The 57,671-nt window shown below is 70.8% G+C and carries 46 protein-coding genes (1 of these 46 running past the window's edge); 30 read left to right on the top strand and 16 right to left on the bottom strand.

The window, feature by feature from the left end; translation table 11 throughout:
- Positions 1-24: 24 nt before the first annotated feature.
- The 3 genes from H4687_RS33775 (at position 25) to recX (ending at position 3,815) form a co-directional block, all read left to right on the top strand.
- On the top strand, positions 25-1,359 hold the full coding sequence (locus H4687_RS33775; protein ID WP_097249244.1) for an AI-2E family transporter: 1,335 nt from the start codon (positions 25-27) through the stop codon (positions 1,357-1,359).
- Between the two features lie 365 nt (positions 1,360-1,724).
- Entirely contained in the window at positions 1,725-2,852 is a 1,128-nt protein-coding gene (gene recA / locus H4687_RS33780; RefSeq protein WP_046920258.1) for a recombinase RecA, read from the top strand.
- A gap of 3 nt (positions 2,853-2,855) precedes the next feature.
- On the top strand, positions 2,856-3,815 hold the full coding sequence (gene recX, locus H4687_RS33785) for a recombination regulator RecX (protein ID WP_046920257.1): 960 nt from the start codon (positions 2,856-2,858) through the stop codon (positions 3,813-3,815).
- 124 nt (positions 3,816-3,939) lie between these two features.
- On the opposite strand, the gene H4687_RS33790 is transcribed toward recX, so the two are convergent.
- From H4687_RS33790 to H4687_RS33815, 7 genes are all read right to left on the bottom strand, one after another.
- Positions 3,940-4,479 (bottom strand): cupin domain-containing protein, encoded by a 540-nt coding sequence (locus tag H4687_RS33790; RefSeq protein ID WP_050399283.1) that lies wholly within the window; start codon positions 4,477-4,479, stop codon positions 3,940-3,942.
- A 91-nt stretch (positions 4,480-4,570) separates the two neighbouring features.
- Positions 4,571-4,732, bottom strand: coding sequence for a putative leader peptide (locus H4687_RS48195; RefSeq protein WP_318787720.1), 162 nt, complete (start codon positions 4,730-4,732; stop codon positions 4,571-4,573).
- A 27-nt stretch (positions 4,733-4,759) separates the two neighbouring features.
- Positions 4,760-6,451: an FAD-dependent monooxygenase gene (locus H4687_RS33795; protein WP_046916705.1), complete on the bottom strand. Its 1,692-nt coding sequence runs from the start codon at positions 6,449-6,451 to the stop codon at positions 4,760-4,762.
- Positions 6,452-6,649: 198 nt separating this feature from the next.
- Positions 6,650-7,534 (bottom strand): amino acid ABC transporter permease, encoded by an 885-nt coding sequence (locus H4687_RS33800; RefSeq protein WP_046916706.1) that lies wholly within the window; start codon positions 7,532-7,534, stop codon positions 6,650-6,652.
- Positions 7,531-8,208, bottom strand: a complete 678-nt coding sequence (locus H4687_RS33805) for an amino acid ABC transporter permease (protein ID WP_046916707.1) — start codon at positions 8,206-8,208, stop codon at positions 7,531-7,533. Before H4687_RS33805 ends, H4687_RS33800 begins: the two co-directional genes overlap by 4 nt.
- 123 nt (positions 8,209-8,331) lie before the next feature.
- Entirely contained in the window at positions 8,332-9,180 is an 849-nt protein-coding gene (locus tag H4687_RS33810) for a glutamate ABC transporter substrate-binding protein (RefSeq protein ID WP_179859998.1), read from the bottom strand.
- 82 nt (positions 9,181-9,262) lie between these two features.
- The gene (locus H4687_RS33815) at positions 9,263-10,039 is read right to left on the bottom strand and encodes an amino acid ABC transporter ATP-binding protein (RefSeq protein ID WP_046916709.1); all 777 of its coding nucleotides are present in this window, start codon (positions 10,037-10,039) and stop codon (positions 9,263-9,265) included.
- Between the two features lie 441 nt (positions 10,040-10,480).
- Between H4687_RS33815 and H4687_RS33820 the strand changes: the two genes are divergently transcribed.
- The gene (locus H4687_RS33820) at positions 10,481-11,167 is read left to right on the top strand and encodes a response regulator transcription factor (protein WP_005481480.1); all 687 of its coding nucleotides are present in this window, start codon (positions 10,481-10,483) and stop codon (positions 11,165-11,167) included.
- A 9-nt stretch (positions 11,168-11,176) separates the two neighbouring features.
- Complete coding sequence (locus tag H4687_RS33825) at positions 11,177-12,592, top strand: sensor histidine kinase (RefSeq protein ID WP_046916710.1); 1,416 nt, start codon at positions 11,177-11,179, stop codon at positions 12,590-12,592.
- Between the two features lie 25 nt (positions 12,593-12,617).
- Here H4687_RS33825 and H4687_RS33830 read toward each other — a convergent pair whose 3' ends face one another.
- Positions 12,618-13,616, bottom strand: a complete 999-nt coding sequence (locus tag H4687_RS33830; protein ID WP_046916711.1) for a TAXI family TRAP transporter solute-binding subunit — start codon at positions 13,614-13,616, stop codon at positions 12,618-12,620.
- 155 nt (positions 13,617-13,771) lie between these two features.
- Between H4687_RS33830 and H4687_RS33835 the strand changes: the two genes are divergently transcribed.
- From H4687_RS33835 to H4687_RS33845, 3 genes are all read left to right on the top strand, one after another.
- Entirely contained in the window at positions 13,772-14,176 is a 405-nt protein-coding gene (locus H4687_RS33835; protein ID WP_005481485.1) for a pyrophosphohydrolase domain-containing protein, read from the top strand.
- Positions 14,177-14,214: 38 nt separating this feature from the next.
- Complete coding sequence (gene miaB / locus H4687_RS33840) at positions 14,215-15,738, top strand: tRNA (N6-isopentenyl adenosine(37)-C2)-methylthiotransferase MiaB (RefSeq protein ID WP_078907460.1); 1,524 nt, start codon at positions 14,215-14,217, stop codon at positions 15,736-15,738.
- Positions 15,739-15,884: 146 nt separating this feature from the next.
- The gene (locus tag H4687_RS33845) at positions 15,885-16,589 is read left to right on the top strand and encodes a class III extradiol dioxygenase subunit B-like domain-containing protein (RefSeq protein ID WP_046916713.1); all 705 of its coding nucleotides are present in this window, start codon (positions 15,885-15,887) and stop codon (positions 16,587-16,589) included.
- A gap of 64 nt (positions 16,590-16,653) precedes the next feature.
- On the opposite strand, the gene H4687_RS33850 is transcribed toward H4687_RS33845, so the two are convergent.
- Positions 16,654-17,007, bottom strand: coding sequence for an antitoxin (locus tag H4687_RS33850; protein ID WP_050399284.1), 354 nt, complete (start codon positions 17,005-17,007; stop codon positions 16,654-16,656).
- 24 nt (positions 17,008-17,031) lie between these two features.
- A complete protein-coding gene (locus H4687_RS33855) occupies positions 17,032-17,307 on the bottom strand; it encodes a hypothetical protein (protein ID WP_046916715.1) in 276 nt (91 codons plus the stop codon).
- Positions 17,308-17,488: 181 nt separating this feature from the next.
- Here H4687_RS33855 and miaA point away from each other — a divergent pair, with 181 nt between their 5' ends.
- The 6 genes from miaA (at position 17,489) to hflX (ending at position 25,838) form a co-directional block, all read left to right on the top strand.
- The gene (miaA, locus tag H4687_RS33860) at positions 17,489-18,427 is read left to right on the top strand and encodes a tRNA (adenosine(37)-N6)-dimethylallyltransferase MiaA (RefSeq protein WP_005481494.1); all 939 of its coding nucleotides are present in this window, start codon (positions 17,489-17,491) and stop codon (positions 18,425-18,427) included.
- Between the two features lie 102 nt (positions 18,428-18,529).
- Positions 18,530-19,060: a hypothetical protein gene (locus H4687_RS33865; protein ID WP_078907461.1), complete on the top strand. Its 531-nt coding sequence runs from the start codon at positions 18,530-18,532 to the stop codon at positions 19,058-19,060.
- Between the two features lie 155 nt (positions 19,061-19,215).
- On the top strand, positions 19,216-20,085 hold the full coding sequence (dapF, locus tag H4687_RS33870) for a diaminopimelate epimerase (RefSeq protein WP_046916717.1): 870 nt from the start codon (positions 19,216-19,218) through the stop codon (positions 20,083-20,085).
- Between the two features lie 298 nt (positions 20,086-20,383).
- Positions 20,384-22,537 (top strand): RelA/SpoT family protein, encoded by a 2,154-nt coding sequence (locus H4687_RS33875; protein ID WP_192781748.1) that lies wholly within the window; start codon positions 20,384-20,386, stop codon positions 22,535-22,537.
- 125 nt (positions 22,538-22,662) lie between these two features.
- Positions 22,663-24,147 (top strand): M1 family metallopeptidase, encoded by a 1,485-nt coding sequence (locus tag H4687_RS33880; protein WP_046916719.1) that lies wholly within the window; start codon positions 22,663-22,665, stop codon positions 24,145-24,147.
- Positions 24,148-24,341: 194 nt separating this feature from the next.
- Positions 24,342-25,838, top strand: a complete 1,497-nt coding sequence (hflX, locus tag H4687_RS33885) for a GTPase HflX (protein ID WP_046916720.1) — start codon at positions 24,342-24,344, stop codon at positions 25,836-25,838.
- Between the two features lie 214 nt (positions 25,839-26,052).
- On the opposite strand, the gene H4687_RS33890 is transcribed toward hflX, so the two are convergent.
- A complete protein-coding gene (locus H4687_RS33890; RefSeq protein WP_097249238.1) occupies positions 26,053-27,282 on the bottom strand; it encodes a trypsin-like serine peptidase in 1,230 nt (409 codons plus the stop codon).
- A 427-nt stretch (positions 27,283-27,709) separates the two neighbouring features.
- Between H4687_RS33890 and H4687_RS33895 the strand changes: the two genes are divergently transcribed.
- The 4 genes from H4687_RS33895 (at position 27,710) to H4687_RS33910 (ending at position 35,140) form a co-directional block, all read left to right on the top strand.
- Positions 27,710-29,203 carry a diaminobutyrate--2-oxoglutarate transaminase family protein gene (locus H4687_RS33895; protein WP_050399285.1) on the top strand — a complete coding sequence of 498 codons (1,494 nt, stop codon included), beginning with the start codon at positions 27,710-27,712 and terminating at the stop codon, positions 29,201-29,203.
- 251 nt (positions 29,204-29,454) lie between these two features.
- Positions 29,455-32,082, top strand: coding sequence for an IucA/IucC family protein (locus H4687_RS33900; protein WP_050399286.1), 2,628 nt, complete (start codon positions 29,455-29,457; stop codon positions 32,080-32,082).
- 100 nt (positions 32,083-32,182) lie between these two features.
- The gene (locus H4687_RS33905; RefSeq protein WP_046914587.1) at positions 32,183-32,935 is read left to right on the top strand and encodes a GNAT family N-acetyltransferase; all 753 of its coding nucleotides are present in this window, start codon (positions 32,183-32,185) and stop codon (positions 32,933-32,935) included.
- Positions 32,936-33,139: 204 nt separating this feature from the next.
- A complete protein-coding gene (locus H4687_RS33910) occupies positions 33,140-35,140 on the top strand; it encodes an ATP-dependent DNA helicase (protein ID WP_046914588.1) in 2,001 nt (666 codons plus the stop codon).
- 185 nt (positions 35,141-35,325) lie between these two features.
- On the opposite strand, the gene lexA is transcribed toward H4687_RS33910, so the two are convergent.
- Positions 35,326-36,102, bottom strand: coding sequence for a transcriptional repressor LexA (lexA, locus tag H4687_RS33915; RefSeq protein WP_046914589.1), 777 nt, complete (start codon positions 36,100-36,102; stop codon positions 35,326-35,328).
- Positions 36,103-36,640: 538 nt separating this feature from the next.
- On the opposite strand from lexA, the gene nrdR reads away from it, so the two are divergent.
- Together nrdR and H4687_RS33925 are read left to right on the top strand one after the other, a co-directional pair.
- Complete coding sequence (gene nrdR / locus H4687_RS33920; RefSeq protein ID WP_046914590.1) at positions 36,641-37,204, top strand: transcriptional regulator NrdR; 564 nt, start codon at positions 36,641-36,643, stop codon at positions 37,202-37,204.
- A gap of 158 nt (positions 37,205-37,362) precedes the next feature.
- Positions 37,363-40,260 (top strand): vitamin B12-dependent ribonucleotide reductase, encoded by a 2,898-nt coding sequence (locus H4687_RS33925; protein WP_046914591.1) that lies wholly within the window; start codon positions 37,363-37,365, stop codon positions 40,258-40,260.
- Between the two features lie 88 nt (positions 40,261-40,348).
- Here H4687_RS33925 and H4687_RS33930 read toward each other — a convergent pair whose 3' ends face one another.
- Positions 40,349-40,882, bottom strand: coding sequence for a TerD family protein (locus H4687_RS33930; protein ID WP_046914592.1), 534 nt, complete (start codon positions 40,880-40,882; stop codon positions 40,349-40,351).
- A 154-nt stretch (positions 40,883-41,036) separates the two neighbouring features.
- On the opposite strand from H4687_RS33930, the gene H4687_RS33935 reads away from it, so the two are divergent.
- The 4 genes from H4687_RS33935 to H4687_RS33950 all read left to right on the top strand — a co-directional run bounded on the left by H4687_RS33935 (position 41,037) and on the right by H4687_RS33950 (position 45,227).
- Complete coding sequence (locus H4687_RS33935; protein WP_050399287.1) at positions 41,037-41,642, top strand: YdbC family protein; 606 nt, start codon at positions 41,037-41,039, stop codon at positions 41,640-41,642.
- A gap of 124 nt (positions 41,643-41,766) precedes the next feature.
- A complete protein-coding gene (locus H4687_RS33940) occupies positions 41,767-42,426 on the top strand; it encodes a histidine phosphatase family protein (RefSeq protein ID WP_078907462.1) in 660 nt (219 codons plus the stop codon).
- A gap of 12 nt (positions 42,427-42,438) precedes the next feature.
- Entirely contained in the window at positions 42,439-43,341 is a 903-nt protein-coding gene (locus H4687_RS33945) for an ADP-ribosylglycohydrolase family protein (RefSeq protein WP_046919497.1), read from the top strand.
- Between the two features lie 233 nt (positions 43,342-43,574).
- Positions 43,575-45,227 (top strand): DUF4153 domain-containing protein, encoded by a 1,653-nt coding sequence (locus tag H4687_RS33950; protein WP_225966909.1) that lies wholly within the window; start codon positions 43,575-43,577, stop codon positions 45,225-45,227.
- Between the two features lie 97 nt (positions 45,228-45,324).
- On the opposite strand, the gene H4687_RS33955 is transcribed toward H4687_RS33950, so the two are convergent.
- On the bottom strand, positions 45,325-46,863 hold the full coding sequence (locus H4687_RS33955; protein WP_046913404.1) for an MFS transporter: 1,539 nt from the start codon (positions 46,861-46,863) through the stop codon (positions 45,325-45,327).
- Between the two features lie 170 nt (positions 46,864-47,033).
- On the opposite strand from H4687_RS33955, the gene H4687_RS33960 reads away from it, so the two are divergent.
- The 3 genes from H4687_RS33960 (at position 47,034) to H4687_RS33970 (ending at position 49,115) form a co-directional block, all read left to right on the top strand.
- Positions 47,034-47,657, top strand: a complete 624-nt coding sequence (locus H4687_RS33960) for a TetR/AcrR family transcriptional regulator (protein ID WP_046913405.1) — start codon at positions 47,034-47,036, stop codon at positions 47,655-47,657.
- 82 nt (positions 47,658-47,739) lie between these two features.
- A complete protein-coding gene (locus tag H4687_RS33965; RefSeq protein ID WP_046913406.1) occupies positions 47,740-48,441 on the top strand; it encodes a ribonuclease HII in 702 nt (233 codons plus the stop codon).
- A gap of 68 nt (positions 48,442-48,509) precedes the next feature.
- The gene (locus H4687_RS33970; protein ID WP_097249232.1) at positions 48,510-49,115 is read left to right on the top strand and encodes a hypothetical protein; all 606 of its coding nucleotides are present in this window, start codon (positions 48,510-48,512) and stop codon (positions 49,113-49,115) included.
- Between the two features lie 363 nt (positions 49,116-49,478).
- Here H4687_RS33970 and H4687_RS33975 read toward each other — a convergent pair whose 3' ends face one another.
- Together H4687_RS33975 and H4687_RS33980 are read right to left on the bottom strand one after the other, a co-directional pair.
- Entirely contained in the window at positions 49,479-50,105 is a 627-nt protein-coding gene (locus H4687_RS33975) for a hypothetical protein (protein ID WP_046913408.1), read from the bottom strand.
- A 256-nt stretch (positions 50,106-50,361) separates the two neighbouring features.
- Entirely contained in the window at positions 50,362-52,542 is a 2,181-nt protein-coding gene (locus H4687_RS33980; protein ID WP_046913409.1) for a RecQ family ATP-dependent DNA helicase, read from the bottom strand.
- 133 nt (positions 52,543-52,675) lie between these two features.
- On the opposite strand from H4687_RS33980, the gene H4687_RS33985 reads away from it, so the two are divergent.
- From H4687_RS33985 to H4687_RS33995, 3 genes are all read left to right on the top strand, one after another.
- The gene (locus tag H4687_RS33985; RefSeq protein WP_046913410.1) at positions 52,676-54,211 is read left to right on the top strand and encodes a DUF4192 domain-containing protein; all 1,536 of its coding nucleotides are present in this window, start codon (positions 52,676-52,678) and stop codon (positions 54,209-54,211) included.
- A 920-nt stretch (positions 54,212-55,131) separates the two neighbouring features.
- Positions 55,132-57,072 carry a glycogen debranching N-terminal domain-containing protein gene (locus tag H4687_RS33990; protein ID WP_046913416.1) on the top strand — a complete coding sequence of 647 codons (1,941 nt, stop codon included), beginning with the start codon at positions 55,132-55,134 and terminating at the stop codon, positions 57,070-57,072.
- 151 nt (positions 57,073-57,223) lie between these two features.
- Positions 57,224-57,671, top strand: the 5' portion of a protein-coding gene (locus H4687_RS33995; RefSeq protein ID WP_005481548.1) for an NUDIX hydrolase. Its footprint extends 311 nt past the window's final position; only the first 448 of its 759 coding nucleotides appear in the window; it begins with the start codon at positions 57,224-57,226; the stop codon falls past the right edge of the window.

Below are 57,671 nucleotides of genomic sequence, written 5' to 3' on the forward strand. Positions count from 1 at the left end.
CCCGGTGTCGCGCCGAGCGAGCGCATGCCGCGCTGGCTGCCGCGCGCCATGGTGCTGGCTCTCTCCCTCGTCGCGGTCTTCCAGTTCGGCAGCTGGGCGTTCCACCAGCTCATCGGGCTGCTGGTCAACATCCTCATCGCGTTCTTCCTGGCGCTGGCGATCGAGCCCGCGGTGAGCTGGATGGCCTCGAAGGGGCTGCGCAGGGGCTTCGCCGCGTTTCTGGTCTTCCTGATCACGCTGATCGGGGCCGCCGGATTCGTCACCCTGCTTGGTTCGATGCTGGCCGGCCAGATCATCAAGATGGTCGAGGACTTCCCGGCGTACCTCGACTCCGTCATCAGCTGGATCAACACGAGTTTCCACACCGAACTCAAGCGCGTCGACATCCAGGAGGGGCTGCTCCGCTCCGACTGGCTGCAGAAGTACGTGCAGAACAGCGCCACAGGCGTCCTCGACGTCTCCGCGCAGGTGCTGGGCGGCCTCTTCCAGCTGCTGACGATCACGCTGTTCTCCTTCTACTTCGCCGCCGACGGCCCCCGGCTGCGCCGCGCACTGTGCTCCGTCCTGCCGCCCGCCAAGCAGGCCGAGGTCCTGCGCGCGTGGGAGATCGCGGTCGACAAGACCGGCGGCTATCTGTACTCCCGCGGCCTGATGGCACTGATCTCCGGCGTGGCGCACTACGTCCTGCTGGAGTACCTCGACGTGCCCTACGCGCCGGCGCTCGCGGTCTGGGTCGGCCTGGTCTCGCAGTTCATCCCCACGATCGGCACCTACCTGGCGGGTGCCCTGCCCATGCTGATCGCCTTCACGGTCAACCCGTGGTACGCGCTGTGGGTCCTCGTCTTCGTGGTCATCTACCAGCAGTTCGAGAACTACGTGCTGCAGCCCAAGCTGACCGCCAAGACCGTGGACATCCATCCGGCCGTGGCGTTCGGCTCGGTCATCGCGGGCACCGCGCTCCTCGGCGCCGTGGGCGCGCTCATCGCCATCCCCGCCATCGCCACCCTGCAGGCCTTCCTCGGGGCCTACGTGAAGCGGTACGACGTCACGGACGACCCCCGCGTGCACGGGCACCGCAGACGCGGAACGGGCAACCTCATCGCCCGGCTGCGGAGGCACCCGCACCGGACGGCGGAGGAGGACGGGACCGGCGGCGACGTCCTCACACGTGTGCGCAGGCGGCTGGAGGAGAGGCGCGGCACGAGACCGTCGCCGGACGACTCCACGAACGGGCGGCGGGACGACGGCACCGCGCGCCGGGAGCCGGAGGGGGATCCCGGCTCGGAAGGCGGCATCGGACCCGAGAACACCGCGGGACCGGACACCACGGCCGGGCCCGAGGACGACACCACCCCGTAGGCCTGCTGCAGGCGCCCCCGTACCGCCCTACGCCCGCCCCGTACCGCGCGCCCTACGCCCGCCCCCGTACCGCCCTGCCGCCGTACCCCTCCGCCCGGCACCGAGCCGTGTCATCGGCCGCCGTTCCGGCGTGGACCCGCTCCGCCGGAAGTGCTCCGGGTGCCGCGTGGTGCGCTTGACACTAAAATCGAACATCCATTCTTATGGAAGCTCCGGCGAAGCGTTCCGGCCGGAGTTCGGCAGGGTTTTCGTGGAGAAGTGCCCGAGTTATCCACAGGCCGGGCGGGCGTCGGGGCCCATTGTCAGTGGCAGGCGTTAGCGTCTTTCACGTGAAGCGATCGACTCAAGCAAACCGGGTGGAACCCATGGCAGGAACCGACCGCGAGAAGGCGCTCGACGCCGCGCTCGCACAAATTGAACGGCAGTTCGGCAAGGGCGCGGTGATGCGCCTGGGCGAGCGGCCGAACGAGCCCATCGAGGTCATCCCCACCGGGTCGACCGCACTCGACGTCGCCCTTGGTGTCGGCGGTCTGCCGCGAGGCCGAGTGATCGAGGTGTACGGCCCGGAGTCCTCCGGCAAGACGACCCTGACCCTGCACGCGGTGGCGAACGCACAGAGGGCCGGCGGCCAGGTGGCCTTCGTGGACGCCGAGCACGCCCTCGACCCCGAGTACGCGAAGAAGCTCGGCGTCGACATCGACAACCTCATCCTGTCGCAGCCGGACAACGGCGAGCAGGCCCTGGAGATCGTGGACATGCTGGTCCGCTCCGGAGCCCTCGACCTCATCGTCATCGACTCCGTCGCCGCGCTCGTCCCGCGCGCGGAGATCGAGGGCGAGATGGGCGACAGCCACGTGGGTCTGCAGGCCCGTCTGATGAGCCAGGCCCTGCGAAAGATCACCAGCGCGCTCAACCAGTCCAAGACCACCGCCATCTTCATCAACCAGCTCCGCGAGAAGATCGGCGTGATGTTCGGCTCCCCGGAGACCACGACCGGTGGCCGCGCGCTGAAGTTCTACGCCTCGGTGCGACTCGACATCCGCCGTATCGAGACCCTGAAGGACGGTACCGACGCCGTCGGCAACCGCACCCGCGTCAAGGTCGTCAAGAACAAGGTCGCGCCGCCCTTCAAGCAGGCCGAGTTCGACATCCTGTACGGACAGGGCATCAGCCGCGAGGGCGGCCTGATCGACATGGGTGTGGAGAACGGCTTCGTCCGCAAGGCGGGCGCCTGGTACACGTACGAGGGCGACCAGCTCGGCCAGGGCAAGGAGAACGCCCGCAACTTCCTGAAGGACAACCCCGACCTCGCCAACGAGATCGAGAAGAAGATCAAGGAGAAGCTGGGCGTCGGGGTCCGGACCGAGGAACCCACCGCAGAGCCGGGAGCGGACGCGGCGGTCTCCGCCACGCCCGCGGACGACACCGCGAAGGCGGTGCCGGCGTCGGCTGCCAAGACCGCCAAGACCAAGGCTGCGGCGGCGAAGAGCTAGTCCGTGACACGTAGAACGGACTGGGGCGAGTACGCATACCCCAGTGCCCCCGAGAGCCGGGGGCGCGGGGGTACCGGCGAGGGCACCGGGGAAGCCGGCGCGGACGGGTACGGATCCGGGCCGCACGACGACACACCGTCGTACGGCACGGACACACCGCCCGGCGGTGCGCCTGTCGACGGCGAGCCCCACGGCGACCAGTCGTACGACGGCGACGGCCGGGGCGGCGGTGGCGTCGGTCGGCGGGCGGACGAGGCGCGCTTCGGTGCGGGCTCGACCGCCGGCACCCGTCGACGCGGCGACGGCGCCTCGCGCGGTGCGGGCGGTGACGCGCGAGGGGGGCGCGGTGGCCGCAGCGGTCGACGGCGCGGCTTCGGGGAATCGGGCGACGGCCCGGACGGCGGGGGGCCACAGGACGGGGGTTCGTCTTTCTCGTCGAGGGCCGAGAAGGGGGAGTCCTCAGGGGACCCGGCTGAGCGGGCACGCGGGATCTGCCTGCGCCTGCTCACCGGGACCCCGCGTACCCGCAAGCAACTGGCGGACGCCCTGCACAAACGCGAGATCCCCGAGGACGTGGCGGAGGAGGTGCTGTCGCGGTTCGAAGAGGTCGGGCTGATCAACGACGGCGCGTTCGCGGACGCCTGGGTGGAGTCCCGGCACCACGGCCGGGGGCTGGCCAGACGAGCTCTCGCCCGGGAGCTGCGTACCAAGGGCGTCGACTCGACACTGATCGACGAGGCCGTGTCCCAGCTCGACTCCGATCAGGAGGAGACCACCGCACGCGAGCTGGTCGCCCGCAAGCTGCGCTCCACCCGTGGCCTCGACCGCGACAAACGCCTCCGCCGGCTCGCAGGCATGCTCGCCCGCAAGGGTTACTCCGAGGGCATGGCCCTCCGCGTGGTCCGGCAGGCGCTGGAGGAGGAGGGGGAGGACACGGAGGGGCTGGAGGGCGAGGGGTACTGAGCCGAGAGGCGCAGGGCTGAGCCGAGGCCACGGAGCCAGGACGTCGGGGACGGCATGGGGAGGGGGCGGATCCTCCCGGTGACACCAGAGCGTTCGGGCCGCGCGGGCCCCTCGGGGGCTGGGCTCACTGCCAGTCGGCGGGGCGCTCCACATGCTCCAGGCGCAGCACCTGTCCCGTGCGGCTGTAGCGGCGGATACGGGGGAGGGGCGGGTAGTAGGCGTGGACCGAGATCGCGTGTTCCTCGGTGGACTCGTTGAGCACCTCGTGGACGTGGTGGCGTCCGAAGGAGCGGCCCTTGCCGGCGGACAACTGCCGTTCGCGGTCGACGCCTTCGGTGAGTTCGAGGGTCTTCCAGCCGTCGGTGGGCAGCCGGGCGGCGAGCGAGTACTCCTTGAGCGCACCCGCGGCGGTGACGAAGGCGCCCACCGAGTCGGCGTGGTCGTGCCAGCCGGTACCGGTGCCGGGAGGCCAGCCGATGAGCCAGGCCTCGCTGCCACCGGGGCCTTCGAGCCGCACCCACGTGCGGCCCTCCGGATCGAGCGGGAGCGAGGCGATCAGCTCGCCGTCGGCGGCCGTCCGACGCGCGAAGTCGAGCAGTTCCGCCTGAGTGGGACCGGAGAGGGTGGGGGCGGAGGCGGGGGGAACAACGGGGGACACAGACACGGGTACCGTCCTGAAGTGCGTTCGCTCGGAAAGCGCGCGGAGCACACGGGTGGCGCGCGCGGAGGGCGAAGGGATGCCGAGGGATGCGAGTTCAGCAGGACGGACGACACACGCAGCCCGCATAGCGGACGAGGTCCATATGGACCCTCCGCCACAGGCGCGTCGAGGTGTCGGTCACGGACCGGAGTAGACCATGACTGCGCGGAGCGGTCAACTGACCGTCACTATGTGGACACACAGTGACGGTCACCACCTCCGGCCGGCCCGGGTCCGGAGCGCTTCAGTGCGAACCCGATGCCGCCCCGGTCGTCTCGGACTGCTGCTCCGCCACGCCCAGCGTCGCCGCTGCCGCCGTGTACAGGTCGGCCGGGCGGACACCGCTCAGGGCGGTGACCAGGTATCCGTCGGGGCGGACGAGGAGAACGGTGTGGGCGCCCGCGCCCGGGTACGCCTCGGCGACCAACAGCTCGGCGGGATGCGGCAGGGCGGAGACGGCGGCGGCCAGGCGGGGCATGATCCCGGCGCTCATCCAGTGCTTGCGTTCCCACACCCCGGTACCCGGCGCGACGAGCACCACCAGGAGTGCCCCGCGTCCGAGCCGGTCCCGCAGTGGCACGAAGGAGCCGTCCTCAGCGGTCACCTCCACGTCCACGACCTGGGTGCCCGGCAGCGTGTCGATCGGCGTCTCCCCGTCGGCGGGTGGAGGCATGAGCGGAGAGCCGGAGTACGCCCCCGGCGCACCCAGCGCCCCGCGGCCCAGGTGTCCGTCCGAGAGCAGCGCGTCGTGGCCTCGGGAGGAGCCGGGGACGTACGAGCGCAGCCCCTTGCCGCCACGCAGCAGGGGCAGCACCTGGTCGGCGGCGCGCAGCCGGGTGGCGACGACCGCGCGCCGCTCCGCCTGGTAGCTGTCCAGCAGGGCTTCGTGCGGGCCGTGGTGCCAGGCCAGAGCGAGTTTCCAGGCGAGGTTGTCGGCGTCGCGCAGGCCCTCGTCGAGGCCCTGGGTGCCGAGCGCACCGAGCAGATGCGCGGCGTCCCCGGCCAGGAAGACCCGCCCGACCCGCCACCGCCGGGCGAGCCGGTGGTGCACGGTGTGGACACCGGTGTCGAGCAGGTCGTACGGCGGTGTGGAGCCGCCCGTCCAGCCGGCCAGGGTCTCGCGGACACGGGCCACGAGGAGTTCGGGCGTCACGAGGTCCTTGCCCGGTGGCAGGAGCCAGTCCAGGCGCCAGACCTCGCCGGCGAGCGGCCGTGCGGTGATCTCCCCGCCGGACGGGCCCGAGGTGCGCCACGGCGGCATGCGGTGCAGCAACGCTTCGCCGGGCCAGGGGAGTTCCGCACGCAGTGCCGCCACCGCGTGCCGTTCCACCGCCGTACGGCCGGGGAAGCGGATGTCCTGGAGCTTGCGGACCGTCGAGCGAGGGCCGTCGCAGCCCACCAGGTAACTGCCCCGCCACCAGGTGCTCTTGGGGCCGCGGGTGTGGGCCGTGACGCCGGACTTCTCCTGCTCGATCGCGTCGAGCCGGCTCTCCACCGCGACCTTGACGAGCCGCTCGCCGACGATGGCCTCGCGCAGGGCGGCGGTCAGGACGTGCTGGGCGATGTGGAGCGGCGGGAGGTCGGCGGAGCCCTCGACGACCTCCTCCGGGCCGCCGCGACCCCCCTTCGAGCCCTCCCGGGGCGGAGCGTCCTTGTCCTCGAAGCCGGCCTCGTCGAACCGGACCCGACGCATCACCTGCTTGCGCCGCATCGACCGCCATCCGGCCCAGCGGCGGCCGGACCGGGAGAGCGGGACGCCGGACAATCGTTCCAGCAGCGCGGCGGTGTCCTCGTTCAGAACCACGGTCCGCGCGAGCCGCTGCTCGTCCTTGCCCGGACCCTCGTCGAGGACCACGGACGGCACCTCCTGCCGCGCCAGCGCCAGGGCGAGCGTGAGCCCCACGGGCCCCGCTCCGACGATGATCACCGGATCCACGGCGCGGCGCCCCCTGCCCGACGTGACGTCCCGGCGGACGTGGGTGAACAGAAAGTTGGAGCAGGGTGCACGATCACAGAACGTATGCAACCCATTGCCGGTGCTTGCGTCAAGTGACGGAGGGCAGTGGCGATCATGCCACTGCCCTCCGGGGAACGAATCGGGGGACATCCTGGGCGGATGTCACCTGATCATCTGTCAGGTTCCCCCACCCGCGCCGGTCGCCGCGGTGCCCTGAACCGTCTCGGGAGCGAGAACCGCGCCGGTCGACTTCTTGGCCCGCCGCAGCCGCTGCTCCAGCCAGCTCGCGAAGGTGGTGATGATGAAGTTCAGGACGATGTAGATGATCGCGACGACGACGAAACTGGGCACGACGTTGGCGTACACCGCCGCCAGCGTCGCGCGTCCGCTGAGCAGTTCGGTGAACCCGATCATCACGCCGCCGAGGGCGGTGTCCTTCACGATGACCACGAGCTGGCTGACGATGGCAGGCAGCATCACCGTGACGGCCTGCGGCAGCAGGATGGAGGACATCGTCTGGCCCTTGCGCAGACCGATCGCCTGGGCGGCCTCCGTCTGGCCCTTGGGGAGGGCGAGGATGCCGGCGCGCACGACCTCGGCGAGGACCGAGGCGTTGTACAGCACCAGACCGGTGACGACCGCGTAGAGCTGCCGTTGCTCGGTGGTGACTTCAAACGAGCGAGCGATGACCTCGTTGGCGAACAGCATCAGCAGCAGGACCGGGATGGCCCGGAAGAACTCGACCACCGCACCGGCCGGGATGCGGACCCACAGGTGGTCGGAGAGGCGCGCGATGCCGAAGAGGGCACCGAGGGGCAGGGCGATCACGATGGAGAGCGCCATGGCCTTGAGCGTGTTGGCGAGACCGGGCAGCAGGTACGTCGTCCAGGCCTCGGAGGTGAAGAACGGCTTCCAGAGCCGCCACTCCAGCTGGTTCCTGCTGTCCAGCGCTCCCCAGAGCCACCACGCGAGGAGGGCCAGCAGAACGACGAAGACCACCGTGAAGATCACGTTGCGCCGTTTGGCCCGGGGGCCGGGGGCGTCGTAGAGAACAGAACTCATCGCTTCACCGCCAGTCGCTTGCTCAGCCAGCCGAGGATCAGGCCGGTGGGCAGGGTCAGAACAACGAATCCGAAGGCGAAGATCGCGCCGATGAGCAGGGTCTGGGCCTCCTTCTCGATCATGCCCTTCATGAGGTAGGCGGCTTCCCACACACCGATCGCCGCGGCCACGGTCGTATTCTTGGTCAGCGCGATCAGCACGTTGGCCAGCGGTCCGATGACCGCGCGGAACGCCTGCGGCAGCACGATGAGGCCGAGGACCTGGGTGAAGCTCAGTCCGATGGCGCGAGCCGCCTCCGCCTGGCCGACGGGCACGGTGTTGATGCCCGAGCGCAGCGCCTCACAGACGAACGCCGCGGTGTAGGCCACGAAACCGAGAATGGCGAGCCGAAAGGCCGTGGCCTTGACGTCGTTGCCCGCACCCATCGTCACGCGGAAGATGTCGGCGAGGCCGAGCGAGGCGAAGACGATGATGACGGTCAGCGGGATGTTCCGCACGACGTTCACATAGACGGTGCCGAAGCCGCGCATCAGCGGTACGGGGCTCACGCGCATGGCCGCGAGCAGCGTCCCCCAGATCAGGGAGCCGATGGCTGAGAAGACGGTGAGCTTGACCGTCATCCAGAACGCACCCAAGAGGGTTGGGTCGTTGTAGTTTGAAAGGAAGTCGAACACTGTCTCCCGCGCTTCCGGGTGTGTGGCGTACGAGGCAGGCGACGCACCGCGCCGCCGCCTCTACCGCACTGTGCGGCGGGCGGCGGCGCGACTACGAGAACCGCGCTGAGTGCGGATGTCCGCTTACTTGATGTCGCCGATCTTCGGGGCCGGCTCGTTCTTGTAGTCCGCCGGGCCGAAGTTCTCCTTGACCGCGGTCTCCCAGGCACCGTCGCTGACCATCTTCTCCAGGGCGGAGTTGATCTTGTCGACGGTCGCCTTGTCGCCCTTCTTGACACCGATGCCGTAGTTCTCGTTGCTGAGCTTCAGGCCCGCGAGCTTGAACTGGCCCTTGTAGTTGTCCTGCGCGGCGAAGCCCGCGAGGATCGAGTCGTCGGTGGTGACCGCGTCCACGGCGCCGCTCTGCAGACCGGCGATGCACTCCGAGTAGCCGCCGTACTCCTTCAGCTGAGCCTTCGGAGCGATGTCCTTCTTGACGTTCTCGGCCGAGGTGGAGCCGGTCACCGAGCAGAGGGTCTTGCCGTTGAGGTCCGTGCCCTTGCTGATGTCGGAGTCGGCCTTCACCAGCAGGTCCTGGTGGGCCAGCAGGTAGGGACCGGCGAAGTCGACCAGCTTCTTGCGCTCGTCGTTGATCGAGTAGGTGGCCGCGATGAACTTGACGTCGCCACGGGCCAGCGCGTTCTCACGGTCCGCGCTCTTGGTCTCGACGAACTCGATCTGCTTGGGCTCGTAGCCGAGCTCCTTCGCCACGTACGTCGCCACGTCCACGTCGAAGCCGGAGAAGGAACCGTCGGGGTTCTTCAGGCCGAGACCTGGCTGGTCGTACTTGATGCCGATCTTGATCTTGTCGCCGCCACCGGAACCGGAGCCCGAGCCGCTCTCGTTGCTGCTGTCGTCGCCACCACAGGCGGTGGCGGTCAGGGCGAGGACGAGGGCGGTGGCCGCCGCGGCGGAGACCTTGCGGAGCTTCATGGTGAACATCCTTTGACTGGTGAACAGATGCGGACCGTCATGGTGCGGGTGCCGGGGGCCGAGATCGGTGTCGGCAGGGCCGTCAGTGGTGCAGGATCTTCGACAGGAAGTCCTTGGCCCGGTCGCTGCGGGGGTTGCTGAAGAACTGGTCCGGCACCGCCTCTTCGACGATGCGGCCGTCGGCCATGAAGACCACCCGATTGGCGGCCGAACGGGCGAAGCCCATCTCGTGGGTGACCACGACCATGGTCATGCCGTCCCGGGCGAGCTGCTGCATGACTTCCAGGACCTCGTTGATCATCTCGGGGTCGAGCGCCGAGGTCGGTTCGTCGAAGAGCATGACCTTGGGGTCCATGGCCAGCGCCCGCGCGATGGCGACACGCTGCTGCTGACCGCCCGAGAGCTGTGCGGGGTACTTGTCCGCCTGGGTGCCCACGCCGACCCGGTCCAGCAGGGTGCGGGCCTTCTCCTCGGCCTGCTTCTTGTCGGCCTTGCGAACCTTGACCTGCCCCAGCATCACGTTCTCCAGCACGGTCTTGTGCGCGAAGAGATTGAACGACTGGAACACCATGCCGACGTCCGCGCGCAGTCGGGCGAGCGCCTTGCCCTCGGCGGGCAGCGGCTTGCCGTCGATCCGGATGTCGCCGGAGTCGATCGACTCCAGCCGGTTGATGGTGCGGCACAAGGTGGACTTGCCGGACCCGGAGGGTCCGATCACCACGACGACCTCGCCCCTGGTGATCGTCAGATCGATGTCCTGGAGTACGTGCAACGCGCCGAAGTGCTTGTTGACGCTCTTCAGGACGACCAGGTCGTCGGCCGCGGGCACCGCGTCCTTGACCACCGAAACTTCGGTCATCGCTTTAAGGCTCCGTCCTCCTCGGTTTCGGAGGACAGTAGTGACCCGCGACGACCAGCGTCATTACATCTGAGCGAGAATTGAGCATAACGATCTGGTAGCCGGACGATCACTGCACGTGACGGGCCTGTGCGGGGCGTTCCGGCTGTGTGACGGAACCCGTTCGGAACTCGTACGGCCTTGACGGCGTCCTCACTCATCAGTGTGACGGCGAAGAGGGCGATGCGCGCGTGCCCGGGATGCGGATCCGCGTAGTGTGTGCCAGCCGAGGCGTACAAATGAACGAAACGCGAGATCGGGCGCGAGGCCGGATATGAGACCGGACGCAAGGCCGGGCGTGGAACCGCGCGCGAGGCCGGACGCGGAACCGTACGCAAGGCCGGACGTGAGACCCGCGCAAGACCGCAGCAAGACGACCGAACCGAACCGGAAGGGGCCGGAATGAGGCTGCTCCTCGTCGAGGACGACAACCATGTCGCCGCCGCCCTGTCCGCGGTGTTGGCGCGGCACGGCTTCGACGTCACCCACGCCCGCAGCGGCGAGGAGGCCCTCCAGGCGCTCGTCCCTGAGGGAAACGGCTTCGGGGTCGTCCTGCTCGACCTCGGCCTGCCCGACCAGGACGGCTACGAGGTCTGCGGCAAGATCCGCAAGCGCACCAGCACCCCGGTGATCATGGTGACGGCCCGCTCCGACGTCCGGTCCCGGATCCACGGCCTCAACCTGGGCGCGGACGACTACGTGGTCAAGCCGTACGACACCGGTGAGCTGCTCGCCCGAATCCACGCCGTCGCCCGCCGCCGGGCCCCCGACGAGGCCGCGGCTCCCGGCGACAGCGGGCTGCGCCTCGGGTCCGTGCTCATCGAGCTGCCCACCCGCCAGGTCAGCGTCGACGGCACGGTCGTCCAGCTGACCCGCAAGGAGTTCGATCTGCTCGCGCTGCTGGCCCAACGGCCCGGGGTGGTGTTCCGCCGCGAACAGATCATCAGTGAGGTGTGGCGGACCAGCTGGGAGGGGACCGGCCGCACCCTGGAAGTGCACGTCGCCTCCCTGCGGTCCAAGCTGCGGATGCCCGCCCTGATCGAGACGGTGCGCGGGGTCGGCTACCGGCTGGTCGCCCCGACGCCGTAGCGTGCCCGCGTGCGCACTCGTCTTCTTCCGCTGCTCATCGTCCTGATGGCCGCCGTGCTGCTGGCTCTCGGCGTCCCGCTGGCGGTGAGCCTGGCGGCGGCGCGGCAACAGGAGGTGGTCGTCGACCGCATCGACGACACGGCGCGTTTCGCGGCGCTGGCTCAGTTCGTCACCGAGTCGCCCACCGGTTCCCGGACCAGCGGTGCGACCGACGGCCGGCGTGAGACGTTGCAGCACGAACTCGATCAGTACCACCGGGTGTACGGAATCAAGGCCGGTGTCTTCTACCGGGCCGGGGGCGGGCGGGCGATGGCCAACGCCCCCTACAACTGGGAAGTGCCCTCCGAGGGCGAGGGGCTCGCCGCGTTCGAAGAGGCGCTGCTGGGCCGTCGCCCGCACAATCCGGACCAGGTGTGGCCCTGGCAGCGCGGCCGGCTCGTCGTCGCCTCCCCGGTCATCCACGACGGCGACGTGATCGCCGTCGTCGTGACCGACTCGCCCACGGGACAGATGCGCTCCAAGATCCTGCGCGGCTGGCTGGTCATCGGCGCCGGTGAGTTCGCCGCGATGCTCCTCGCCGTCGGCGCGGCGCTGCAGCTGACCGGCTGGGTCCTCAAACCGGTACGCGTCCTCGACGCCACCACCCACTCCATCGCCTCCGGGCGGCTGAAGTCACGGGTCGCCGTGGCCAGTGGGCCGCCCGAACTCCGGCGGCTGGCACGGTCGTTCAACGAGATGGCCGACAACGTCGAGGACGTGCTGGAGCAGCAGCGCGCCTTCGTCGCCGACGCCTCGCACCAACTGCGCAATCCCCTCGCCGCGTTGCTGCTGCGCATCGACCTCCTCGCCCTCGAACTGCCCGAGGGCAACGAGGAGATCGCCTCCGTGCGCACCGAGGGCAAGCGCCTCGCCCAGGTCCTCGACGACCTGCTCGACCTGGCCCTCGCCGAGCATGTCGACGCCGATCTGCGGCTCACCGACATCGGCGAGCTGGCCGCCGAGCGGGTGGCCTCCTGGTCGCCGGTCGCCGACGACAAGGGGGTGGCGTTGGTGGGCGACTGCCCCGCCACCACCGCCTGGGCCGACCCGGTCGCCCTGTCCAGCGCCCTGGACGCGGTGATCGACAACGCGCTGAAGTTCACCCCTGCAGGGGAGAGCGTCGAGGTCCGGGTCGCCTCGAACGGGCAGGTCTCCACGGTCGTCGTCACCGACGCCGGGCCCGGCCTCAGCGACGAGGAGCTGGAACGGGTCGGCGACCGTTTCTGGCGCAGCACCGCGCACCAGAACATCAAGGGTTCGGGCCTCGGGCTCTCCATCTCGCGGGCGCTGATCGTCGCGGGCGGCGGCGCCATCGCGTACGCCCATCGCGAGCCCCACGGGCTGAAGGTGACGGTGACGGTGCCCCGGACGCGCCCGACGGAGTGAGCGGTGCCCCGAGTGCTTCGCGGCCCTACGGCTTGACCGACCGGTAGTACTCCTTGGCGCCCTTCTGCAGGTACAGCGGGTCCGTGTAGATGGCGGTGCGCAGGTCCACCAGCTGTGCCGCGTGCACGTCCTTGCCGATCCGGTCCCGGTTCTTGATGACCATGCGGGTCAGCCACTCGGTCAGCCGGGGATCCATGTCCTCGCGGGTGATGAGCAGGTTCGCGACCGTGATGGTGGGCACCGTGGAGTTCCGCAGGATGGACGGGTAGGCGTCGGCCGGCATCACGGCGGCCCGGTAGTGGAGGAAGGAGTCGTCCTCACCGTGCAGCTTCGCCACCAGCTCGCCGCCGATCGGGACGAACCGGTACTCGTACCCCGTGGCCGCCAGGTCGGACAGGCCCTTCGTCGGGAGTCCGCCCGACCAGAAGAACGCGTCGATATCGCCGCGGCGGAGCGCGTCGGGGCTGGTGCGGATGGTGTCCGGCCGTGACCGGATGTCCTTGTCGATGTCCAGTCCCTCCGCGGCCAGCACGCGGTCCGCTATCAGCCGTACGCCGGAGCCCTTCGGTCCGACGGCCACTCGTTTGCCCTTCAGGTCCGCGATGGACTGGATCGGGGAGGTGACCGGGACGACCACCTGCACATAGTCGTCGTACAGCCGTGCGAGGCCCCGCAGCTTCCCGCCGCCGGGCCTGTGCTCGTCCAGGTACGTCTGCACGGCGTCGGCCGCGGCGATGGCGAAGTCGGACTCACCGGTGGCGACCCGTTCGACGTTCTCCTGGGAGCCGTCGCTGGATTTCAGGTCGATCGTCAGGCGGGGCATGTCCTGGGCGATCGCGGTCTTCATCTCCTGGCCGTACTGCTGGTAGACGCCGCTGTCGGCACCCGTGCTGAGCGTGATCGTTCCGCTCGGCGGCTCCTCGCGCGGCCACAGCCACCACGCGAGCAGCCCGAGGACCACCAGCGAAGCCACCGAGCCCAGCAGCGCCTGCCGCGTGCCGATGCGTGGGAGTACCTGGACCATGCGCGAGATCCTGCCAGGTCACCCGCCGGGCGGCCAGGACGGGACCCATCCGGTGCGAGGCTGTGACCTCGGGACCTCGGGACCTCGGGACCTCGGGACCTTGGGGCGCCCGGACCTCCGGACCTCGGGACATGCCGGGTCGATAGGGTCGCCGGATGAGTTCCTCTCCCGCTCACCTGGTCCGCGAGTTCCACCGGGCCTTCGGTCTCGACGCCCGGACCGCCCCCACCGAGGTGTCGCCCGAGCTGGCCGCCCACCGCGGCGAGCTGCTGGCCGAGGAGGCCGCGGAGGTGGCCGAGGTGGCGGTCGACGGCCCGCTCGACCGGCTCGCCCACGAACTGGCGGACGTCGTGTACGTGGCCTACGGCACCGCCCTCGTCCACGGCATCGACCTCGACTCCGTCATCGCCGAGATCCACCGTTCCAACATGACCAAGCTGGGCCCCGACGGCCGCGTCGCCCGCCGGGACGACGGCAAGGTGCTCAAGGGGGACCACTACCGGGCGCCCGACGTGTCGGCGGTGCTGCGCCGACAGGGGTGGACCGGCGGAGCCGCCTGACAGACGAGCGCCCCCGGTCGCTGCCTTAGGCTTACGGAGTGACCAACAGCAGCGACCGGAGTCAGGCAGTGGGCGTCAAGACATACGAAGTGCGTACTTATGGATGTCAAATGAACGTCCACGACTCCGAACGCCTGTCCGGACTTCTGGAGGACGCCGGGTACGTCCGCGCACCCGAGGACGCCGGCGAGGGCAACGCCGACGTCGTCGTCTTCAACACCTGCGCCGTACGGGAGAACGCCGACAACCGTCTCTACGGCAACCTCGGCCGCCTCGCCCCGATGAAGACCGCCCGCCCCGGTATGCAGATCGCCGTCGGCGGGTGTCTGGCCCAGAAGGACCGGGACACCATCGTCAAGAAGGCGCCCTGGGTGGACGTCGTCTTCGGCACGCACAACATCGGCAAGCTCCCCGTCCTGCTGGAGCGCGCCCGCGTCCAGGACGAGGCACAGGTCGAGATCGCCGAATCCCTGGAGGCCTTCCCCTCCACGCTGCCGACCCGCCGCGAGAGCGCCTACGCCGCCTGGGTCTCCATCTCCGTCGGCTGCAACAACACCTGCACGTTCTGCATCGTCCCGGCCCTGCGCGGCAAGGAGAAGGACCGCCGTACCGGCGACATCCTCGCCGAGATCGAGGCCCTGGTCGGCGAGGGCGTCTCCGAGATCACCCTGCTCGGCCAGAACGTGAACGCGTACGGCTCCGACATCGGCGACCGCGAGGCGTTCAGCAAACTGCTGCGGGCCTGCGGAAAGATCGACGGCCTGGAACGTGTCCGGTTCACCTCGCCCCACCCCCGTGACTTCACCGACGACGTGATCGCCGCGATGGCCGAGACGCCGAACGTGATGCCGCAGCTGCACATGCCGCTCCAGTCCGGCTCGGACACGATTCTCAAGGCCATGCGCCGCTCGTACCGCCAGGAGCGCTACCTCGGGATCATCGAGAAGGTCCGCGCCTCCATCCCGCACGCGGCCATCACCACCGACATCATCGTGGGCTTCCCCGGCGAGACCGAGGAGGACTTCGAGCAGACGATGCACGTGGTGCGTGAGGCCCGCTTCACCCAGGCCTTCACCTTCCAGTACTCCAAGCGCCCCGGCACGCCCGCCGCCACGATGGAGAACCAGATCCCCAAGCAGGTCGTGCAGGCCCGCTACGAGCGCCTCGTCGCCCTCCAGGAGGAGATCTCCTGGGACGAGAACAAGAAGCAGGTCGGCCGCACCCTGGAACTGATGGTCGCCGAGGGCGAGGGCCGCAAGGACGGCGCCACCCACCGCCTCTCCGGCCGCGCCGCCGACAACCGCCTGGTCCACTTCACCAAGCCGGACCAGGAGGTCCGCCCCGGTGACGTCGTGACCGTGGAGATCACCTACGCCGCCCCGCACCACCTGCTCGCCGAGGGCGCCGTCCTCGACGTGCGCCGCACGCGGGCGGGCGACGCCTGGGAGAAGCGGAACTCCGCGCCCGCGCAGACGCCGGCGGGTGTGCTGCTGGGGCTGCCGAAGATCGGGGTGCCGGAGCCCCTGCCCGTGGCGGCCACGGGCGGGTGCGGCAGCCACTGAGCGGCCTCAGGTCCGAGGCTCCGTGGACGACCCGTAGGCGCCGGGTTCTGCCGCACCCCGCACCCCCCGGGCGGCGCGGCTGTCCCCGTCCCGTCGGGGCGACACGGCTGCCCCCCACGCCCGTCACGGAAGTTACCCTGCGGATCATGCTTGTAGCCGCTGCCGTGTGCCCCTGCCCCCCGCTGCTCGTGCCGGACGTCGCCGCGGGAGCCGCTCCCGAGCTGGACCCCGCGCGGGACGCCTGTGCGGACGCGCTCGGGGTGCTCGCCGCCGCTCGGCCCGACCGGCTGGTCGTCGTGGGCCCCGGCGGGCGGGACGCGTCGTATCCGGAAGGGGCGCGCGGCTCCTTCCGGGGCTTCGGCGTGGATCTGGACGTCCGGCTGGGACGCGGGACGGCGGACTCGCCGGCCGAGCTGCCCGCCTCCCTCGCCGTGGCCGCCTGGCTGCTCCACCGCACCGGCTGGGCCGAGGCTCCCGTGGAAGGGCTCGGCGTGGCGGAACCGCTCCCGGCCGAGCGGTGTGTCCGGGCCGGCCGGGACATCGCCGGGACGGCCGGGCGGGTGGCCCTGCTGGTGATGGGCGACGGCAGTGCGTGCCGGACGCTGAAGGCTCCGGGATACCTGGACGAGCGTGCGGCCGGCTTCGACGCGGAGATCGCCCGTGCGCTCGGCGCCGCCGACATCGCGGCCCTCCGGGCGCTGGACGCCGGTCTCGCGCGCGAGCTGATGGTCTCCGGCCGCGCCCCCTGGCAGATCCTGGCCGGAGCCGCAGAGAACGCGGATCTGGGCGGCAGCCTGCTGTACGACGACGCGCCGTACGGGGTGGGCTACCTGGTGGCGGCCTGGTCGTAGGCCGGACACGGCGGACGGCCGGGAGCGCGAGGCACTCCGCGGCCGTCCGACGATGTGACGGTGTTCAGGAAGCCGGTGGCGGTGGTGTGGCGCCGCCGCCCGGAGGCGGGGGCGTGGGGCCTCTGCCCGCGGGCGGGGTGGTGGGGCCTCTGCCCGCGGGCGGGGTGGTGTGCCCCCCGCCCGTCGGCGAGGACGTCCGGTCGCCGTCCTCGTGGTGCGCGAGTCGCTCCATGGCGTGCTTCGCCTTGCCCGTGCCCGACTGGATCCGGCCGCTGTACTTGCCCTTGGTCTTCTTGTCGACCGTGTGCGCGGCCTTGTCGAGACCGTGATGGATCTTGTCCTCGTGCTTCTGTGCGAGGTGCGAGACCTTGTCCTTGGCCGGGGAGAGTTTGGATTTCAAGTTATCCAGCAGACCCATGGTTCACCTTTCCGCGCGGGGCAGTCATGTGCGGGCGCCCTCGCCGGCCTCGTTGTCGGCCGCCTGGTCGGCGGTCTGCTGCTTGGGGATCTCCACGTCGTCCGCCGCCTCGACGGTTTCCGCCTCCTGCTCGACGGACTCGTCCGCGGTCGCGGCCTCCGCCTCGGGCTGGACGGCCTCGGTGGATCCCTTCGCCTCGTCCGACTTCTCCGCCTCGGTCTCGGTGCTCGGCGCGGATGCCGTCACGACGGCCTCGTCCGCGTCCTTCGCCTTGCGCCGGAACAGTGAGAAAACGCCCATCTCAACCTCAATGCTAATCATGCGGGCTAATTCCCGCGCTTTCCCGGAGCGTCCCATTGCGTCATCCGGGCCGCCGGAACTCGCCTCCGGCGCTTCGAACTCGCAACACGCAACGACCCCGGCTGCCTCGCGTCACGTAGCTCGTTCGAGAAGAGGGGCCGACATTTGCGAGACTGGGGCGGTGAGTAGCGCAGTTCCCCCTTCGCGGGTCATCGCCGTCGTCGGACCGACCGCGGCCGGAAAGTCCGATCTGGGCGTCTTCCTCGCCCAGCGCCTCGGCGGCGAGGTCGTCAACGCCGATTCCATGCAGCTCTACCGGGGGATGGACATCGGCACCGCCAAGCTGACCCCGCAGGAGCGCGACGGCGTCCCGCACCACCTCCTGGACATCTGGGACGTCACGGCCGCCGCCAGCGTCGCCGAGTACCAGCGCCTCGCCCGCGCCCGCATCGACGCCCTCCTCGCCGAGGGCCGCTGGCCGATCCTCGTGGGCGGCTCCGGGTTGTACGTCAGGGGGGCCGTCGACCACCTGGAGTTCCCCGGCACCGACCCCGAGGTCCGGGCCCGTCTGGAGGAGGAGCTGGCCCTGCGCGGGTCCGGCGCGCTGCACGCCCGGTTGGCCGCCGCCGACCCCGAGGCCGCCCAGGCGATCCTGCCGAGCAACGGCCGCCGGATCGTGCGCGCCCTCGAAGTGATCGAGATCACCGGAAAGCCGTTCACGGCGAATCTCCCGGGCCATGACTCGGTCTACGACACCGTCCAGATCGGTGTCGACGTGGCGCGTCCCGAACTCGACGAGCGCATCGCCCGCCGTGTCGACCGCATGTGGGACGCCGGTCTGGTCGAGGAAGTGCGCGCTCTGGAGGCGCGGGGGTTGCGCGAGGGGCGCACCGCGTCGCGTGCGCTCGGCTACCAGCAGGTCCTCGCGGCGTTGGCCGGGCAGTGCACCATGGACGAGGCGCGAGCCGAGACCGTGCGTGCCACCAAGCGCTTCGCGCGCCGTCAGGATTCATGGTTCAGACGCGACCCGCGGGTGCACTGGCTCAAGGGGGGCCTCGCCGACCTGACGGAACTCCCGCAGCTCGCACTGGCGTTGATCGAACGACCGGTCACAGCCTGATCACGTCATGGCATCGGGTCGCCCCGGCGGTCATCCCGGCCTCCGGGGGCGTGCCATCATCGAGCTTCGATCGACCAAGTGGAGTCCGAGTTGGGAGGGCGCGTGGCGATGGAGGCCGGCCCTCGCGACACCGCACAAGGCGCGGAGCACGACGCCGCGGAGGACGCGGATCAGCTGGTTACCGAGGGGTACGCACTGGATCCCGACGACGACCCGCTGAGCCCCGACGGTCCCGACGACCAGACTCCCGGTGGTGTGAGCGACGACGGACCGGAACCGGACGAGATGACCGGGCCGGAGGTCGAGGTCGAGCTGCGCCCCCAGCGCAGGCTCCGGCTCTGGCAGCTCGCGCCCATCGTGGGTCTCGCCGCGGTCGGCTCCCTGATGTTCGCCTTCCCGCTCGCCTTCGAGTTCGGTGACGGCGGCGCCGTCGTCGCCATGCTCGGCCTGCTGATCTGTGCCACCGCGGCCGGCTGGGGCATGATGGCCGCCCGCCGCGTCGGTTACACGTGGCCCGGACTGCCCGCACGCGGCTCCGGCCGCCGCCCGGACTGGCGGATGGCCCTGCTCTACCTCCTGATCGTGGCCGCCGTCGTGGTCCTGGCCGTGTGGCGGGTGGCGCGGCTCCGCTAGCGCGTGCGCGAAAGTCCCGTGCGCTGTCCGGTGACGGACGCGCCGCCGTGACACACGCACCGCTCCGTCGCGCGAGCACCGGCCGCCCGCGCTCCGCGCAGGCCCCCTCGTCCTGCGTCGCTCATAGCGCCACCGTGCTCCCGTACGATCGAGGAATGAGCACGCGGATCGCCTTCCTCAAGGGGCACGGGACCGAGAACGACTTCGTGATCGTCCCGGATCCCGAGAACGCCATCGATCTCTCCCCGGCCGCCGTCGCAGCCCTCTGCGACCGCCGCGCGGGCATCGGGGGCGACGGCGTGCTGCACGTCGTACGGTCCGCCGCGCACCCCGAGGCCAAGGATCTGGCGGCCGACGCCGAGTGGTTCATGGACTACCGCAACGGCGACGGGTCCATCGCCGAGATGTGCGGGAACGGCGTCCGCGTCTTCGCCCGCTACCTCCTGCACGCCGGTCATGTCACCGAGGGCGAACTCACCGTCGCCACGCGCGGGGGCGTGAAGAAGGTCCACATCGACAAGGACGGTGACGTCACGGTCGGCATGGGCGGCGCGCGCCTCCCGGAGGGCGACGTCACGGTGAGCGTCGGCGAGCACAGCTGGCCCGCGCGCCACGTGAACATGGGCAACCCGCACGCGGTCGCCTTCGTGGACGACCTCGCGCAGGCGGGCGACCTGCTCTCCCCGCCGCCCTTCAGCCCCGCCTCGGCCTACCCCGACGGCGTCAACGTCGAGTTCGTCGTCGACCGGGGCCCCCGGCACGTGGCGATGCGCGTCCACGAGCGTGGCTCCGGCGAGACGCGCTCCTGCGGCACCGGCGCGTGCGCCGTCGCCGTGGCCGCCGCCCGCAGGGACGGGGCGGACCCCGCCGTCACCGGCGCCCCGGCGACCTACACCGTCGACGTGCCCGGCGGCACGCTGGTGATCACCGAACGACCCGACGGGGAGATCGAGATGACCGGGCCCGCGGTGATCGTCGCCGAGGGCGAGATCGATGCCAAGTGGCTGGAAACAGTGGCGCGTTGAGGTGTGGTAGGGCTTGAATCGGCGGCGTCCGGAGGGTGGACGTCGTCAACATCCAAGCCCGCCGTGCGTCCAGAGGTGCGAATCCATGGTGCACTCCGGGTGGGGTGGCTCGAAACCGCAAACCGTGGAGTCTTCCCTCTAATGGGTGATCCGTTTCACGCTCGGCGAGAGGCGGTCGGACGGGCGTGATGGGCTCGGTAGCATCAAGCACCGGCACGGACGGGGGAACGACACGATCCCCTGAGCCGCCGCACGCCATGGGGCACCCGTCCGCCGGTCCACGCAGCCGGAGGTGCCCATGAGCGCGGAGGCCACGAACCCCGCCGTATCGCCCGCCCCTGCGCCGCCACCAGCGCACCGCAGGAAGGGCCGACCTCGTATCGACCTGCGCCGTCTGGGCCGCGCCGCACTCCTGGGCCCGACGACACGCGACCGGTTGCCCGACGCGATCGGCCATGTCGCCGACGCGCACCGCGCCCACCACCCCGACGCCGACCTCGAACCGCTGCGCCGGGCGTACGTCCTCGCCGAGTCCTCGCACCGCGGTCAGATGCGCAAGAGCGGTGAGCCGTACATCACCCACCCCCTCGCCGTGACCCTGATCCTCGCCGAACTGGGCGCGGAGACCACGACCCTGACGGCCTCTCTGCTCCACGACACCGTCGAGGACACGGATGTGACCCTCGATCAGGTGCGCGAGGAGTTCGGCGAGGAGGTGCGGTACATCGTCGACGGCGTCACCAAGCTGGAGAAGGTGGACTACGGAGCCGCCGCCGAGCCCGAGACCTTCCGCAAGATGCTCGTCGCCACCGGCAACGACGTCCGGGTGATGTCGATCAAACTCGCCGACCGGCTGCACAACATGCGCACCCTCGGCGTGATGCGCCCCGAGAAGCAGGAACGCATCGCCAAGGTCACCAAGGACGTCCTGATCCCGCTCGCCGAACGGCTCGGCGTCCAGGCGCTCAAGACCGAGCTGGAGGACCTCGTCTTCGCGATCCTCCACCCCGAGGAGTACGCGCACACCCGCGAACTCATCACGGAGAACGCGGCGCGCGAGAGCGACCCGCTCGCGGAGATCTCCGACGAGGTGCGCGGGGTCCTGCGCGAGGCCGGTATCCAGGCCGAAGTGCTCATAAGGCCACGCCACTTCGTCTCACTGCACCGGGTCTCGCGAAAGCGCGGACAGCTGCGCGGCTCCGACTTCGGCCGGCTCCTGGTCCTCGTCAACGAGGACGCCGACTGCTACGCGGTCCTCGGCGAACTGCACACCTGTCTGACGCCCGTGGTCTCGGAGTTCAAGGACTTCATCGCCGTACCGAAGTTCAACCTCTACCAGTCGCTGCACACCGCCGTCGCCCGCGCCGACGGCCAGGTCGCCGAAGTCCTCATCCGCACCCATCAGATGCACAAGGTCGCCGAGGCCGGCGTCATCGCGCTGGGCAATCCCTACGCCGCTCCCGCGGAGGAGCAGACCGACGGGGAGGGCGAGCGCATCGACCCCACCCGCCCCGGCTGGCTCTCCCGGCTCCTCGACTGGCAGGAGGCGGCACCGGACGCGGACATGTTCTGGTCCACCCTGCGCGAGGACCTCGCCCAGGACCGCGAGATCACCGTCTTCCGGCCCGACGGGGGCACGTTGGGGCTCCCCGAGGGCGCCAGTTGCGTGGACGCGGCGTACGCGCAGTACGGCGAGGACGCGCACGCCTGCATCGGCGCCCGCGTCAACGGCCGCCTGGTGCGACTGAGCACGGTCCTGAAGGACGGCGACACCGTCCAGCTCCTCATGGGCCAGGACCCGGCCTCCGAGCCCTCCAGGGAGTGGCTGGAGCACGCCCACACGCCCGGCGCGCGCATCGCCATCCAGCGCTGGCTCGCCACCCATCCCGCCCCCGCCACCGAGGAGGGGCATGAGGAGCGCGACGACGCGCGCAAGGACGGGACACCCGCCCTGCGCCCCGCCATCGACGAGCCCGCCGCCACCTCCGACACCGTCGGTGCCGTGGTCGTCGTCGACAGGCCCGGGGCGACGGTACGTCTCGCCGGCTGCTGTACGCCCGTACCGCCCGACGAGGTCACCGGCTTCGCCGTCCGCGGGGGAGTGGTGACCGTGCACCGCGTCGCCTGCCCCGCCGTCACGCGCATGAAGAACCTCGGGCGCCCGGAGATCGAGGTGCACTGGGGGGACACCACCGAGTTCCGGGTCACCCTCGTCGCCGAGTCCTTCCAGCGGCCCCACCTGCTCGCCGACCTCACCGAGGCCATCGCCCTGGAGGGCGTCGCCATCGTCTCCGCCACCGTCGAGCCGCCGACCCAGCAGCGCGTCCGCCACACCTACACGCTCCAACTCCCGGACGCCGCCCACCTCCCCGACCTGATGCGGGCCATGCGGAACGTACCCGGCGTGTACGACGTGGGCCGGGCCCAGCACCAGGCGGCGGCCGACCAGTGACCACCGCGCGGGCAGGTTCCGACCCCCGAGAGTGAAGGCGGCCCGGCCGACGGCCGGCCGCTCGTTCGGGTGGGACCGCTGCGCGTCGGCCGCGCACGGTGCGGGCGCGCTGGTAGCGGTGGTCCATGCCGCTCATCCCACGCTCCAGGAGCCGCCGCGTCCAGGCCGCGCTGCTCGCCTCCGCCGTCTCCGTCTGCCTGATCGCCGCGAGCGCCCCCTCACCCGCCGTGCCCCTCGGCGTCGGCGACCGCCTCTTCCCGCACCTCGGCAACCCCGGATACGACGTGCGGTCGTACGACCTCTCCTTCAGCTACCCCGGCAGCAACCGCGAGCCGCTCACGGCCGTCACCACCATCGACGCCCGGACGACCTCCCGTCTGGAGCGGGTCAACCTCGACTTCTCGCACGGCAAGGTCGGCTCCGTCGAGGTCGACGGGGAACCCGCCGCCTTCACCAGCGCGGGCGAGGATCTGGTGATCACACCCCCGGAGCCGCTCCCCGAGGGCAGCCGCACCCGCATCACCGTGCGGCACACCAGCGACCCCGTGTACACGGGGAGCGAGGAGGGCGGCTGGCTGCGGACCGCCGACGGGCTCGCGATGGCCAACCAGGCCGACGCGGCGCATGTGGTGTTCCCGTGCAACGACCATCCCTCCGACAAGGCCATGTTCACCGTCCGCGTCACCGTGCCCGACGGCTACACGGCCGTCTCCAACGGCCTCGCCACCGGCACGGACCGCGCCGCCGGAACCACCACCTGGACCTACCGCACCCAGCACCCCATGGCCACCGAACTGGCCCAGGTCTCCATCGGCCGCTCCGCGGTCCTGCGCCGGACCGGACCGCACGGCCTGCCCGTGCGCGACGTCGTCCCCGCGAAGGACCGCGAGAAGCTCGAACCGTGGCTCGGGAAGACCCCCGCCCAGATCGAGTGGATGGAGGAGAGGGTCGGCCCGTACCCCTTCGAGACGTACGGCGTGCTGATCGCCGAGGCCCAGACCGGGTTCGAGCTGGAGACACAGACCCTCTCCCTCTTCGAGCGCGAGCTGTTCGTCCGGCCCGAGTACCCGAAGTGGTACGTCGAGTCGATCATGGTGCATGAGCTGGCCCACCAGTGGTTCGGCAACAGCGTCAGCCCCCGCACCTGGTCCGACCTGTGGCTCAACGAGGGACACGCCACCTGGTACGAGGCCCTGTACGCCGAGGAGGTCGCGGGCCGGACGCTGGAGGCGCGGATGAAGGCCGCGTACGGCGCCTCCGACCGCTGGCGGACCGCCGGGGGCCCGCCCGCCGCACCCAAGGAGGCCAAGGACGGCCAGAAGATCGGCATCTTCCGGGCCAACGTCTACGACGGGGCCGCGCTCTTCCTCTACGCCCTGCGCCAGGAGATCGGCGCCCCCGCCTTCGACCGGCTGCAGCGGGCCTGGGTCACCGTCCACCGGGACGGTGTCGCCTCGACCGCCGACTTCCGGGACCTCGCCTCCGTGATCGCCGGACGCGACCTGGGCGCGTTCTTCCACGCCTGGCTGTACGAGGTGCGGACGCCGCCGATGCCGGGCCACCCCGACTGGAAGTCGACCCCGGCGCAGGCGGCGCCGGCGAAGCGGTAGCCGGGTTGCGCCGGGGTGTGACCCCGCTGCGGACGGGAATAACCCGGATGACGAGACGGGGCGTACCGTGCGACCATCTTCGGGTCGGCGACGGGGGGAATCTCCCGGAAGCCCCGGGCGTTGTCACACTTGACAGGTCGCGATCCGTTTTCGTGATCCTCGCCCTTCGGTATCCCTATCGACGTAAGGACCCAATGACCTCCTCTTCTTCCCCTTCCCAGGCCGCACAGAGCGCCTTCGCGCAGAACAACCCCGAGAACCTTCGGGCCGATGCCCTGATGGAAGAGGACGTCGCCTGGAGCTTCGAGATCGACGGAGAGCGGGACGGTGACCAGTTCGACCGCTCCGACCGTGCGGCTCTGCGCCGTGTCGCGGGCCTCTCCACCGAACTCGAGGACGTCACCGAGGTCGAGTACCGCCAGCTCCGCCTGGAGCGCGTCGTGCTCGTCGGTGTCTGGACCACGGGAACCGTGCGGGACGCGGAGAACTCGCTGGCCGAGCTGGCCGCCCTCGCGGAGACCGCGGGCGCGCTCGTGCTCGACGGCGTGATCCAGCGCCGCGACAAGCCGGACGCGGCCACCTACATCGGCTCCGGCAAGGCCAACGAGCTGCGGGACGTCGTCCTCGACTCGGGCGCGGACACCGTCATCTGCGACGGTGAACTGAGCCCCGGCCAGCTCATCCATCTCGAAGACGTCGTCAAGGTCAAGGTCATCGACCGTACGGCCCTGATCCTCGACATCTTCGCCCAGCACGCCAAGTCCCGTGAGGGCAAGGCGCAGGTCGCACTCGCGCAGATGCAGTACATGCTGCCGAGGCTCCGCGGCTGGGGTCAGTCACTGTCCCGTCAGATGGGCGGTGGCAAGGGCGGTGGCCTCGCCACCCGCGGTCCCGGTGAGACCAAGATCGAGACGGACCGGCGGCGGATCCGCGAGAAGATGGCGAAGATGCGCCGGGAGATCGCGGAGATGAAGACCGGCCGCGAGATCAAGCGTCAGGAGCGCCGCCGGAACAAGGTGCCCTCGGTCGCCATCGCCGGCTACACCAACGCCGGCAAGTCCTCCCTGCTCAACCGCCTCACGGGCGCGGGTGTGCTGGTGGAGAACGCCCTGTTCGCGACCCTCGACCCGACCGTGCGCCGGGCCGAGACCCCGAGCGGGCGGCTGTACACGCTGGCGGACACCGTCGGCTTCGTACGCCACCTGCCGCACCACCTCGTCGAGGCGTTCCGCTCCACGATGGAGGAGGTCGGTGACGCCGACCTGATCCTGCACGTGGTCGACGGCTCGCACCCCGCCCCGGAGGAGCAGCTGGCCGCCGTGCGCGAGGTCATCCGTGACGTGGGCGCGACCAAGGTCCCCGAGATCGTGGTGATCAACAAGGCGGACGCGGCCGACCCGCTGACGCTGCAGCGGCTGCTGCGGGTCGAGAAGCGCTCCATCGCGGTCTCGGCCCGTTCCGGCCAGGGCATCGCGGAACTCCTCGCCCTGATCGACAACGAGCTGCCGCGTCCCTCGGTCGAGATCGAGGCGCTCGTGCCGTACACCCACGGCAAGCTCGTCGCCCGCGCCCACACCGAGGGCGAGGTGATCTCCGAGGAGCACACCCCGGAGGGCACCCTGCTCAAGGCCCGGGTGCACGAGGAGCTGGCGGCCGACTTGGCGCCGTACGTCCCGGCGGCGACGCTTTGATGGCCTGAGGGCCGATCGTTCGCCTGCGGGTGTTCGAGTGCGGGGGCGTCGCTTACCGGCCCGCAGGCCTGGTCTTTCAGGGGCGCGGGGAACCGCGCGAGTAGCCCCACCGGACCCGCACCCGCAAACGCGACCCGAAGGCCCGTCCCCCTCCGCGGAGGGGGACGGGCCTTCGGGTCGCGAGCGTGACGCTGTCGTCAGCGCCTGCCCGGTGTCACCGCGCGAACTTGTCGCTCACCGACTGGTACACACCCTCGGCCTCCTTGCCCAGCCGCGGTCCCGCCAGCCAGCCGGCGCTCGCCGGACCGATGGAGGTGTTGGACACCAGCGCGGGCTGCCCGTCCGAACCGGTCGCCACCCAGCCGCCGCCGGACGAACCGCCGGTCATGGAGCAGCCGATGCGGTACATCGTCGGGTCGGACTCGACGAGCGAGAACCGGCCGGGCTTGTCCTGGCACTGGTACATCGTCTCGCCGTCGTACGGAGCCCCGGCCGGGTACCCCGTCGCCGTGATGCTCTTCACCTGCGGCACGGCAGGCGCGTCGAAGTCCACCGGCAGGGCCGAACCGACCATCTCCTCCAGCGACTTGCCCCCGCTGCCCTCCTCCGGCGTCACATGGATCACCGCGAAGTCGTACGGCGCACCGTCACCGCCCGTCTGACCGCCCTGCTCGATCCACTGGTCCGAGGTCTGCGCCCAGTCACCCCACCAGACGCCGTACGGAGCGACCTCCTCCTTGGTGGCGGTCGGCAGCTCCGACGCCGACCTGCCACTGTCGTTGTACGAGGGCACGAAGGCGATGTTGCGGTACCAGCCGCCCGCCTTGCCGGCGTGCACGCAGTGGCCGGCCGTCCACACCATGTTGGACTTGCCCGGGTTGGCCGGATCCTGGACCACGGTCGCCGAGCAGACCATGGTGCCTTCGGGCGCGTCGAAGAACACCTTGCCCGCCTCGGGGACGTTCGCGTGGTACTTCGCCGACACCGCCGTGGCGTCGACGGGCCGTGGCGTCGGGTCGGTCACGCCCTGGTCACCGGTGAGGTCGCTCTCGTCGACCTCCTTCTCCGGCTCCTCGGCGTCCCGCATCCGATCCGGGTCCCACAGGTCCTCGATGATCGGGTTGACGTAGTCCTCGGCCTCGCGCAGCCAGTCGTCCTTGTCCCAGTTCTTCCAGGCACCGCCCCGCCACTTGTCGAGATCGATCCCGTGTTCCTTGAGCTTGTCCTTGATGTCGTCCGGAATCCGGATCTTGCCGTCGCCCGCGCTGCCGCTGTCCTGCGCGGATGCCGACGCGTCGGCGTTGGCCGTGGTGTCACCCGAACCGCACGCGGTGGCGGTCAACGACAGAACCGTGGCAAGGCCGACCGCGGCCACGACGGGGGAGGTTCTGCGGCGCGTGCTCCTCCCGCGACGAGCGGTGAAGAGCGGTCGTATGGGTCGCATGGTCTGAACTCCCCCTGGGGCGTGTGAGAACTCTGTGCTGCCGAAGCGGATCGCGCACGGTCATCCGCGCGCCACCGCCTCCTTGTACGTAAGCGACACGGCATCGCGCGGCTCCGTACCTCGGTTTCTTCGTACGTAGTCGTCCTACGAGGACGTCCCACGCGGTCGTCCTACGTGATCGCCGTACGCGGTAGCCGTACGCGCGACTTGCCACGCATCACGCCGAGCCGCGTCCTGCGGAACGGCACCACACACTATGCGGTCGTTGTGGGGGACATCCGATGGAACGGCAACGGTTCCGTCACGGCAAGGATCTTCGTCCCACCCGCTTCCCCGTGCGAGTCCCGTCGTTGGTAGGTGCGGGGGACCCGCCGGTGCTCGGTGCCCCCTGCCAACTCGCCTTCGGACAGCGGGAGGAAGTGCAGTCGTGGCGGTGACCGAGTCTGCGGTGGCGCCGGTGGGACGTGAGCCCGAGCGCGCGTGTTCGGGACACGAGGACGAACGGGCGCGCACACGACGGGAACACGACGGCGCGCGCTCGGCGCACGAGGGAATCCTGCGGCGGCATGCCGCCCGCGAGTCGGGAGCGCGCACCTACGCACGCGCCCTGCCCATCGTGCCCGCGCGCGCACGCGGGCTGACCATCGAGGGCGCCGACGGCCGCCGCTACCTCGACTGTCTGTCCGGCGCGGGCACCCTCGCCCTCGGCCACAACCACCCGGTCGTCCTCGAAGCCATCCGGAAGGTGCTCGACTCGGGCGCCCCGCTGCACGTCCTCGACCTGGCCACTCCGGTCAAGGACGCCTTCACCACCGAGCTGTTCCGTACCCTTCCCCCGGGGCTCGCGGACCGCGCCCGTGTCCAGTTCTGCGGACCCGCCGGCACGGACGCGGTCGAGGCGGCCTTCACTCGCGTCCGGGCGGCGACCGGACGCACGGGGATGCTCGCCTTCGCCGGTGCCCACCACGGCGCGACCGCCGAGGCACTGGAAGTGTCCGGAGGCGTCCACGACGCACGCGTGACACGTCTGCCCTACCCCCAGGACTACCGCTGTCCCTTCGGTGTCGGCGGTGAACGCGGTGCCGAACTCGCCGCCCGCTGGACCGAGTCGGTTCTCGACGACGTCATCTCCGGCGTACCGCGGCCCGCGGGCATGATCCTCGAACCGGTGCAGGGTGAGGGCGGCGTCAACCCGGCGCCGGACGACTGGCTTCGTCGGATGCGTGAGATCACCGCCGCGCGCTCGATCCCGCTGATCGCCGACGAGATCCACACCGGTGTGGGCCGCACCGGCCGGTTCTGGGCCGTCGAGCACAGCGGCGTCGTCCCCGATGTGATGGTCCTGTCCAAGGCCATCGGCGGCAGCCTCCCGCTGGCCGTCGTGGTCTACCGCGACGACCTCGACGTCTGGCGACCGGGCGCCCACACGGACACCTTCCGCGGCAACCAGCTGGCCATGGCCGCCGGCACCGCCACCCTCGCCCACGTCCGGGAGAACGGCCTCGCCGCACGTGCCGAATCCCTGGGCGCCCGCATGCTCACCCAACTCCGTGGCCTCGCGCACCACTTCGCCTGCGTCGGCGATGTACGAGGACGGGGGCTGATGCTCGGCATCGAGATGGTCACCCCGGGAGCGCCCTCTCCCTCCGGCGACCCGGGCCCGCCCCCGCCCGCCCCCAGCCTCGCCATCGCGGTCCAGCGCGAGTGTCTTCGCCGTGGCCTGATCGTCGAACTCGGCGGCCGCCACGCCGGCGTCGTCCGCCTCCTCCCGCCTCTCACGATCACCGACGAACAGGCGAACGCCGTCCTCGATCGCCTGACCGACGCGATCGTCTCGGTAGCGGCCGCCGCCGAGGCCCGCCTCCCGGTGGGCCCGAAGCCCGAGCGAACCGGAGGCCCCGGAGACCCGCCCGGCGGCTGAGCACCGAGACCACGCGCCACTCCGCCCGATACGACCCCACTTCGCCCGCGAACCAGCCACACACCCCAGGCACCGGCCCACCCGGCCACCACCCCGAGACTCCGCCGAACGAGCCCCCGAAACACCATCGCCTCGCCTCCCTCCACAGCCCCGTCGCCCGCACCACCTTCCACCTCCGCACAAGCACCCGGCCCCGCTCGACCGCACCCGCCCGCGACTGCCCTCCCGCACGAGCAACCCCAGGAACCGCCTTGAAGCCGCCGCCCGCCCCCGAGGCCCGCACCCACGACCACGACACGAACAACCGCACTCCCCTCACCCCTGGCCAGCCAGGCGACGAGCAGTGGCCCGCCCATCTGGAAACGAGGTCCGGCCAGGCCGGACCGGGGTTCGGGCAGGTTGAGCCGAAGTCCGACCTCGCCGCCCTGGGCTCCGGCCAGACCACCGTGGGCTTCGGCACGGCCGCCCCCGGCGCGGGCTCGGTCGCCCCGGCGCACGGCCAGGCTCACCGGGGGGCCGGTCCGCCGGTCGGGCAGCGGCTCAGGCAGCCTGAACCGGGATCCGGCCCCGCCGAGCCTCCGCCCGGCCAGGCCGGACCAACGCCCTGCCGCACCGAGCCGGAACCCTGGCGGGACGAGCCGCTTCCGTACCCCGTGACTCCGGTCCCTCGCCAAGCGGCGCCCACTCGCACACCGGTCCCACCACGTGATGAGCTGCTTCAGCCGGCGCCCGGCCAGGCCGACGAAGCCCGCACCACCGAGCCGCCGGACAGCCGCCTCACCGACCCTCTGCTCCACCCCGACCCACACACCGCGGCCCAAGCCGCAGCGATCGAGAATCTCCTGCGCTGCTGGGTACGCGAGCAGAACCTCACCTCCCCCCACGACGGCACCCTCCGCATTCCCCTCCCCACAAGCGCCACGGCGCTCCTCGCCCCCGTGCACTACTGGTCCCTCAGCGGCTGGCACCGCTTCGGTCGGCCACGCCTCGCCGGCACCCCCGAGAGCGCACCCCCTCTCGACGCGGCGAAAGTGGCGGCCCTGCTGGTCGATGAGGCGACTGCGCGAGGCTCGCTCAGGACGGACACGCGCGAGCCCCGACCCACAGCAACGCACGCCCCCACCACGCCCCCACGCCCCCCAGGCGGCCCGGAGAGCACCGATCCGCTCACCCGGCTCCACCATCCACACCGGCCCTCCCACCGGCCCGTCCCCGTCGACCGGCCCGTCCCCGTCGACCGGCCCGTCCCCGTCGACCAGCCCGACCCGCTGGACCAGCCCAGCCGATCCGGACAGCTAGACCGGCTCGATCAGCTCGACCCACTCGATCTGGTCGGACGGGTCGCCGACTCCACCCGACGCGTCGCCACGTTCATCGCCGAGCGCCGGGTCGGGCCCACCGACGGTCCGGGCCGATTCCTCGCTGCCGAGCAGGCTCTCGTCCTCGGCCACCCCCTGCATCCGACCCCGAAAAGCCGGGAGGGCCTCTCGGAGCTCGAAGCGCGGCTCTACTCACCGGAGTTGCGTGGCTCCTTTCCTCTGCACTGGCTGGCGATCGCCCCCTGCGTCATGTCGGCCGACTCGGCATGGACCGAGCGCGGTCGTGCTGTCCGCGCCGAACAGCTGACCGCCCGGCTGGCAGGCCCGGGGTTGCCGCTGCCGGAAGGCCATGGCGCCCTGCCCGTGCACCCCTGGCAACTTCGCGAGATCCGCCGCCGCCCGGCCGTCGCCGCTCTGTTCGACGCCGGCCTGCTCAGGGACCTGGGGCCGCACGGCGACCCATGGCACCCCACCTCCTCCGTTCGCACCGTTCACCGCCATCACGCCCCCGCGATGCTGAAGCTCTCGCTGGGCCTGCGCATCACCAACTCCTGTCGCGAGAACCTCCGCAAGGAGCTCCACCGCGGTGTCGAGGTCCACCGCCTGCTCCGCACCGGCCTGACCGCGCAGTGGCAGGCGGCCCACCCCCGGTTCGACATCGTCCGTGACCCGGCGTGGCTGGGCGTCACCGCACCGGACGGCGGCCCTCTGCCCGGCCTGGACGTGTTGGTCCGGCACAACCCGTTCAGCCCGGCGGACGACGTGGCCTGTGTCGCGGGGCTCGTCTCACCGAGGCCGTACGCCCATGCCGAGTCGCGAGCCGCCCACTGCGCGGACCGTCGCAGTACGCAACACGACCACTCCGACGGGCATCAACCGCAGTACCCCGTCAGCACCCTCCGGCAGGGCCCCGACGCCGCTCCGGAAACGCATCTCACCGTCGGGTCGCGACTCGCCGATGTCGTGACCCGCCTCGCCGGGCGCACCGGCCGGCCCCGAGGAGCCGTCGCCGTCGAGTGGTTCCTGCGCTATCTGGAACGGGTCGTGCGCCCCGTGCTGTGGCTGGACGGCGAGGCAGGGATCGCCCTCGAAGCCCACCAGCAGAACACGCTCGTCCTGCTGGACCCGGACGGCTGGCCCATCGGTGGCCGGTACCGCGACAACCAGGGCTACTACTTCCGAGAGTCCCGCCGCGCGGATCTCGCAGCCCGACTGCCCGGCATCGGCGAGCGCAGCGACACCTTCGTCTCCGACGAGGTCGCCGACGAACGGTTCGCCTACTACCTCGGCATCAACAACGTGCTCGGCCTGATCGGTGCGTTCGGCTCGCAGCGCCTCGGGGACGAGCGACTGCTGCTGGCCGCCTTCCGCCGCTTCCTCTCTCACGCGGCCACCGGCCCCGCCCGAATGAACACCACCCTGCCGGCCCAGTTGCTCGACTCACCTGTTCTGCGTTGCAAAGCCAACCTCCTGACCCGCCTGCATGGCCTCGACGAACTCGTCGGCCCCGTCGACAGCCAGTCCGTCTACGTCACCATCGCCAACCCTCTTCATCGCTGACCGGGCCGCGCTGCTGTGCGGCCCCGCTCGGCTTCGTCATCCCGACTCCCTCCAGCCCCGAGGAACATGACCCACCCGATCTCCTGAGAGGAACGTCGCCGTGGCTCCCACCGACGCGAGCACCGACGCGAGCACCGACACCGGCCCAGCCTCGGCCCCGACGTGCAATGAGGACACGCTCGAACTGCGCCTGCCCGACGACTTCCTCGCCCTGCTGTCCGAGGACTGCGGCGCGTGCGGCGGTGAGACAGAACCACCGTGCCAAGGCCCTGGGGCCGACGGCGAACTGCTCGACCACCTCGCCGACTGGGGTCCGGTCGTCACCCCCGCAGGCACCCTGCACCTGGTCCCTGTCCGCCTCGAACGGGAGCTCCCGCTGATCTCCCGTTGGATGAACGACTCGACCGTGGCCTCGTACTGGCAGCTCGCCGGCCCGGAGGACGTGACCGCGGACCACCTCCGCACCCAGCTCTCCGGAGACGGCCGCAGCGTGCCCTGCCTCGGCATGCTGGACGGCACCCCCATGAGCTACTGGGAGATCTACCGGGCAGACCTCGACCCCATCGCACGCCATTACCCCGCCCGTCCCCATGACACCGGGGTCCACCTCCTCATCGGACCCGTGGCCGACCGGGGGCGGGGTCTGGGAGCCATCCTGCTCCGCGCCGTGGCCGATCTCGTCCTCGACAGAAGACCTTCCTGTGCCCGCGTCGTGGCGGAACCCGACCTTCGCAACTTTCCCTCCGTCTCCGCGTTCCTGAGCGCGGGCTTCCGGTTCTCCGCAGAGGTCGACCTGCCCGACAAGCGGGCCGCCCTGATGATCAGAGACCGGCTCCTTCGCGATCTGATGTAGATCGATGTGGATCTCCTGTGGCGCCGTCACATTTGGTACACCGCCCGCGCCTGTCCGGTTCCCGGTCACCGCCGACGAGATCTCCGGCCGCCGGGAATCCGTCCGGCCCGACGAAGAGACAACGGTCTTGATCCCGCACCTCACGTCCCGTGCTTCCGCCTGGATAACCCGTTTGTCAGTGGTGAGCCGTAGGGTGGTCGCGCTATGACGAAGCCCTCACTCCACGAACTCCTGCACGCCGCCGTCGCCGCTGTCGGCGGTATGGAGCGCCCCGGCCAGGTGACCATGGCCGAAGCCGTCGCGGAGGCGATCGACGACGGCTCCCATCTGCTGGTCCAGGCGGGCACCGGTACCGGAAAGTCGCTCGGTTACCTGGTGCCCGCACTCGCGCAGGGAGAGCGCGTCGTCGTGGCGACGGCGACCCTGGCGCTGCAGCGCCAGCTCGTGGAGCGGGACCTGCCGAGAACGGTCGACGCGCTGCATCCGCTGCTGCGCCGCCGCCCCGAGTTCGCGATGCTCAAGGGCCGGTCGAACTACCTGTGCCTGCACCGTCTGAACGAAGGCGTGCCCCAGGACGAGGAGGAAGGCCTCTTCGACCAGTTCGAGGCGGCCGCACCCTCCAGCAGGCTGGGCCAGGACCTGCTGCGACTGCGGGACTGGTCGCAGGAGACCGAGACCGGCGATCGTGACGACCTCACCCCGGGCGTCTCCGACCGGGCGTGGGCGCAGATCTCCGTGTCGTCCCGGGAGTGTCTGGGCGCATCGAAGTGCGCGTACGGCGCCGAGTGCTTCGCCGAGATGGCCCGGGAGCGGGCCAAGCTCGCCGAAGTGGTCGTCACCAATCACGCGCTGCTCGCGATCGACGCCATCGAGGGCGCACCGGTCCTCCCGCAGCACGAGGTGCTGATCGTGGACGAGGCGCACGAACTCGTGTCACGGGTGACCGGCGTGGCGACCGGCGAACTCAGCCCGGGCCAGGTCAACCGCGCTGTGAAGCGGGCGGCGAAGCTCGTCAACGAGAAGGCCGCCGACCAGCTCCAGACCGCCGCCGAGGGATTCGAGAGGGTCATGGAGCTGGCCCTGCCGGGCCGTCTGGAGGAGGTCCCCGAGGATCTGGCCTACGTCCTCATGGCGTTGCGTGACGCCGCCCGTACGGTGATCTCGGCGATCGGCAGCACGCGCGACAAGTCCGTCCAGGACGAGGACGCCGTGCGCAAGCAGGCGCTGGCGGCCGTGGAGAGCGTGCACGACGTGGCGGAGCGGATCAGCAACGGCTCCGAGTGGGACGTCGTCTGGTACGAACGCCATGACCGGTTCGGCGCCTCCCTGCGCGTCGCCCCGATGTCCGTGTCGGGTCTCCTCCGGGAGAAGCTCTTCGCGGACCGTTCGGTCACCCTGACCTCGGCCACGCTCAAGCTGGGCGGCGACTTCAACGGCGTGGGCGCCTCACTGGGTCTGGCGCCGGAGGGCACCGAGGGGGACGACCTTCCGCCGTGGAAGGGAGTGGACGTCGGATCGCCGTTCGACTATCCGAGGCAGGGCATCCTCTACGTCGCCAAGCATCTGTCGCGCCCCGCCCGGGACGGCGACCGGGCGGACATGCTGGACGAGCTCACGGAGCTGATCCAGGCGGCGGGCGGCCGGACCCTCGGTCTGTTCTCCTCGATGCGGGCCGCCCAACTGGCGGCGGAGGAGCTGCGGGTCCGGATCCCCGAGTACCCGATCCTGCTCCAGGGCGAGGAGACGCTCGGCGAGCTGATCAAGGGCTTCGCGGCCGACCCGAAGACCTGTCTCTTCGGCACGCTGTCGCTCTGGCAGGGCGTGGACGTGCCGGGTCCCAGCTGTCAGCTGGTCGTCATGGACAAGATTCCCTTCCCGCGCCCCGACGACCCCCTGATGAGTGCCCGGCAGAAGGCCGTCGAGGAGGCGGGCGGCAACGGCTTCATGGCCGTCGCCGCCACCCACGCGGCCCTGCTGATGGCCCAGGGGGCCGGCCGCCTCGTACGGGCGCAGGGAGACCGCGGCGTGGTCGCCGTGCTGGATCAGCGGCTGGCGACCGCGCGGTACGGCAGCTACCTGAAGGCGTCACTGCCCGACTTCTGGTACACGACGGACCGTAACCAGGTCCGTAGGTCGCTCGCCGCGATCGACAGCGCGGCGAAGGACAGGGAAGCGAAGGTGGAGGCCGAGACGGCGGAGGCATGACGGACGGCCGGCGGTCCGTCCCGAACCATCGGGACGGACCGCCGGCCGTTTCGCGCACACCGTCAGGCCCCGCAGGATGTTCCTCGGCGAGTCCTGGACAGGCCAGGACCCCGGAACCGGCGCAGTGGATTCCGGGGCCCGGATCAGGGGCGGGGACGAGCACGGGGACCGTCCGCCGCTGGGTGTCAGACGCGGCGCAGGACGGCCACCACCTTGCCGAGGATGGTCGCGTCGTCACCCGGGATGGGCTCGTAGGCCGCGTTGTGCGGGAGCAGCCAGACGTGGCCGTCCTCGCGCTTGAAGCGTTTGACCGTGGCCTCGCCGTCCAGCATGGCGGCCACGATGTCGCCGTTCTCGGCGACCGGCTGCCGGCGGACCGTCACCCAGTCCCCGTCACAGATGGCGGCCTCGATCATGGAGTCGCCCACGACCTTGAGGACGAAGAGCTCGCCGTCCCCCACCAACTGGCGGGGGAGCGGGAACACGTCCTCGACGGACTCCTCGGCGAGGATCGGGCCACCGGCGGCGATTCGGCCGACGAGCGGCACGTACGAAGCGGCCGGCTTGCCCGCGGTGTCCGTCGGCTGCGCCGAGGACTGGTCGGAGCCGCGGACCTCGTACGCACGCGGGCGGTGCGGGTCGCGGCGCAGGAAGCCCTTGCGCTCCAGTGCCATCAGCTGGTGTGCCACGGAGGATGTGCTGGACAGGCCGACCGCCTGGCCGATCTCCCGCATCGACGGCGGGTATCCACGCCGTTGCACCGAGTCCCTGATCACCTCGATGACCCGGCGCTGCCGATCGGTGAGCCCGGAGCTGTCCGCCCTGATGCCTGGAGGTCGGCCGGGCAGGGCTCGCTTGGGCCCGTCATGGTTCGTGGCTTCGTTCATCGCATGCACCGGCTCGAGTCGGCTCTGGGAGCGGTCCTGGGCAGTGATGGTGGCACTGTCAGCGGTGGTGGTCACGTCGGCCCCTCTCGATGGTCTCCCGTGCAGCACAACGGTAGTTGCTTTCGAAAGGTTGCGCCAAACACACGTTCGAGTGAAAAACCGTGGATTACCGGACGTGGCCATCTGTCTGGGTGTAGGGCCTGAGCTTCGGCGGACAAAAGTGCTGATTGCTGTACTCTTCACCGCCGGAACGGCGGGCCTTGTGGGCCGCTGTCACCGCTTGGCCCAGTCTGCCACCCGGTACTTCACCGGCCGAGTACCGACCCCTTCCTCCGTGCCGGCGGACCGCGACCGCGTCCGCTCCGCGACGGTGCGGCTGCGCTCCGCGACGGCGCCCGCGTCCGGTACGTGCCTCTACGTGGGCGACACGCGCGCCGTAGGCGGATTTACGTGCCAAGCCCTACATCTAGTGCTTGGATTGCCGCAACAGCCCAGAAGTTGTGGTCCCCCGGGTCCTAGGCCTCTTGGTCATCCCCTATGCTTGGGGCTGCTTCCGCGGGGCCCGAGGGACCTGTGGGGGCTATCGAGTCGTGCTGTGAGGAGGGTTGGAGTTATGCACTGTCCCTTCTGCAGGCACCCCGACAGCCGTGTCGTCGACAGCCGTACGACGGACGACGGCACGTCGATCCGCAGGCGCCGTCAGTGTCCCGACTGCTCCCGTCGTTTCACGACGGTGGAGACGTGTTCGCTGATGGTGGTCAAGCGGTCCGGCGTGACCGAGCCCTTCAGTCGTACCAAGGTCATCAACGGCGTCCGCAAGGCATGCCAGGGGAGGCCCGTCACCGAGGACGCGCTCGCCCAGCTCGGCCAGCGGGTCGAGGAGGCGGTGCGCGCGACCGGAAGCGCCGAACTGACCACCCACGACGTGGGGCTGGCCATACTCGGCCCGTTGCAGGAGCTGGACCTCGTCGCCTACTTGCGGTTCGCCTCGGTCTACCGGGCGTTCGACTCGCTGGAGGACTTCGAGGCCGCCATCGGGGAACTGAGGAACGAGCAGCACAAGCGCCCGGTCGCGAACGACGAGGACGTCGAGAACACGGCCGAGGGGCGCCCGAAGAACGACCGCGGGTCCGGAGGGGCTGCCCAAGTCCCCGTGCCCGCCCACGCCGCCGACTGACGGCGGGCCGCACCGCCGGACCGAAGGGTCCGGACGATCGGCGGCGATCCAGACCTGTCGTGAACGGCTGTGCGGCCGGGTCGCGACACAAGACAGAACACCGTGTCACGGGAACAACGCGACACTTCAGGGCGTTTACGCCCGTACAGGGAGGCGGCATGACAGAGACGGCGAGCGGTCCGGCACGGAGTTCCCGCGCCAAGGCCACCAAGGCGAGCAAGGGCCTGCGTATCGAGCGCATCCACACCACTCCCGGCGTGCACCCGTACGACGAGGTGGTCTGGGAGCGTCGTGACGTCGTCATGACCAACTGGCGCGACGGCTCGGTCAACTTCGAGCAGCGTGGCGTCGAGTTCCCCGACTTCTGGTCGGTGAACGCGGTCAACATCGTCACCAGCAAGTACTTCCGCGGTGCCGTGGGCACCCCGCAGCGCGAGACCGGCCTCAAGCAGCTGATCGACCGCATCGTGAAGACCTACACGAAGGCCGGTGAGGACAACAGGTACTTCGCCTCGCCCGCCGACGCCGAGATCTTCGAGCACGAGCTGGCGTACGCCCTCCTGCACCAGGTCTTCAGCTTCAACAGTCCTGTCTGGTTCAACGTGGGCACGCCGCAGCCCCAGCAGGTCTCCGCCTGCTTCATCCTGTCCGTCGACGACTCCATGGAGTCGATCCTCGACTGGTACAAGGAAGAGGGCATGATCTTCAAGGGCGGCTCGGGCGCCGGCCTGAACCTGTCCCGCATCCGCTCCTCCAAGGAGCTGCTCTCCTCGGGCGGCAACGCCTCCGGCCCGGTCTCCTTCATGCGGGGCGCCGACGCATCCGCCGGAACGATCAAGTCGGGCGGCGCCACCCGCCGCGCGGCCAAGATGGTCGTTCTCGACGTGGACCACCCGGATGTCGAGGACTTCATCGCCACCAAGGTGAAGGAAGAGGAGAAGATCCGCGCCCTGCGCGACGCGGGCTTCGACATGGACCTGGGCGGCGACGACATCACGTCCGTCCAGTACCAGAACGCCAACAACTCGGTCCGCGTGAACGACGAGTTCATGACGGCCGTGGAGAACGGCACCGAGTTCGGCCTGCGCGCCCGCATGACCGGCGAGGTCATCGAGAAGGTCGACGCCAAGGCGCTGTTCCGCAAGCTCGCCGAGGCCGCGTGGGCCTGCGCCGACCCGGGCATCCAGTACGACGGTGTGATCAACAACTGGCACACCTGCCCCGAGTCCGGCCGCATCACCGCGTCCAACCCGTGCAGCGAGTACATGCACCTGGACAACACGTCCTGCAACCTCGCCTCGCTGAACCTGATGAAGTTCCTCAAGGACGACGGCCTGGGCCGCCAGTCCTTCGAGGTCGAGCGCTTCGCCAAGGTCGTCGAGCTCGTCATCACCGCGATGGACATCTCCATCTGCTTCGCCGACTTCCCCACCCAGAAGATCGGTGAGAACACCCGCGCCTTCCGCCAGCTCGGCATCGGCTACGCCAACCTCGGCGCCCTGCTGATGGCGACCGGACACGCCTACGACTCCGAAGGCGGCCGCGCCCTCGCCGGTGCCATCACCTCCCTGATGACCGGCACGGCGTACAAGCGTTCGGCGGAACTCGCCGCGGTCGTCGGCCCGTACGACGGTTACGCCCGTAACGCCGACGCCCACAACCGCGTCATGAAGCAGCACTCCGACGCCAACGGCACGGCCGGTCGCATGGACGACCTGGACACTCCGGTGTGGGCCGCCGCCACGGAGGCCTGGCAGGACGTGCTGCGCCTCGGCGAGAAGAACGGCTTCCGCAACTCCCAGGCGTCCGTGCTCGCGCCGACCGGCACGATCGGGCTGGCCATGTCCTGCGACACCACCGGTGTCGAGCCGGACCTGGCGCTGGTCAAGTTCAAGAAGCTGGTCGGCGGCGGCTCGATGCAGATCGTCAACGGCACGGTCCCGCAGGCCTTGCGCCGCCTGGGTTACCAGGAGGAGCAGATCGAGGCGATCGTCGCCCACATCGCCGACCACGGCAATGTGATCGACGCCCCGAGCCTCAAGCAGGAGCACTACGAGGTCTTCGACTGCGCCATGGGCGAGCGCGCCATCTCCCCGATGGGCCACGTCCGCATGATGGCCGCGATCCAGCCGTGGATCTCCGGCGCCATCTCCAAGACGGTCAACATGCCGGAGACGGCGACCGTCGAGGAGGTCGAGGAGATCTACTTCGAGGCCTGGAAGCTGGGCGTCAAGGCGCTGGCGATCTACCGCGACAACTGCAAGGTCGGCCAGCCGCTCTCCGCCAAGACCAAGGACTCGGAGAAGGCCGAGATCACCGAGAAGGCCGAGGAGACGATCCGGGCCACGGTCGAGAAGATCGTCGAGTACCGCCCGGTCCGCAAGCGCCTCCCGAAGGGCCGTCCCGGCATCACCACGTCCTTCACCGTCGGCGGCGCCGAGGGTTACATGATCGCCAACTCCTACCCGGACGACGGCCTGGGCGAGGTCTTCCTGAAGATGTCCAAGCAGGGTTCGACCCTCGCGGGCATGATGGACGCCTTCTCGATCGCCGTCTCGGTCGGTCTGCAGTACGGCGTGCCGCTGGAGACGTACGTCTCCAAGTTCACGAACATGCGCTTCGAGCCGGCCGGTATGACGGACGACCCGGACGTGCGGATGGCGGCGTCGATCGTCGACTACATCTTCCGCCGCCTGGCGCTGGACTTCCTGCCCTTCGAGACGCGCTCCGCGCTCGGTATCCACTCCGCCGAGGAGCGTCAGCGTCACCTGGAGACCGGTTCGTACGAGCCGATCCTCGACGACGTGGAGGTGGACGTCGAAGGCCTGTCCCAGTCGGCGCCGCGGCAGTCCCTGAAGGCCGTCGCCGCTCCGAAGGCCGACGAGGAGGGCGCCAAGCCCGCCCCGAAGCAGGCCCACACCAGCGCCGAGCTGGTGGAGATGCAGTTGGGCATCCAGGCCGACGCCCCGCTGTGCTTCTCCTGCGGCACGAAGATGCAGCGCGCCGGCTCCTGCTACATCTGCGAGGGCTGCGGCTCGACGAGCGGCTGCAGCTGATCTGAGCGCCTTCGGGCGCGAACCGGCACGTCAGGGCGGTGGAGTCGAAGTCGGCTCCGCCGCCCTCGGCGTGTCGAAGGGCGGTTCGTCAGGGCCGGGGCGGGCGGCCCATGACACGGGCGAAGGTCGCCGGGTCCTCGTCGTAGCCGGTGATGCCGGGGTGGAAGGTCCACTCGCCGGTCGCGTCGCGCACGAACGCGGCGACGGTCGCCGCGGTGGAGCCGAACACGCCGGCGAAGTCGTCCTCCGCGAGGACCGTGTAGCCCTCACGGATGCGCAGGCCGGGGTTCTGGACGCCGGCGAAGGTCTTCGTGCCGGTTTTCTGCTGTATGGCGACGCCGATGACGACCCGCCCGTAGCGGGCGTCGAGGCGGTTCAGCTCCACCGTCATCATCTCGTCCCAGCCGAATCCCTGGCCGGTCTGGCTGTCGCGGTTGAGGGTGATGGTGCCGTCGGGCGAGCGGCTGTCGAAATGGACGACATAGGCGGGGTCGCCACTCGGGTCGGCCGCCAGGTAGGTCGCCGCGACGATGTCGAGATCCGTCGGTGGCTGCCCGGCGGGGCTCGGGTCCCACTTCAGCGACACCTCGACCTTGCGGATGCCCTTGTTGAGGCCGTTCAACAGAACTCTCCTCCCCGTCCTTCTGCGTTTGCGGGCCGAACTGCCTGGTGGTCCAGGCCAGTTGTCCATCCTCGCACGCGGGCCGGGGCCCTCGCCCGGGTGTGACCGGCCGGAGAGTGACCGCCGCCACGTTCCGTGGCCTTACCATGGCGCGGTGCTGGTCAAGTGGATTCGCTGCACCGTGGTGGACCGCCGCGGTTTCGAGCGGGGGCAGCGAAAGTGGGCGGGGCTGCCGGGGGAGCCGGGTTTCCGGGGACAGGGTGGGGGTTGGAGCCGGGTGCGGCCCGGCGTGGCGCACACCTTCTCCTTCTGGGAGAGCCGCGCCTTCTACGACTCCTTCATGGCACGCTCCCACGACCGGCTCGCCGCCTCGCAGTCGGGCACCTTCAAGGACCTCCAGGTCAAGCTCTTCGACCACCGCTTCGACGTGAAGACCGGTTTCGAGCCGCGCTTCACCGAGGCCGATGTGGTGCGGGTGGCGCACTGCCGTGTCCACGAGGAGCGCGCCGAGCACTTCGCCCTGATGCAGGAGAAGGTCTGGAACCCCGCGATGGCCGGATCCCCGGGCATGGTGCGGGGGCTGTTCGGCGAGGCGCCGGGACATGAGTTCATGATCCTCTCCATGTGGCATTCGGCCGCTGAGCACGGCAAGTACCGCGCCGAACGCATCGAGCGCCTCGCCCTGCGGGCCCAGTTGGAGGCCGATGTCGCGGCCCTCGCGGGCGACATCGTGGAACTGGAGCCGAGCTGGACGGTTTGAGATCCGGACTCGGGTTGGTTTGGATTTCCAACCTGGCTGATCGGCGAGCGGGACAGGTGTGACCTACGCCGTATGGCACCTGGACGAGTGCTCGATCCGGCCTCGTCCCCTTTAGGGTCTTGGCATGGCACGACCACGGCGCATCATCCTTGTCCGACACGGCGAGTCAACGGGCAATGTTGATGACACCGTGTACGAGCGCGAGCCCGACCATGCCCTCGCACTCACCGATCTCGGCTGGCAGCAGGCGGAGGAGACCGGAAAACGCATCCGCGACGTCCTCGGTCGCGAGCGCGTCAGCGTGTACGTCTCCCCGTACCGCCGTACCCACGAGACGTTCCAGGCGTTCCATCTAAACCCCGAACAGGTACGGGTGCGCGAGGAGCCCCGGCTGCGCGAGCAGGACTGGGGCAACTGGCAGGACCCCGACGACGTACGGCTCCAGAAGGCCTATCGGGACGCGTACGGGCACTTTTTCTACCGCTTCGCGCAGGGCGAGTCCGGCGCCGATGTGTACGACCGGGTCGGCGGCTTCCTGGAGAGCCTGTTCCGCAGCTTCGAGGACCCCGACCACCCGCCGAACGTCCTGCTCGTCACCCACGGACTCGCCATGCGGCTGTTCTGCATGCGCTGGTTCCACTGGACGGTGGCGGAGTTCGAGTCCCTGTCGAATCCCGGGAACGCGGAGATGCGGATGCTCGTTCTCGGAGAGGACGGCAAGTACGCGCTCGACCGGCCGTTCGACCGCTGGCGGGACCCGGAATCGTACGGGGCCACCGGATAGAGTGGCAGGGCGATGACCGCTGACTCCTCTTCCGAAGGCCGCCTGGAGCGCGCCCTGTCCAGCCTGCGCGGGCTCGCGGTGGGGGACGCGCTGGGCTCGCAGTACTTCGTGCCTGTGAACTATCCGCTGCTCAAACGCCGTGAGGTTCCGCCCGGCCCCTGGCAGTGGACCGACGACACCGAAATGGCCTGTTCCGTCGTGGCCGTCCTGGCGGGGCACCACCGGATCGACCAGGACGAGCTGGCGCGCTCCTTCGCCGTGCACCACGACTTCGACCGGGGCTACGGCCCTGCGGTCAACCGTCTGCTGCGCCTGGTCCGGGAGGGCGGCGACTGGCGTGAGCTGGCCTCGGCGCTCTTCAACGGCCAGGGATCCTGGGGGAACGGCGCGGCCATGCGGATCGCCCCGCTGGGTGCCTGGTACGCGGACGACCCCGAGCAGGCCACCCACCAGGCGGAGATCTCGGCCTACCCCACGCACCAGCACCGCGAGGCCGTCGTCGGTGCCATGGCCGTCGCCGCTGCCGCCGCCCTCGCGGGCGACCCGGCCGGCGCGCCGAGCGCGGAAGCGTTGCTCGACGGCGTCATCGCGCTGGTCCCGAAAAGCGCCGTCGGCGCGGGGCTGCGCCGCGCCCGGGACATGCTCGACTACGCCGACGCGGACACCGTGGCCGCCGTGCTGGGCTGCGGGCGGCGCACCACGGCGCATGACACCGTGCCGTTCGCGCTCTGGTCGGCGGCACGCGCCCTCGGTGACTACGCGCAGGGATTCTGGACGACGGCCCAGGTGGGCGGCGACGTCGACACGACCTGCGCCATCGTCGGCGGAGTGGTCGCCTCCGGGAAGACCGGGACGCCCCCCGAGGCATGGGTGGAGCAGACCGAAGCGTTCCCGGGCTGGCTGCGTCCGGCGTAGCCGACCGGAGCAGATGCGCTGCTGGACCCCATCAGCCCCAATCGCCCCGACTGTCACAGGAGTGCCACAGTGCCTTCCTCGGTCGGTCGCGCGTGCCCTCCCACGGCTAGCCTGTCCGCCACGCCGCCTGTTGATCATGACGAGACGCGGCGACAAGGCACCGGCCGCGGGCCCTTAGCCGTAGTGACGCGCTGCGTACGGGGGCGGTGGGGGCCGGTCGTGGGAGGGGGCCCATGTCCGAGACACCGTCAGCACCAGCCGAGCCGGAGCCCGAAGGGCCGGCGTCCAGGGCGCGCGCCGCGAGCGCGGAAGGCCGCTCCGCGCCGACAGCGCCCGGCAGTGCCGGACCGCAGGGCAGCAAGGGCGGGCCCGCACGGATACCGATACCGGGACCGCCTCCCGAGACGCCGAAGTCGATCGACCTCAGCCCCGGGGAACCCGCGCCGATCCGCACCGCGACCCTGTGGGCCGCCCTGGCCACCGGTGTCCTCAGCATGTTGCTGCTGGGCGAGGGACTGGCGGTGAACATACTCGTCGTCACCGTGCCCGCCACGCTCGCCGTGTACGTCGCCGGACGACGGGCGGGCCGGCGCCCTCGACCGTGGGCGCTCGTCTGGGGCGTCGGCGGTGTCGCCCTGCTGGCCGTACCCGCACTGCGCGCCGCCGAGTGGCCCTCGTTCCTCGCCGTCGTCACCGCGCTCGCGGCGGGCTCGCTCGCTCTGCACGGCGGCCGTACCTGGCCCGCGGTCCTGCTCGGCCCGGTCGGTGTGTTCACCTCACTGGTCACCGGCCCGGCCTGGGCCTGGCAGGGGCTGCGGGAGCGGGTGGGTGACGACCGGGGCCGTGTGGTGCCCCTGTTCCGCGCGGTCGTCGTGGCCGCGGTCCTGCTCCTCGTCTTCGGCGCGCTGTTCGCCGGGGCCGACGCGGCCTTCGCGGATCTGCTCGGTGCGCTGGTGCCCGACGTCTCCGTGTCCGACGGCCCTTGGCAGTTCCTGCTTCTCGCCCTGGGCCTGTTCGGGACGCTCGCGGCAGCCCGCACGGCGGCCGCGCCCGCCCGTTTCGACCGCGTGCAGGTACCCGCGGGACGCGAGCGCGGGCGCGTCGAATGGGCACTGCCGCTGGTCGGGCTCGTGGCGCTCTTCGCTGTCTTCAACGCCGTCCAGCTGGCCGTGCTCTTCGGCGGCTACGACGCCGTCCTCGCGAAGACCGGCCAGACGTACGCCGAGTACGCGCGTCAGGGGTTCTGGCAGCTCCTCATGGCCACACTGCTCACCCTGCTGGTCATCGTGATCGCCCTGCGCTGGGCGCCCCGCACTCGTTCGAGTGACCGGACGCTCGTACGCGGTGTGCTGGGAACGCTGTGCGCGCTGGCGCTCGTTGTCGTGGCATCCGCTGTGCGACGTATGGACATGTATATGGAGGCCTATGGGCTGACGAGGCTGAGGATCTCGGTGCTGACCATGGAGCTCTGGCTCGGTCTGGTCATCGTGCTCATCATGGCCGCCGGTGTGTGGGGCGCCCGCTGGCTGCCGCGCGCCGTCGCGGTCAGTGTGGTCGCCGTGGTGCTGGCGTTCGGACTCGCGTCGCCCGACGCGTTGATCGCGGAGCGCAACGTCCAGCGGTACGAGGCGACGGGCCGCTTCGACCTCCCCTACGCCAGGGGGTTGTCCGCCGACGCGGTACCCGCCCTGGACCGGCTGGAGGAGCCCCTGAGGTCGTGCGCGCTGTGGGACATCAAGGAGGAGCTGGACGAGCGGCACCACGTCCCCTGGTACGCCACGAGCTGGGGCGAGGCCGAGGCGAGACGGGTCCTGGCGGAGCGCCCGCCGGTGCCGGGGTCGAGCGGCCCGGCGTGCGGTGAGTCGGGGGCGGAGTTCTACCGCTGAGACTCCGGGTGCGCTCGCGCACGACCGGGCCACGCTCCTGCCGTCAGTCGGCCAGGGGCATGGTCCGGCCGTGCGCGGCCGATCGGGCGCCCGCCCGTCAGCCTCCGGCAGTGCCGGACAGGGCCTCCAGGTCGCTCTTGCGGACCCTGATGACGAAGGTGGCGGTGAGCAGGGCCAGTACGGCCATCGCGACAGCCGGGACGAACGCCGTCGAGATGCCCTGCGCGAGTACTTCGTGGCCCCAGGGGGCGGGCAGCTGGTGAGTCTGGGCGAACTCGGTCTTCTGTTCGGCCGTGGCCTGTGCCATGAAGAGCTGCACCTGCTTGTCCGCCTCGTCACGGCTGGCCGTACCGAAGACCGTGGTGAGGATGGAGAGGCCGAGCGAGCCGCCCACCTGCTGGGTGACGTTGAGCAGGCCGGAGGCCGCGCCCGCCTCGTGCGGCGCGACTCCGGAGACCGCGGTCAGGGTGAGCGTCACGAAGTTCAGGCCCATGCCGAAGCCGAACACCACCATCGGGCCGAGCACTCCGCCGACGTAGGAGCTGTCGGGATTGATCAAGGTCTGCCAGCCCAGCCCGAGAACGACCATCGTCGAACCGGTCACCATGAACGGCTTGGGCCCGAGCACCGGCAGGAACCGCTGGGACAGTCCGGCACCCGTCACGATCGCGAAGGTCACCGGGAGGAAGGCCAGGCCGGCCTCGATCGGCGTGTACTGCAGCACGTTCTGCACGAACAGCACGATGAAGAAGAACATCCCGAACATCGCCGCCGCGAGGCTCAGCATGATCACGTAGGTGCCCGAGCGATTGCGGTCGGTGAACATCTTCAGCGGGGTGATCGGCTCCCTGGCCCGCCGCTCGATGAGGCCGAACAGCAGCAGCAGGACCGCTGCCGCCGTGAAGGACCCGATGGTCAGGCTGTCGCGCCAGCCCTCCTCCGCCGCGCGGATGAACCCGTAGACCAGCGAGGCCATACCGGCTGTCGAGGTGAGCGCGCCCGCGACGTCGAACCGTCCCGGGTGCCGCTCGGACTCGGTGATGTACATCGGAGTGAGGACGGCGATCAGCACGCCGATGGGCACGTTGACGAACAGCACCCAACGCCAGTCGAGCCACTCGGTGAGCATGCCGCCCGCGAGCAGGCCGATGGCACCGCCACCGGCGGACACCGCGGCGAAGACACCGAACGCCCGGTTCCGCTCGGGCCCTTCGGGGAACGTCGTGGTGATGAGTGCCAGCGCGGTCGGCGACGCGATCGCCCCGCCGACGCCCTGGAGGGCGCGTGCCGCGAGCAACTGCCAGGGCTCCTGGGCGAGTCCGCCGAGCAGTGAGGCGAGGGTGAAGACGAGGATTCCGGTCATGAACACACGGCGGCGGCCCAGGATGTCACCGGCCCGGCCGCCCAGGAGCAGCAGGCCGCCGAAGGTCAGCGTGTAGGCGCTGACCACCCATGTCAGGTCGGTGGTGCTGAACTTGAGCGCGTCTTGAATGTGCGGGAGCGCGATGTTCACAATCGTCGCGTCGAGTACCACCATGAGTTGGCAGGCCGCGATGACGGTGAGTGCGATGCCGGGACGCCCCTCCCGGCGGGCGGCTCCCGGCTTCTGATCCTTGATCAACGGAGAGGTTGTCACTATGGGTCCCCCACAAGTGCCTTAGTGAACGCTTGCGTTCACTGACGTGTCCACGGTAGTGAGTCCCCCTTAGTGAACGCAAGCGTTCATTGAAGTCGCCGCCGCGGAGTGCGCCGCCCACCGTTTCCGCTTCTCGCACCCCCGCCCCTCAGCTCAACGGAGAAACACAGATGGTCACTTCGCGCTGGACGGCCGCTCCCGCTCAGACGGCCTCCCCGCGTCGGCGCGGCGCCGTACTCGAGCGCGCGATCCTCGATGCCGCGCTCGAACAGCTCAGCACCGTCGGCTGGAGCGGCCTCACCATGGAGGGGGTCGCCGCGGGCGCCCAGACGGGCAAGGCGGCTGTCTATCGACGCTGGCCCTCCAAGGAGGATCTTGTCGCCGACGCGCTCCGGGCCGGGCTGCCCCGCTTCGAGGAGGCGCCGGACCTCGGGAGCGTGCGCGAGGATCTGCTGGAGTTGTGCCGTCAGGCGCGCGAGGCCATGTTCTCCCGGCCGGGGTTCGCGCTGCGCTCGGTCATTCACGAATGCGACACCATCCAGGCCGAACGCTTCCATGGTGTCATCGTCGGCGGTGTCGTCGAGCCGACGGTCAAGCTGTTGCGGGAGGTCGTCGAGCGGGGAATCAGGCGCGGCGAGGTTCGGCCCGACGCGGCGAACGGCTATGTCTTCGACGCGATTCCGGCCATGATGATGTACCGCTCGAAGATGTGCGGGAGCGAATGGAGTGAGCGGGACATCAAAGAGATGATCGACCAGCTGATGGTCCCGCTGCTGAGCCGGAGGGGTGCCTGAACCGTGCGGCAGGGAGGGCCGGGGCGGCGCTGGGAAACCTGGGTGTCGTCTAGGGGTGCGGGCGGCGTAGGCTAAGGGCGCCATGCCGTACGAACCACCTACTCACACCGTCGAGCGCTCTCTGCGTGCCACGACCGGAGCGAAGATCATTGCCGGTGTCGACGAGGTGGGGCGCGGAGCGTGGGCCGGCCCCGTCACCGTCTGCGCGGCGGTCACCGGACTGCGCCGGCCGCCCGAGGGCCTCACCGACTCCAAGCTTTTGACGATCAAGCGACGCGAGTCGCTCTCCGAGGAACTGCTGCAGTGGGTCACCTCGCACGCCCTCGGTCACGCATCTCCGGAGGAGATCGACGACCTGGGGATGACGGCCGCACTGCGGCTGGCCGCGGTACGGGCCCTGGAGGCGCTTCCCGTACGGCCCGACGCGGTCATCCTCGACGGCAAGCACGACTACCTGGGCTCGCCGTGGCGGGTCCGTACGGTGATCAAGGGCGACCAGTCCTGCGTCGCCGTGGCGGCCGCATCGGTGATCGCCAAGGTTCAGCGCGACAAAATGATGGCCGAACTGGGTGTCGACCATGCAGACTTCGGTTTCGCGGCCAACGCCGGGTATCCGTCGCCTGTCCACAAGGCCGCGCTGGCGGAGCGGGGCCCCACCCCGTACCACCGGTTGTCGTGGGCGTATCTTGATGCGCTGCCCCAGTGGCGGCACCTCAAGAAGGCCCGCAACTGGGCGAACGGAAACGTTCCGGAGATCGAGGGCCAGCTCGGCTTCGATTTCTGAGGGATCCGTTCGCACTCATGTGCCACCCCGCGACGCGAGTCGCACCGGCGTTTGATAAAAATCAGCTCATGCCTCTCATTCCCGAGGAGCCTCAGATTCACGAGAGTGCCCAGGGCCCGCGTGCCACTCCGGCCAGCGGCCGGGTCGCACCGACCCCCCGTCCCGTACCCGGTCCCCGTCCCGCGGCTCCGCCGCGTCCCGGTCGTCCGGGTCCTGCCCGGCCGGTGCCGGCCCAGCGTGCGGCGCATGCCGCCGTAAAGCCCGGGCCGTCCGCTCCTGCCGCCACCCCGCAGATCCAGCTGATCCCGGCCTCGGCCGAGGGTGCGCTGGACGCCGCCGAGGAAGCCGTCGACCTGCTGTTGGAGTCGGGCCGTGCCCCCGGCGACGTGCTGGTGATCACCACCGGCGAGTCGCATCCGTGGGCCACCCACGAACTCTCCTTCGGCGAGGCCGCCTACTGGGCGCAGCATGACGCGGGCGACGACGTCTTCTACGCCGATGCCTCGGCCACCGAGCGGGCCGCGCCGCGTCCCGTGGTCGTGGTCGCCGTCAACGGCGGGACCGACGCCGTCGCCGCGCACGCGCTGCCCAAGGCTCTCGGCCGGGCCCGGGCCCTGCTGATCGTGTGCGGCGACCCGCAGACGATCAACTCGGTTCTGGGCGCCGGAGTCTGAGCGACTGCGGAACCCGCCCCGGTCGGCCCCCCAGGGCTTGCCGGGGAGCCGTTGTGAGCCCGGACGGCGACGCCCGGGCGTCACGACGGCCACACCCCGCGACGGGGCGCTTCGGCGTGCCTGCGGGGTGTTTTGGCGCGTCCGGGGACGCGTCGCGCGAGATCTCGCGGGGCGGGGGCGGGGGCGGCGCCGGGGCTCGGTGCGGTGCCGTCCGGCCCGACGCGGGTCGGACGGCACGTGGGGCGAGGGTACGGGCGACGTTCGGGGCGTTGGGGCATTGCCGCACCCCCGCAGACTCGGGTGCGGGTGCGGGTGCGGGTTTCGGATCGGTCTGCCCCTGGTCGCGTCGGCGGCCCGCGCCGCTCAACGTGCGGCGGCTCGGCGAAGTACTTCCGAGGCGACACCGCCGGTGCGCGGCATGGGCGGCGGTGCCACGGCCGTGGCGAAGGGTTCCGCCGGCGAGTCCGCGTGAGGACGACGGCCGCCCCGGCCCTCGCCGAGAACCTGCCAGCCGTCACGTGTCAGCGTGATGTACGCGCCGCAGCGCAGCCCGTGCAGGGTGCAGGCGTCCCTCAGCCCCCACATCCACGCTCCGTCCTCCTCGGTCCAACGCGCGTCACCGTCACGGCAGTAGAGCAGCACCGCCGTTCGCACCGGGGTCCGTCGGCGCAGGTCGTGCGGAATGACCCGCCTCAGCTGGGCGAGAAGCGCGTTGCGGAACATCCAGCCGTCGGCCGGTGCCGGACGCTTGATGAACGAGGCACTCGCCAGCAACCGCTCGTCCGGATCCAGGACGGCGATGACCGCCGTCGCGGGCCGGGGCTGATGTCGCGCGTGCAGCCCGCTGACGACCTCCCGGGGATTACGCAACAGCGGAATCCCGGCGGCGGCCCATTCCGCGGGCTCGAGCATCCGGTTGGCGGAAGCGGCGGACAGGTCGGCAGACGTCGACACGGAGGCCGCCGAGGACGGAGCGAATCCGAAGGTCACGATCCTCCCTTCGGCTACGCGCCCATTCTGCGGGCGAGGGTCGGACTTGGGGGAGCGCACGCCGCAGCAGAAGCCCTACCGATTGACGGGTAGGCCGTGCGGGGAGCGGACTCCAATTCTTCCTGGCGAACTTGGTTGCGGCAACGAGCAATTGGGGCCACTGACAGTTTTGTGGTGATTCACTGCTTATATCCCTGCACATAGGGCTCGTCGGCAACGCCCGGCGGTAACGCGCTCCGTTCGGGCGCCTGGTCGGTCACGCCCGGACGGCGAGAACGAGTGGCAACACCCCCTGTGCACCCGCGCGCCGGAGCGCACGCGCGGCGACCGCGAGTGTCCAGCCGGTCTCGGTGGCGTCATCGACCAGGAGTACGGGTCCGCCCGCCTCCTGGAGGGCGGCGGCCAGCTCGGGCGGCACGGTCATTGCCCCGTCGAGTGCCTTGAGTCGTTGCGCGCTGTTGCTACGGGTGACCTGGGAGACCGCGCCGGTGTACGCCACCGAACCCAGCAGGGGCAGACGGCCGATCTCGGCGATCCGGGCGCCCAGGGAACCGATCAACTGCGGCCGGGAACGGGAGGCCATGGTGACGACTCCCACCGGACGGGGCTGGGCGTCGGCCAGCCCGGAGGCCCAACCGCCAGGGCCCTTCGCCCAGTCGGCCAATACGGCTACCACGGCCGTCGCCACATCGTCCGGAATCGGCCCGTCCGGGGCCTGGGGAGCGAGCATCGGCCGCAGACGATTTCCCCAGCCGATGTCCGACAGCCGTCCCAGTGCCCGCCCGGGAGCGGCCTGCTCACCGGCCGGAATGCGTCCCTTCAGATTGACCCCCACGGCCGGCAGGCCCGTCGGCCACATCTTGCGGGGTTCGACCTCGACACCCGCGCGCCCCAACTCGCCGCGCGCCGCGTCCAGAGCCGCCGGGGAGACGGAGTCCGCGAACCTGGGCTTCGTGCAGTTGTCGCACCGCCCGCACGCGGCGGCTTCCTCGTCGTCCAACTGCCGCCGGAGGAACTCCATGCGGCAATCCGGTGTCGCGACGTAGTCACGCATGGCCTGCTGCTCGGCGGCACGCTGCTTGGCGACCCAGGCATAGCGCTCGGTGTCGTAGACCCAGGGCACGCCGGTGGAGATCCAGCCGCCCTGGACGCGTCGCACCGCGCCGTCCACGTCGAGGACCTTCAGCATCGTCTCCAGCCGGGAGCGGCGCAGCTCCACCAGGGGTTCGAGGGCGGGGAGGGAGAGCGGTCGCTCCGCGTGCGCGAGGACGTCCAGAGTGCGGCGCACCTGCTCCTCCGGGGGGAAGGCGACCGAGGCGAAGTACTCCCAGATCGCCTGGTCCTCCTTGCCCGGCAGGAGCAGCACCTCCGCGTGCTCGACCCCACGGCCGGCGCGGCCCACCTGCTGGTAGTACGCGATGGGGGAGGACGGCGAGCCGAGGTGGACCACGAAGCCCAGGTCGGGTTTGTCGAAGCCCATGCCCAGCGCGGAGGTGGCGACCAGGGCCTTGACCCGGTTGGCGAGCAGGTCCTCCTCGGCCTGCTGCCGGTCCGCGTTCTCCGTCTTGCCCGTGTACGAGGTCACGGTGTGTCCGCATTGGCGGAGGAACGCGGTGACCTCCTCGGCGGCGGCCACGGTGAGCGTGTAGATGATCCCGGAGCCCGGCAACTCGTTCAGATGGTCGGCGAGCCAGGCCATGCGATGGGCGGCGTCCGGCAGTTCGAGCACCGCGAGGCTCAGACTCTCGCGGTCCAGCGGCCCTCGCAGCACCAGCGCGTCCGTGCCACCGCCGGTGCCCAGCTGATCGGCCACATCGGCGGTCACGCGCGCGTTGGCCGTCGCGGTCGTGGCGAGCACCGGGACGCCGGGCGGGAGGTCGGCCAGCATGGTGCGCAGCCGGCGGTAGTCGGGGCGGAAGTCGTGGCCCCAGTCCGAGATGCAGTGCGCCTCGTCCACCACGAGCAGACCGGTCGCGGCCGCCAGCTCGGGCAGGACCTGGTCACGGAAGTCCGGGTTGTTGAGCCGCTCGGGGCTGACCAGGAGCACGTCGACCGTGCCCGCGGTGACCTCCTGACGGATCGTGTCCCACTCCTCCGTGTTCGAGGAGTTGATGGTCCGCGCCCGGATTCCGGCGCGGGCGGCCGCCTCCACCTGGTTGCGCATCAGCGCGAGGAGCGGCGAGACGATGACGGTGGGGCCCGCGCCCCGCTCGCGCAGCAGCGCGGTCGCGACGAAGTACACCGCGGACTTGCCCCAGCCCGTGCGCTGCACCACCAGGGCTCTGCGCTTGTCCGCCACCAGTGCCTCGATGGCGTGCCACTGGTCCTCGCGCAGCCTCGCCGTGCCCGCCGGGGCTCCGACGAGACGGGCGAGTACGGCGTCGGCGGTCGTGCGCAGATCCTGGCGGTCCGTCGTGGGCTGGTCTTCGTCGCTCATGACCCCATGCAACCCGATGCCTCGGACATCGCGCGAACGAGCGGGTCGAACTGTGGACAGCTTCTGACGTGATCATGGTCGGACTTATCCACAGGTCAAAGCGGAATCTCAAGATCCGCGAGATGGTCACCGCATGACGAATCACAGCGAAGCCGCCGGGACCCCCGGCAACAGTGACATCAGCGGGCAGAAGGGGTGCGGTGGCAGGGGGCCCTCCTCCGCCTTTCTGGGACACCGAGCGGCCACCGAGCCCGGCGGGCAACCACAGGTGACCCTCCGCACGCCGGCCGAACTCGCCGATGCCCTGCCCTACCTGCTGGGATACCGCCCCGAGGACAGCATCGTCCTCGTCGCACTGCACGACCGGGACACACGAGGCCGATTCGGCGGGAGGGCACGGCTGGGCATCCCGGCCCAGACGGACGACTGGCAGTCCGTCGCCCAGCAGCTGGCCCACGGTCTGGTGACCGGAAGTGAGCGCCGGGGAGCCAAGCCGGAGAGCATGGTCGCCTTCCTCTGCCAGGACCCGGCGAGCGGTGAGTCACCGCGTGACGTCATGGAACGCCTGCGGCCACTCGCCCAGCTGCTGCGCAGGGCCTGCGGCAGCATGGACGTGCCGGTGGTCGAGGCCCTGTGCATCTCCGACGGTCGTTTCTGGTCCTACTGCTGCCCCGGCAACGGATGCTGCGCGCCCGACGGACAGCCGATGGGGCTGCCGGGCACCTCCGTGCTGGCCGCCGCCGCGACCTACGCCGGCCTCCAGGTGCGCGGCACCCTGAAAGAGATGCGGGCCAGGCTCCTGCCGTGGGAGACCGCCGCCGCGCTCCAGCAGGAAGCGGCCCTCGACTCCGCGCAGTCCGCCCTCGTTCCCAGGATCCTGGACGTGCAAAGCCGCAGGGAAGTGGCCGAGGAGACCCTCGCGGTGGCACGGCGCGTCATCGGACGCCTGGCGGGCACCCCGACCTCGACCGCACCGCTGGACGCGGACCTCCTCGACGACGAACTCGTCACACACGAAGACGCCGCCACCCTCATCCTCGGACTCCAGGACCGCGCCACCCGCGATCGCGCAGCCGAATGGATGGAAGGCGACGAGGCGGCCCCGGCGCTTCGTCTCTGGCGCACCCTCGCCCGACGCTGCGTCGGCCCCTACGGCGAGCATGCAGCCGCCCCGCTCACACTCGTCGGCTGGGTCGCCTGGTCCTCCGGTGACGAACTGGAGGCCCGCGAAGCCCTCGCCATGGCCCTCGCCGCCGACCCCGACTACCTCTTCGCCCGCCTCCTCCACCAGGCCTGCAACGAAGGGCTCGACCCCGAGTCCATTCGCCGCTGCCTGCGCTCGGAGCGCAGGGGCCGCGATCTGGCGGCCGCGGGTGCGGGGACCGACAGCGAGAGGAGCGCCGCTGACCCGTCGCCCGACAACCCCTCTGCCTCGGACCGACCCTGCGTCGCCGTCGGCCCCCGTCGCCGACGCAGGCCCCGTTCGGAGGGAGGCACCGAGGCCCGTGCCGTCCGGCGATCACCCGGTGCGGCGCAAGCCCGCCGCTCACGTTCCGCCGGCGGCAGCCCACCTGTCGGCCGACGACCGGGACGTACGGCGGACGGGGCGAGCGGACGGGCACAAGCCCGCCGTACGGCCGGGGGGCAGTCCAGGGAGGGGGAGACGTGAGCGTGTGGAACTGGTCAAGTCACGGCATGCCTCGCATTCCCCGCATGCATGCGCTGTTCGGGATCTGGGCGTACCTGAGCGCCACGCGCCTCCACGGGGATCGGGCGAGCCGCAATTGCGGAGCCGGGTTGAGCGCCTCGGCCGTGCTCCGGAAGCATCTGGGCACGCTGCCCTGCCTTGCCGCCCGCACGAGTGCGGCTCTGCGACTCCGAGTGCGCCCGAAGCCACTGCTCGACCGCGGTGCGCGGCTACGGTCCTGCTGGGGTACGCGGCTACGGCCCCTCTGCGGTGCGCGCCGGCTGTCCTTCTGCGGCGGCGGGTCGACGCGAGTGCGGCCTGTGCGCCGCGCTCATGTCGGCCCCCGCCCCCTCCGCGAATCGCAGCAGCTGCCTGAGGCTGAGGCCACCCCTTGCGGTTCCACGGTCACCCACGGCGCAGCGGCACGACGTGCTGGTTCGGTCGGCCTCTCCGGGCGGGGGCGTGACCCGGGGCGCAGCCGCTCCGTTCACCTGTGTGGCGGTACCCGTGGCCTGGTTCCGCCGCCCCGCCACCCTGTCCCACACTCCGTCCCTCTCCGGTTCCCCACTCGGTGCCGAGCGCACCCCACGCGCGCCGAAGACAGAAGAAGCCGCCCCATGTCCCTCCCCTCGTTGCCCGAAGCCCGTGATGACGTTCCGACCTTCCGCAGGCCCGTCCAACCCTCTCCCCGGGCCCGTGGAGACGGCGTCGGCGTTCCCCGCGGGGACCTCCGCACCCCGGCGACCCGAGCCGTGGGCCCACGCCCGGGAGGCCTGGGTGGTCCCGGGGCATCCGTGCCCGACGCGGGGGGCTCTCCGGGGCCTCGGCTGCCTGCGCAGCCAGGAACGGCGAGCACGTCGACCTCGCGGTCGCCCACCTCCGCCCCGCGCCGCCCCCCGGAGCTGCCACCGGCCCACACCACGCTGATCTGTGTCGCCCTGCCGGGCCTCGCGATCTCGACGGACCAGGGCCAGCTGAACGGCGACGGGCTGGAGGGTTTCTACCGTGCGGGACGGCGCATGCTCTCCCGCTGTCAGGTGCGGGTGGCCGGACGCGAACCGCTCGCGGTGCAGGCACGGATGGTGACGGCCGACCGGGCCCGGTTCATGGCGACCCTGCGCCTGTCCACCGACGCCGGACCGGATCCGGACGTCATGGTCGAGCGCACCCGGTACGCGGACGGCACCGAGCGGATCACCCTGCACAGCACGGCCCGTCGCCCACTGCACCTGCCCGTCGAGGTGGCATTGGGCACGGATCTCGCGGAGCTGGGGGCGGTCGCCTCCGGCAGCGCGGGGCCCGAACTGCCGGCAAGCGTCCACGACTCCGGCCTCCGCTGGTCCTGCGTCAACGGACACTCCACGGTGACCGCCCATCCTCCGCCCACCGACGCCCTGGCCTCCGCGGGACTGCTGCGCTGGGAGCTGCAACTCCCGCCCGGCGGCAGCCGGAGTGTGGAGCTGCGCGTGCGACCTGACGGCGCAGGACCCATCAGGCCGGTGGGGCGGGGTGCCACCAGCCCGCTCGCCCAGGCACGCGTCGCCGGGGACGACCCGGCGGCGCAGTCCCTGCTGCACACCTGCCTGGAGGACCTGGAGGCTCTGCTGCTGCGTGACCCGAGGAACCCGTCCGACACCCACCTCGCGGCGGGCGCGCCCTGGCGCTGCGGGATGACTCCGGCCGACGCGCTCGTCGCGGCCCGGATGACGCTGCCGCTCGGTACGCGCCTCGCGGCAGGCACCCTGCGCACCCTGGCCCGCACCCAACTCGAGAGCAGGGGAGCACAGTCCGGCATGATTCCGGGCCCCCGACGGGACGCGGGCCCGCATCTGCCGCCGGGCTGCACGGGTATCGAGGCGACCCTGCTGTTTCCCGTGCTCCTCGCGGAGGCCCGGCGGTGGGGACTCCCCGAGCAGGAGACCGAGGCACTGCTGCCTGCCGCCGAGCGCTGCCTGAGGTGGCTGCGGGGCGCGGTCGGAAGCGGTGTCTATCTGCCCGACCCGGGCCCGGGCGGACCGCTGCGTTGCGAGACCCAGGCCCATGCCCACCGGGCCGCTCTCCTGGGCGCCGACCTTCTCGACGCGTACGGCCGGCCGGGTGGTGCCGAGCTGCGGGACTGGGCGAGCGAGCAGCGGAGCCGGTTCATGGCGGACTTCTGGGTGGAGGACCGGAGCGGGGGCAGACCCGCCGCCGCCCGCACCCCGGACGGGCGCCTGGTGCCGCACCTGGGCGCGGGGGCCGCTCACCTTCTCGACACCGGGCTGCTCGGCGCGGGAGAGCTGGCTGCGGGACTCCTCGACAAGGTGCGCACCGAACAGCTGGCACGCCTGCTCGGAGGGCCCGCCATGGACTCAGGGTGGGGGCTGCGGAGCCTGGGGGCGAAGGAGGCCGCGTACAACCCCTTCGGTCATCGCGGCGGCGCCGTACGCGTGCAGGAGACGGCGGTGGCGGTCGCGGGACTGGCGGCCGCCGGTTACGAGAAGGAGGCGAGCGCCCTGCTGCGGGGCGTGCTGGCGGCGGCCGAGAGCTTCGGACACCGGCTGCCGGAGATGTACGCGGGGGAGCAGCGGACCGCGGGAGGCGCCCCGCTGCCGCATCCCGCCTCCTGCAGACCGGCCGCGACGGCGGCGGGCGCCGGGGTGCTGCTGCTCGCCACCCTTGTCGGGATCCGACCCGACGCCCCGGCGGGGACGGTGACCCTGCGACCGGTGCGCAGTGCGCCGCTGGGCGAGATCGGCTTGACGGGACTGCGGGTCGCGGGGGCCCCGTTCGCCGTACGCGTCAGCAGGCTGGGGCTCGCGATGGTCGAGGAGGCGGCCGACGGACTGCAGTTGGGAGTGTGACCTCGCGCGACACCGGACGGGACTGCGGGTGGCATCGGCTTCCCCAGGGCCCGAGCGCGGCCCTGGGATCGGTGGCGGACAGAAGTGGATCAAGTGGGGAAGCGGCAGCGAAGGGAGTGTTTATCGTCAGGCAGACGACTATGATCGCGGCATGCCCTACGACCCGTCGGACTACCCGCCCTTCGCTGTCACCGTGGACCTGGTCGTGCTGACCGTCCGTCGTCACGCGCTCTGCGCGCTGACGGTACGGCGGGGCGAACAGCCTTTCCAGGGGCGGTGGGCGTTGCCCGGTGGCTTCGTCCGGCCGGACGAGGACCTGTCGCAGGCCGCAGCCCGGGAGCTGGCCGAGGAGACCGGCCTGACCGCCCATGAACCGTCCGAGCCCGCTCAGGACAACGGCGCGCACCTGGAGCAGCTGGCGACCTACGGCGACCCCAAGCGCGACCCCCGGATGAGGGTCGTCAGCGTCGCCCACCTCGCCCTTGCTCCGGACCTGCCGGCGCCGCGGCCGGGCGGGGACGCCAACAGCGCACGCTGGGCGCCGGTCGAGGAATTGCTGGAGCAGGGCGGCTACGGACGTGACGGCGAACCGGTGGCGC

Origin of the sequence: Streptomyces stelliscabiei, from assembly GCF_014873495.1 — a bacterium.
Classification (GTDB): domain Bacteria; phylum Actinomycetota; class Actinomycetes; order Streptomycetales; family Streptomycetaceae; genus Streptomyces; species Streptomyces bottropensis.

Bases quoted from the DNA above. Each gene is read 5' to 3' on its own strand.
- H4687_RS33775 (WP_097249244.1), top strand. From the start codon at position 25: ATGCCGCGCTGGCTGCCGCGCGCCATGGTGCTGGCTCTCTCCCTCGTC.
- recA (WP_046920258.1), top strand. From the start codon at position 1,725: ATGGCAGGAACCGACCGCGAGAAGGCGCTCGACGCCGCGCTCGCACAA.
- H4687_RS33800 (WP_046916706.1), bottom strand. From the start codon at position 7,534: ATGAGTTCTGTTCTCTACGACGCCCCCGGCCCCCGGGCCAAACGGCGC.
- H4687_RS33810 (WP_179859998.1), bottom strand. From the start codon at position 9,180: ATGAAGCTCCGCAAGGTCTCCGCCGCGGCGGCCACCGCCCTCGTCCTC.
- H4687_RS33815 (WP_046916709.1), bottom strand. From the start codon at position 10,039: ATGACCGAAGTTTCGGTGGTCAAGGACGCGGTGCCCGCGGCCGACGAC.
- H4687_RS33820 (WP_005481480.1), top strand. From the start codon at position 10,481: ATGAGGCTGCTCCTCGTCGAGGACGACAACCATGTCGCCGCCGCCCTG.
- H4687_RS33830 (WP_046916711.1), bottom strand. From the start codon at position 13,616: ATGGTCCAGGTACTCCCACGCATCGGCACGCGGCAGGCGCTGCTGGGC.
- H4687_RS33835 (WP_005481485.1), top strand. From the start codon at position 13,772: ATGAGTTCCTCTCCCGCTCACCTGGTCCGCGAGTTCCACCGGGCCTTC.
- H4687_RS33845 (WP_046916713.1), top strand. From the start codon at position 15,885: ATGCTTGTAGCCGCTGCCGTGTGCCCCTGCCCCCCGCTGCTCGTGCCG.
- H4687_RS33850 (WP_050399284.1), bottom strand. From the start codon at position 17,007: ATGGGTCTGCTGGATAACTTGAAATCCAAACTCTCCCCGGCCAAGGAC.
- H4687_RS33855 (WP_046916715.1), bottom strand. From the start codon at position 17,307: ATGGGCGTTTTCTCACTGTTCCGGCGCAAGGCGAAGGACGCGGACGAG.
- dapF (WP_046916717.1), top strand. From the start codon at position 19,216: ATGAGCACGCGGATCGCCTTCCTCAAGGGGCACGGGACCGAGAACGAC.
- H4687_RS33875 (WP_192781748.1), top strand. From the start codon at position 20,384: ATGAGCGCGGAGGCCACGAACCCCGCCGTATCGCCCGCCCCTGCGCCG.
- H4687_RS33880 (WP_046916719.1), top strand. From the start codon at position 22,663: ATGCCGCTCATCCCACGCTCCAGGAGCCGCCGCGTCCAGGCCGCGCTG.
- hflX (WP_046916720.1), top strand. From the start codon at position 24,342: ATGACCTCCTCTTCTTCCCCTTCCCAGGCCGCACAGAGCGCCTTCGCG.
- H4687_RS33890 (WP_097249238.1), bottom strand. From the start codon at position 27,282: ATGCGACCCATACGACCGCTCTTCACCGCTCGTCGCGGGAGGAGCACG.
- H4687_RS33910 (WP_046914588.1), top strand. From the start codon at position 33,140: ATGACGAAGCCCTCACTCCACGAACTCCTGCACGCCGCCGTCGCCGCT.
- nrdR (WP_046914590.1), top strand. From the start codon at position 36,641: ATGCACTGTCCCTTCTGCAGGCACCCCGACAGCCGTGTCGTCGACAGC.
- H4687_RS33925 (WP_046914591.1), top strand. From the start codon at position 37,363: ATGACAGAGACGGCGAGCGGTCCGGCACGGAGTTCCCGCGCCAAGGCC.
- H4687_RS33940 (WP_078907462.1), top strand. From the start codon at position 41,767: ATGGCACGACCACGGCGCATCATCCTTGTCCGACACGGCGAGTCAACG.
- H4687_RS33945 (WP_046919497.1), top strand. From the start codon at position 42,439: ATGACCGCTGACTCCTCTTCCGAAGGCCGCCTGGAGCGCGCCCTGTCC.
- H4687_RS33950 (WP_225966909.1), top strand. From the start codon at position 43,575: ATGTCCGAGACACCGTCAGCACCAGCCGAGCCGGAGCCCGAAGGGCCG.
- H4687_RS33960 (WP_046913405.1), top strand. From the start codon at position 47,034: ATGGTCACTTCGCGCTGGACGGCCGCTCCCGCTCAGACGGCCTCCCCG.
- H4687_RS33965 (WP_046913406.1), top strand. From the start codon at position 47,740: ATGCCGTACGAACCACCTACTCACACCGTCGAGCGCTCTCTGCGTGCC.
- H4687_RS33970 (WP_097249232.1), top strand. From the start codon at position 48,510: ATGCCTCTCATTCCCGAGGAGCCTCAGATTCACGAGAGTGCCCAGGGC.
- H4687_RS33980 (WP_046913409.1), bottom strand. From the start codon at position 52,542: ATGAGCGACGAAGACCAGCCCACGACGGACCGCCAGGATCTGCGCACG.
- H4687_RS33985 (WP_046913410.1), top strand. From the start codon at position 52,676: ATGACGAATCACAGCGAAGCCGCCGGGACCCCCGGCAACAGTGACATC.